This window comes from Paenibacillus sp. FSL R7-0198 (assembly GCF_038000415.1).
Classification (GTDB): Bacteria; Bacillota; Bacilli; order Paenibacillales; family Paenibacillaceae; genus Paenibacillus.
In genome coordinates this window covers 865,070-922,740 of the sequence record NZ_JBBOCB010000001.1, presented here as the reverse complement: position 1 = coordinate 922,740, position 57,671 = coordinate 865,070, and the positions used below count along the sequence as shown (strand labels likewise).

Annotated in this window: 41 protein-coding genes and 1 pseudogene (2 of these 42 running past the window's edge); 36 read left to right on the top strand and 6 right to left on the bottom strand. The window is 43.3% G+C overall.

What is annotated here, in order from left to right; translation table 11 throughout:
* From MKY87_RS03745 to MKY87_RS03735, 3 genes are all read left to right on the top strand, one after another.
* On the top strand, positions 1-175 hold the end of the coding sequence (locus MKY87_RS03745; protein ID WP_340962983.1) for a hypothetical protein. Its footprint begins 569 nt before the window's first position; only the last 175 of its 744 coding nucleotides appear in the window; its start codon lies beyond the left edge, outside the window; the stop codon is at positions 173-175.
* Positions 176-684: 509 nt separating this feature from the next.
* Entirely contained in the window at positions 685-1,143 is a 459-nt protein-coding gene (locus MKY87_RS03740) for a hypothetical protein (RefSeq protein WP_340962981.1), read from the top strand.
* A 290-nt stretch (positions 1,144-1,433) separates the two neighbouring features.
* A complete protein-coding gene (locus tag MKY87_RS03735; protein ID WP_340962980.1) occupies positions 1,434-2,786 on the top strand; it encodes a glucoamylase family protein in 1,353 nt (450 codons plus the stop codon).
* Between the two features lie 183 nt (positions 2,787-2,969).
* Here the strand turns inward: MKY87_RS03735 and MKY87_RS03730 are convergent, their stop codons facing one another.
* The gene (locus MKY87_RS03730; protein ID WP_339783140.1) at positions 2,970-3,608 is read right to left on the bottom strand and encodes a TetR/AcrR family transcriptional regulator; all 639 of its coding nucleotides are present in this window, start codon (positions 3,606-3,608) and stop codon (positions 2,970-2,972) included.
* A gap of 126 nt (positions 3,609-3,734) precedes the next feature.
* Between MKY87_RS03730 and MKY87_RS03725 the strand changes: the two genes are divergently transcribed.
* Positions 3,735-5,297 carry an FAD-dependent monooxygenase gene (locus tag MKY87_RS03725; protein WP_339783142.1) on the top strand — a complete coding sequence of 521 codons (1,563 nt, stop codon included), beginning with the start codon at positions 3,735-3,737 and terminating at the stop codon, positions 5,295-5,297.
* 120 nt (positions 5,298-5,417) lie between these two features.
* Here MKY87_RS03725 and MKY87_RS03720 read toward each other — a convergent pair whose 3' ends face one another.
* Positions 5,418-6,956, bottom strand: coding sequence for a hypothetical protein (locus tag MKY87_RS03720; protein WP_339783143.1), 1,539 nt, complete (start codon positions 6,954-6,956; stop codon positions 5,418-5,420).
* A 162-nt stretch (positions 6,957-7,118) separates the two neighbouring features.
* On the opposite strand from MKY87_RS03720, the pseudogene MKY87_RS03715 reads away from it, so the two are divergent.
* From MKY87_RS03715 to MKY87_RS03690, 6 genes and pseudogenes are all read left to right on the top strand, one after another.
* A pseudogene (locus tag MKY87_RS03715) lies at positions 7,119-7,298 on the top strand (helix-turn-helix transcriptional regulator); the annotation flags it as partial.
* A gap of 138 nt (positions 7,299-7,436) precedes the next feature.
* Positions 7,437-8,033, top strand: coding sequence for a cupin domain-containing protein (locus tag MKY87_RS03710; protein ID WP_338587415.1), 597 nt, complete (start codon positions 7,437-7,439; stop codon positions 8,031-8,033).
* A 177-nt stretch (positions 8,034-8,210) separates the two neighbouring features.
* On the top strand, positions 8,211-8,891 hold the full coding sequence (locus MKY87_RS03705) for a hypothetical protein (protein ID WP_339783145.1): 681 nt from the start codon (positions 8,211-8,213) through the stop codon (positions 8,889-8,891).
* 552 nt (positions 8,892-9,443) lie between these two features.
* A complete protein-coding gene (locus tag MKY87_RS03700) occupies positions 9,444-11,033 on the top strand; it encodes a methyl-accepting chemotaxis protein (RefSeq protein WP_339783147.1) in 1,590 nt (529 codons plus the stop codon).
* A 24-nt stretch (positions 11,034-11,057) separates the two neighbouring features.
* Positions 11,058-11,483, top strand: coding sequence for a chemotaxis protein CheW (locus MKY87_RS03695; RefSeq protein WP_017687852.1), 426 nt, complete (start codon positions 11,058-11,060; stop codon positions 11,481-11,483).
* A 14-nt stretch (positions 11,484-11,497) separates the two neighbouring features.
* Positions 11,498-13,513: a chemotaxis protein CheA gene (locus MKY87_RS03690; RefSeq protein WP_340962977.1), complete on the top strand. Its 2,016-nt coding sequence runs from the start codon at positions 11,498-11,500 to the stop codon at positions 13,511-13,513.
* A gap of 98 nt (positions 13,514-13,611) precedes the next feature.
* Here the strand turns inward: MKY87_RS03690 and MKY87_RS03685 are convergent, their stop codons facing one another.
* Positions 13,612-14,496 carry a LysR family transcriptional regulator gene (locus tag MKY87_RS03685; protein ID WP_076328475.1) on the bottom strand — a complete coding sequence of 295 codons (885 nt, stop codon included), beginning with the start codon at positions 14,494-14,496 and terminating at the stop codon, positions 13,612-13,614.
* Between the two features lie 112 nt (positions 14,497-14,608).
* Here MKY87_RS03685 and zwf point away from each other — a divergent pair, with 112 nt between their 5' ends.
* The 4 genes from zwf to MKY87_RS03665 all read left to right on the top strand — a co-directional run bounded on the left by zwf (position 14,609) and on the right by MKY87_RS03665 (position 19,670).
* Positions 14,609-16,132, top strand: a complete 1,524-nt coding sequence (gene zwf / locus MKY87_RS03680; RefSeq protein WP_339783152.1) for a glucose-6-phosphate dehydrogenase — start codon at positions 14,609-14,611, stop codon at positions 16,130-16,132.
* Between the two features lie 37 nt (positions 16,133-16,169).
* Entirely contained in the window at positions 16,170-16,835 is a 666-nt protein-coding gene (gene fsa, locus MKY87_RS03675) for a fructose-6-phosphate aldolase (protein WP_062835043.1), read from the top strand.
* A 68-nt stretch (positions 16,836-16,903) separates the two neighbouring features.
* Positions 16,904-18,322 (top strand): NADP-dependent phosphogluconate dehydrogenase, encoded by a 1,419-nt coding sequence (gene gndA, locus MKY87_RS03670; protein ID WP_289389573.1) that lies wholly within the window; start codon positions 16,904-16,906, stop codon positions 18,320-18,322.
* 244 nt (positions 18,323-18,566) lie between these two features.
* Complete coding sequence (locus MKY87_RS03665) at positions 18,567-19,670, top strand: metallophosphoesterase (RefSeq protein WP_339783154.1); 1,104 nt, start codon at positions 18,567-18,569, stop codon at positions 19,668-19,670.
* 34 nt (positions 19,671-19,704) lie between these two features.
* Here the strand turns inward: MKY87_RS03665 and MKY87_RS03660 are convergent, their stop codons facing one another.
* Entirely contained in the window at positions 19,705-20,202 is a 498-nt protein-coding gene (locus MKY87_RS03660) for a stalk domain-containing protein (protein ID WP_339783155.1), read from the bottom strand.
* Positions 20,203-20,594: 392 nt separating this feature from the next.
* On the opposite strand from MKY87_RS03660, the gene licT (MKY87_RS03655) reads away from it, so the two are divergent.
* From licT (MKY87_RS03655) to MKY87_RS03640, 4 genes are all read left to right on the top strand, one after another.
* On the top strand, positions 20,595-21,449 hold the full coding sequence (licT, locus tag MKY87_RS03655; protein ID WP_036613466.1) for a BglG family transcription antiterminator LicT: 855 nt from the start codon (positions 20,595-20,597) through the stop codon (positions 21,447-21,449).
* Positions 21,450-21,581: 132 nt separating this feature from the next.
* Entirely contained in the window at positions 21,582-23,501 is a 1,920-nt protein-coding gene (locus tag MKY87_RS03650; RefSeq protein WP_339783156.1) for a beta-glucoside-specific PTS transporter subunit IIABC, read from the top strand.
* Positions 23,502-23,550: 49 nt separating this feature from the next.
* Positions 23,551-25,014 (top strand): glycoside hydrolase family 1 protein, encoded by a 1,464-nt coding sequence (locus MKY87_RS03645; protein WP_339783157.1) that lies wholly within the window; start codon positions 23,551-23,553, stop codon positions 25,012-25,014.
* Between the two features lie 168 nt (positions 25,015-25,182).
* A complete protein-coding gene (locus MKY87_RS03640) occupies positions 25,183-25,749 on the top strand; it encodes a 5' nucleotidase, NT5C type (RefSeq protein ID WP_339783158.1) in 567 nt (188 codons plus the stop codon).
* 5 nt (positions 25,750-25,754) lie between these two features.
* Here MKY87_RS03640 and MKY87_RS03635 read toward each other — a convergent pair whose 3' ends face one another.
* Positions 25,755-26,639, bottom strand: coding sequence for an AraC family transcriptional regulator (locus MKY87_RS03635; RefSeq protein WP_339783160.1), 885 nt, complete (start codon positions 26,637-26,639; stop codon positions 25,755-25,757).
* Positions 26,640-26,658: 19 nt separating this feature from the next.
* Here MKY87_RS03635 and MKY87_RS03630 point away from each other — a divergent pair, with 19 nt between their 5' ends.
* The 12 genes from MKY87_RS03630 (at position 26,659) to MKY87_RS03575 (ending at position 40,634) form a co-directional block, all read left to right on the top strand.
* Positions 26,659-26,802: a hypothetical protein gene (locus MKY87_RS03630; protein ID WP_340962974.1), complete on the top strand. Its 144-nt coding sequence runs from the start codon at positions 26,659-26,661 to the stop codon at positions 26,800-26,802.
* Complete coding sequence (locus MKY87_RS03625) at positions 26,774-29,494, top strand: family 78 glycoside hydrolase catalytic domain (RefSeq protein ID WP_445259896.1); 2,721 nt, start codon at positions 26,774-26,776, stop codon at positions 29,492-29,494. The genes MKY87_RS03630 and MKY87_RS03625 overlap by 29 nt, the downstream gene beginning before the upstream one ends.
* Positions 29,495-29,607: 113 nt before the next feature.
* A complete protein-coding gene (locus MKY87_RS03620) occupies positions 29,608-30,084 on the top strand; it encodes a putative immunity protein (RefSeq protein ID WP_339783163.1) in 477 nt (158 codons plus the stop codon).
* On the top strand, positions 30,065-30,598 hold the full coding sequence (locus MKY87_RS03615) for a GNAT family N-acetyltransferase (protein ID WP_340962972.1): 534 nt from the start codon (positions 30,065-30,067) through the stop codon (positions 30,596-30,598). Before MKY87_RS03620 ends, MKY87_RS03615 begins: the two co-directional genes overlap by 20 nt.
* A 71-nt stretch (positions 30,599-30,669) precedes the next feature.
* Positions 30,670-31,827 carry an acyltransferase gene (locus MKY87_RS03610; protein WP_340962970.1) on the top strand — a complete coding sequence of 386 codons (1,158 nt, stop codon included), beginning with the start codon at positions 30,670-30,672 and terminating at the stop codon, positions 31,825-31,827.
* A gap of 165 nt (positions 31,828-31,992) precedes the next feature.
* Positions 31,993-32,553, top strand: coding sequence for an AAA family ATPase (locus MKY87_RS03605; protein WP_339783169.1), 561 nt, complete (start codon positions 31,993-31,995; stop codon positions 32,551-32,553).
* 56 nt (positions 32,554-32,609) lie between these two features.
* On the top strand, positions 32,610-32,909 hold the full coding sequence (locus MKY87_RS03600) for a hypothetical protein (protein WP_339783171.1): 300 nt from the start codon (positions 32,610-32,612) through the stop codon (positions 32,907-32,909).
* A 231-nt stretch (positions 32,910-33,140) separates the two neighbouring features.
* Positions 33,141-33,980 (top strand): BglG family transcription antiterminator LicT, encoded by an 840-nt coding sequence (gene licT, locus MKY87_RS03595; RefSeq protein ID WP_091034839.1) that lies wholly within the window; start codon positions 33,141-33,143, stop codon positions 33,978-33,980.
* Between the two features lie 167 nt (positions 33,981-34,147).
* Positions 34,148-36,085: a beta-glucoside-specific PTS transporter subunit IIABC gene (locus tag MKY87_RS03590; RefSeq protein WP_340962966.1), complete on the top strand. Its 1,938-nt coding sequence runs from the start codon at positions 34,148-34,150 to the stop codon at positions 36,083-36,085.
* 445 nt (positions 36,086-36,530) lie between these two features.
* Positions 36,531-38,444, top strand: coding sequence for a beta-glucoside-specific PTS transporter subunit IIABC (locus MKY87_RS03585; RefSeq protein ID WP_340962965.1), 1,914 nt, complete (start codon positions 36,531-36,533; stop codon positions 38,442-38,444).
* Positions 38,445-38,478: 34 nt separating this feature from the next.
* Entirely contained in the window at positions 38,479-39,921 is a 1,443-nt protein-coding gene (locus tag MKY87_RS03580) for a 6-phospho-beta-glucosidase (RefSeq protein WP_338587350.1), read from the top strand.
* Between the two features lie 314 nt (positions 39,922-40,235).
* Positions 40,236-40,634 carry a RidA family protein gene (locus MKY87_RS03575; RefSeq protein WP_091029198.1) on the top strand — a complete coding sequence of 133 codons (399 nt, stop codon included), beginning with the start codon at positions 40,236-40,238 and terminating at the stop codon, positions 40,632-40,634.
* A 121-nt stretch (positions 40,635-40,755) separates the two neighbouring features.
* On the opposite strand, the gene MKY87_RS03570 is transcribed toward MKY87_RS03575, so the two are convergent.
* Positions 40,756-41,916: a S8 family peptidase gene (locus tag MKY87_RS03570; protein WP_339783180.1), complete on the bottom strand. Its 1,161-nt coding sequence runs from the start codon at positions 41,914-41,916 to the stop codon at positions 40,756-40,758.
* Between the two features lie 208 nt (positions 41,917-42,124).
* Here MKY87_RS03570 and MKY87_RS03565 point away from each other — a divergent pair, with 208 nt between their 5' ends.
* The 6 genes from MKY87_RS03565 to MKY87_RS03540 all read left to right on the top strand — a co-directional run.
* The gene (locus tag MKY87_RS03565; protein WP_340962961.1) at positions 42,125-42,655 is read left to right on the top strand and encodes a GNAT family N-acetyltransferase; all 531 of its coding nucleotides are present in this window, start codon (positions 42,125-42,127) and stop codon (positions 42,653-42,655) included.
* A gap of 194 nt (positions 42,656-42,849) precedes the next feature.
* Positions 42,850-43,710 (top strand): Cof-type HAD-IIB family hydrolase, encoded by an 861-nt coding sequence (locus MKY87_RS03560; RefSeq protein ID WP_340962959.1) that lies wholly within the window; start codon positions 42,850-42,852, stop codon positions 43,708-43,710.
* Between the two features lie 177 nt (positions 43,711-43,887).
* The gene (locus MKY87_RS03555) at positions 43,888-45,153 is read left to right on the top strand and encodes a YncE family protein (protein ID WP_340962956.1); all 1,266 of its coding nucleotides are present in this window, start codon (positions 43,888-43,890) and stop codon (positions 45,151-45,153) included.
* A gap of 18 nt (positions 45,154-45,171) precedes the next feature.
* On the top strand, positions 45,172-45,393 hold the full coding sequence (locus MKY87_RS03550) for a hypothetical protein (RefSeq protein ID WP_340962955.1): 222 nt from the start codon (positions 45,172-45,174) through the stop codon (positions 45,391-45,393).
* A 324-nt stretch (positions 45,394-45,717) separates the two neighbouring features.
* A complete protein-coding gene (fabD, locus tag MKY87_RS03545; protein WP_340962953.1) occupies positions 45,718-46,923 on the top strand; it encodes an ACP S-malonyltransferase in 1,206 nt (401 codons plus the stop codon).
* A gap of 270 nt (positions 46,924-47,193) precedes the next feature.
* Positions 47,194-57,671 carry the 5' portion of an amino acid adenylation domain-containing protein gene (locus tag MKY87_RS03540; protein WP_340962951.1) on the top strand. The gene runs 1,414 nt beyond the window's last position, so only the first 10,478 of its 11,892 coding nucleotides appear in the window; its start codon is at positions 47,194-47,196; its stop codon lies beyond the right edge, outside the window.

The window sequence follows — 57,671 nt, the reverse complement described above, 5'->3', positions numbered from 1 at the left end:
ACTTGAGAAAAATGACCGCCAGATCTTGTTGGACATTGAATTGATGAACAGTGAACTTGCAAATCAGTACGAGGCAGGGGAATTGATAAATAGTGAACGTATTGCTTCGCAACTTTCCCAGTTAAGGTTCCGTTTGAAAGAGCGCAATCAACAGATCTTGATAAGTAAATCATAAATTGCAGGAGGAAACGCAGTGAAGAAATTTTTTGGCATTTTATTCATTATCCTTTCGTCCGTGACGATCCTGTTATCTTTAATATTAATATCCGAAGGAACAGAAACGGCCATTATAAGTACAATAATTCTTTTTATCCCCGGGGTTATCGTTCTCGTTACGGGCATTAAAATGTGTGGTCGACCTAAATCTCATTCTAGGACTGATCAATATCATCACTACGATTCTATTGATAAGCATAATTACGAAGATCAGCATCATGAGAAATATGACGAGACACCTCAAGAATCTGTAGCCGTGAATTGTTCAGGGTGTGGAGCCAAGGTAAAGGTATATCCTACTTTGTCTGCGGATTGTGAGTATTGCGGAACAACGATGAGGATCTCGTAGTCGTAGTTAACATAAATAGACTGTAACAGCTTTAGCGGATGGATACCTGTAGTGTGTCGGCTAGGCGTAGAGTTTGTTTGGGAGGAATCAGATTGAGGAAGTTTTTCGGGTTCATTTTTATGGTGTATGCAATTGGCACACCCATTGCTTTTTTCAATGCAGACAATCACAAAAGTGGAGATCTATTTGGCATAATTGGAGTTATTATCGTTGAATTTTTATTTTTGTTTTTTGGTATTAAATTGCTTAGGAAAAAACGTGTTAAGAAAAAGCGTGTCCCTGAACGAAAGTTTTATGGGGGAGACTATGGAGGTCATCTTGATCGCGAAAATGCGAATCCGCATACTTATTCAAGTTACAATAGCAACACCGTGAGTTACAGTAGTCATAATACAATTAACTATACAGAGATCAATTTTTCAGATAAGGAAAACACTGAAGAGAAAGCCGAAGAAAAAGTTGAAGAGCCACAAAGGCCTGTTTCAGTGAGTTGCCCGGGGTGTGGGGCGAAGGCAAAAGTGCTTCCCAAGCAATCAACGGACTGCGAGTATTGCGGAACAACAGTTGTAGCAAATTAGAATGGTTCAGAATGGATACGTGAAGGGTTAAGCCTGATTCCTATGGAGTCGGGCTTTTAATCTCCTCAATTTAGAATCTCTAAAAGACCCTCAAACGATCAAATCGTCATATAATTCCACGTGAGTTGCCTTAATGTAGTCCCTTTAATGAAACGTTTCGAATTCACATTTATAATTAATCCACATTATGTTCAGTGTTTGTAAGCGTTCTATTTTCTTGTTTACGGAAATGGGAAAATTATGATAACATATACACGAAACGTTTCGAATCCATTTGAAGGGAGAAAATCATGAAAAAAGTAAAACAATTCAGCTTCATTTTAACTTTTTGTCTGTTAGCTAATCTAGCTTTAACTCCTATGGCTTCAGCAGGTGACTCAAGCAATTTAATTGGATTTCGAACAGAATTGAAAGCGATTGCATATAAAACCTATACGTTTTTTGAGGACTATACGGATGAGAACACTGGCTTGACTTACGATGAAGTGCGGCTCACTGAAAACGGGACAGAAGAAGCTAAACGTACCTCGCCCACGAACATCGCAATGTATATGATGAGTACCGTTTCAGCGCAACAATTGGGCATTATTTCAAAGAAAGAAGCTGTACATCGCCTGCAAATGACTATACATTCCCTCGAAAAGTTAGAAAAGTGGAACGGCCTATTTTATAACTGGTATAACACGGATGACGGTTCAGTGAAGAAAGATTGGGGACAATTTATTTCCCAAGTCGATAATGGCTGGTTATCCGCTGGTTTAATTGTTGTTGGGCAAGCCTATGAAGAACTTCATGGGGAAACAAGCAAGTTGGTTGAAAATATGAATTATACTCCGCTATATGATCCTGAAGTAGGCCAATTCCGCGGAGGTTATGATGTGGCTAAAGGCGCGCTGACGGACCACCATTACGGAATGTTTTACACGGAACCACGTGTAGGCAGCTATATTGCTATTGGGAAAGGTGACGTTCCTCAAGATCATTGGTGGAAGATGTATCGCACATTACCTCAAGAATGGGATTGGCAAGCTCAGATTCCTCAAGGCAAATCCGTTAAGTACGATGGAGTGGATGTGTTTGAAGGAAGTTATGTATACAAGGACAAAAATTTTGTGCCAAGCTGGGGAGGCAGTATGTTTGAAGCTCTTATGCCGGGTATGGTCATAAAGGAAAAAGAGATGGGTACTCAAGCTTTGGGATTGAACAACCAGCGTCATGTCGAATTGCAAATCGAATATGCCAAAGAAAAAGGGTATGCCGCATGGGGCTTTTCACCTTCTGCAACTCCGACAGGTTACAGTGAGTTTGCAGCAACGCCGTTAGGTACCTCGGGTTACAAAGATGGAGCAACGGTAACAGCACATGCATCATTCCTGGCCCTGGATTATGCCCCTGAAGCTGTTCGAAAGAACATTAAAGCTTTAAAGAACTTCAAAATGTTTGGCAAATATGGGTTCTATGACTCAGTCAATGTTGAAACGGGAGAACTTACAAAAGCTTATCTGGCACTGGATCAAGGAATGATTATGGTATCGATCGCTAACTATCTTCAAGATGGCGTTATCCGCGATTATTTTCACAGTGATGTGATAGGGCAGACACCAGATGAATTATTGAAAAAAGAAGTTTTTTCCATTCAATAAAGGGTTGCTTTAGATTAGAGCAAGTTCACTAACGAATGGGACCAAGATAAAAAGATGGGCGGAACGAAGCAGGATATCAGCATGCTTCGTTCCGTTTTTGCGTTTACCATTGATAATAAAGTCGCAGATCGATTAGATTATGGAATTTATCCGGAAAAAGAAAAGGCATTTACAATGGCGATTTTAAGACTTACGTTGTGGGGCATAAGCGCAAAGAAAGACGCGTACGCCTTCAGTGATGATACGTTTAGTTTGCTCCTCCTCTAATGTCCCGATTTTTCCCGGTTGATTAAATACCAATAAAAACGTTAATGCAGCGAAGTGCTTTGCAGCCATTTTAGGATCAATCACATCGAGCAGTCCGTTTTGTCCAAATTCTGTAAACCTCCTGATAATCCCCTCTTCAGTTGCGTTATCCAGCCTTTCAAAAAACGAGTCTGACAGGTTGGCAGCTTCCACCATAACCAGACGGATCAAAGCCTTGTAATCGGACGAACCGTTTGCAGAAGCTATGATTTGTTCACAAAATAAGATGAGTGCCTGCTCAAGATCTTCGAATTTCAAGAGGTGGTCTGAAATCCCTTGCTCAATCATGACGAGAACCGCCGAACTGGATTCTCCCACAACGGCAAGCAGTAGGTTCTGTTTGTCCCCATAATAATCATAAACTGTCCGTTTGGAAACTCCCGCTTTAGTTGCGACCGCATCGACACTGGAACGATCAAACCCTTCCGAAAGAAACAGATCTCGTGCCGCCGCAATAATTTTAGCTCGTTTGTCTGAAGAGCCTTTGCGGATTTTCTTGTTTTGCGTATGATCCATTCTTACGTTTTCCCCCTTATATGTGTATTTCAGAAATGGATTAGAGTCCTGCTTTACAAACTACACTGTACGGTGTAGTGTAACAAATGTAGCGTATCAAATCAATGATCAAGGAGGTTTTTATTCATGAATACCATACCGTCTGTTGTTGATGTTCTCATTGTCGGGGCCGGACCCACAGGGCTTACACTTGCCTGCGACCTTGCCCGTCGAAACGTCAACCATCGTATTATTGAACGAAGCACCGTGTATAACGTTGCATCTCGCGCCAAAGGAATCCAGCCTCGCTCGCTTGAAGTCATCGATGATTTGGAAGCCGTTCACTACATTGTTGATACAGGTGTTGTGGACTTGCCTGTTCGTTATTATACCGCAGATGGCAGAAGTGTGGACAAGCCGACTATTACCGTTGCAGCCAGCGCCGAACTTGAGACACCCTATCGTGATCCGGTCTGGATTGCTCAATTTGATGTGGAAAAAGCGTTGCGCGACCGATATGCAGTGCTTGGCGGTCAAGTTGAGTTGGGCATGGAAGCTGTAGGGCTTGTTCAGGATGTGGATGGTGTATCGGTAACGTTGAATACAGCACAAGGAGAAGAGCAAATTCGTGCTCGTTATGTAGTCGGCGCTGACGGGGGCAAAAGCAATATCCGCAAATTTATACACTTACCGTTGGTTGGGGAAACACATGATCATGAGCGATGGTATCTTGGCGATGTACGATTGGAAGGGTTAGATCGTGACCATATCCATATCTGGACTTCTTCGGAGGGGATGATCGGGGTGACGCCGCTACCAAAATCCGATATTTGGCAACTGCAGGCTACAATTCCGGCAGACATTGATGAACCAGAGCAACCGTCGCTAGAGGTGTATCAAGCCATGTTTGACCAGCGCGCCGGGGCCGGACGTGTTCGGCTTACGGATGCTTTTTGGTTGTCCATCTACCGGGTCAACGTTCGTATGGTTGAATGTTACCGAAACAACCGGGTCTTTCTTGCCGGTGATGCTGCTCATGTTCATTCGCCGGCCGGTGGTCAAGGCATGAATACGGGAATACAGGACGCATACAACCTCGGCTGGAAGCTGGCGGCTGTCATACACGGAGCAGACACCGCCTTACTCGACACCTACGATGAGGAGCGCCGCCCAGTGGCTCAGGCCGTGCTCAAAGACAGCACTAAGAAGATGGGAGGCGTTATAAGAACGGCGACTGAAGGCGGAGGGTTGTCCCAATCCTTGAGCACCATATCCGACGATCTGACGAGCGGGCTTCTCATTTCCTATCGTTCAAGTTCGCTTACCCATCCGTCTGCTCGAACAAATGCTACCCGTTTACTTCCTGGAGATCGTGCTCCTAATGCTACTGGACTACAAGGCACCGGGTTTGCAGGAAGTGTCTTTGACCTCTTGCGCGGCCCACACTGGACGCTTTTGGCTTTTGCAAACAACATTGATCCTTCTCTGAAGAACTTCACCAACGATGCACTCCATTTGCATTATATCCTTCCATCTAAGGTGGAGGGGGCGGAAGGTATAATAGACACTGCAGGGAATGCCTATCGAGTTTACGATGTCGCAAGTAAAGAACTTGTATTGATTCGTCCTGACGGTTACATTGCCCTGCGCACCTCCATTGATGATACCGCATCGATCCTGAATTACTTGAAATTGTGTGGCTTATCATAGGATCGAGCGACCCAAGGTTCTGCGCGAGTCACGTCATCTTATTGAAAATAGAGTGTAAGAAATTCTATTCATGCAAAAAAGGGTCCTGCCATTTTCATAACAGGACCCTTTTTGTGTAGCCTAGAAATCCCTCAAACGATCAAATACCTCATATAATTCCTCGTGATTGACCTTAATCAAATCATCTTGACGCAGTTCCAAATTCTGTTGTAGCTGATTCAGTAACTCCGTTAGAACAACATAAATCTCTTCCCGCTCAACAGTTTCAATAAAGCCGGTCTTGGCATCCATCTTGTTGAAGGTCTGTGTATAGTTCTCAACCATGGAGACGAGTTGTTTGTGCATAGCTTCCTGATTATTAAAATCTTGACTTAAGTGACGGATTTCCTTCGAGCACTGCTTGTACAATTGAGCTGCTTTTTTGGCGTGAGCTGCCTTGATGTGGTCCCGTCCATCCCAATCCCGAAATGGATTGTTCAGGTTCTCCGCAAGCCATTCCGGTTTGCGTGCTTTGGTGATCTCTATATCATGTCCGGCAGCAGCAGATTTTTTATATCTTGTTTTAATCGATTTGGCTGCATCGGCAGGCAGGCTGGTTAGCCACAGCGTAGCCAATTTTGGAAGTTGCTCTGGATCAGGGAATTGTTCACCTTTGAAGCCGAACAGGTCGTATGTAGTGAAGGTTTGCAAATTTGCCAAATGCTGAATCGATTCTATATGGGATACATTGCCGGGTTTACCCCACAATCGCAACTCTGAAAGCTCAGGATAATACTGCACAAGTGGCTCCAGATTGAGCTCCGTGATATCTCTGATATACAGACCTTCAAGCCGTGAGATGCCCGTAACCTGTGGCAGGCCCGATGGAACATTGAGAGTGATGCATTTACCGTCTTCATAAGCCACGATACGCAGATCAGGAGATAACTCTCCTGTGAAATTCAGACTTTTCATCTTTGTGTTCAAAATTAACTCCTTCAACCCGCTGACATCCACAATAAGTTTGGTCAGGTGACTGCTGCTGATATCGAGTATCGTTTGACCATGATGTATGATATGAAGTTCATTAATGAACGGGTTGTCCTCTATAAATGGAAAGATCGATTCCGTATATCCATCCATTTCAATATGTGTCAGGCAAGGTAGCTTTGCGAGTTCGGCTACATCTTCCGCAGATGTAGGCCTGAAATCGCGGAGTGTGCTCGTACTGCGCCGCATTACACGATTGCCAACCATGACTTCTTTGTCATCATCCGCAGCTTGTTTGAACTGCGCTCTTCGGATCGCATCGATACCTTCCCATTCACGCTGGAGATAGAGACTTTCTCCGATCGGCCAGCCTCCACCATACGTATTTGTTTCCTCGGTGTAGGGAGGAGGGATATTGCCTGCAAGCACATACTGTGAAGGAACATTAGCACTCACGAAACTATGGACAAGTCGTTCATTCCAGAAATAGAAATTACAGATCAACGGTTTCATCTGATGAAGCTGCATCTCATTAGGCAGTTGATCACCGGTCCAATCCAACTGAAGGACGGAGGCAAGCGTGTCGGAAGTTTTACCCTCCGTTTCTTTCAGTCCAATCACCTGGCAGGCTGTATATTGTTGTAATTTTTCGACGTACACGCAGTACACATCTCCAACATTGGGGATCATGTTACGCTCCTTTCGTTCTGCACCAATCGATGCTAAGCTACTTGTAAACCAAGTATTCTGCAGAACTAATAATAGATGAATTATATCAAAGTCATTCAGAGACTACCATTTCGGGATAGGGGCGAACAGGCTTGAATACTTTTATAAAAAGGAACGATGTTTATGGATACAAGTATGAGCCGTAACAAAAAACTGGGTGAGTTCTTGAAATCACGGAGAAGCCGCATTCAACCGGAACAGGTTGGATTGTCAGGATCTTATGGACAGCGAAGAACACCTGGTCTACGGCGGGAAGAAGTAGCGGTATTGGCTGGTGTAAGTGCAACTTACTACACGTGTCTAATTCGTTTATACATGATTCTAAGAAACCTAAAGTTCAGGATTAAAACAATATATAACATGTGTCAACGGTATTATCTTTCTATTCTCCGGCATACAGTACAACAATGAGATGTATGCCCAAGGAGGAGAAATGATCGTATGATGAATCCGATTTTACAAGCCCCGAATGTTCCGCTGGCAGCCGATTCCAATGCGGTTGTCAATTATCAGAGGGATTCACGCAACTATGTAACCCAGTTGTTTGGAGAACAGCTGCCGACCATTGCGAATGGTTTCTTCAACGTGTACTTAAGCAAAGGAATTATTGTGCAGCCGCACTGGCACACCAATGTCACGGAGATGGTTGTGGTCATCACCGGTGAAATTACAGCGTCAGTCTTCAATCCGTTTACGCGTGAACGATTGACATATCGTCTGAAACCAGGGCAGGTCGTGGTATTTCCGAAAGGCTGGTTTCACTGGTTTGTCGCTGAGACAGATGATGTATATGTATTAACTATCTTTGATCAACCAACGCCTGATATTGTGTTTGGAGCGGATTTCTTGGCAGCTACACCGCCGGAGGTGGCTCACCGCGCGTACTGTTTGGATGAAGAGGCGTATGCCAGAGCCGTTGCGTCCATTAAAAATGATGCGATTCTGGGCCCTCCAATAGGATGTGATACGCAGGTCTCTGATCAATCGACTTCCCCTTCCAAGACGTCCGTGTCACCATCCAGTAAGCTGAAGTCTTAATTCAAAATTCCTTATTCATTATCAAAGTACAGAGCCTGTAACTGGAGAATAACAGTTGCAGGTTTTTTGATGTGTCGATGCAATAATCTTACGATAAAAATTCAAAATGCCTGAGTCAGTGTGTTCCGTTCTCTGTTAGTATAGTATGAACATCCAACAAAAACGGAGGACTCATGAATGAACATGTCAGAACTGAAAACGCTTGAAATTGCAATGAGTTATGCACCTATCTTGATGTTTGACAGAGCCGAACCCTTTTATCCTGATTTTGTTGGCATTTCTGTGTTGCATCAATCTGGGCCTTCACCATCGTTCAGAAGGGACATTAAGTTTCCGACCGAGGCAGTACAATATGTAATTGAATATGCAATCTGGTGGGATTATGAGATTGGACATTTGTATGAAATGGAGCATGTATGGGTTTATGTGGGTCATGATGGAGAGGTAGTAGACTGTGAAGCCAGCTTTCATGGGAAGGTGCTACGCGGATTGTTGAAGGAACGGGTCAATGTGGTTGGACATCATGTATGTCTGTACTCGCAGCCAGGCAAACATGCTTTCTCACCACTTCCAGTTGTATTTGAGTTATTGCCAAACCTGTATAGTGCAGCAGGTGCCGAAGCTGGATGTGATGGGCTACTTGTGAATGAGTTGTTTCAAGGTTATTTTGAAACGAATGAACTGATCGATGCTCAGGTGGAGCGTTATCTGCAGACCAAAGCGTTTGTACCTACCATGGAGTTCGAAGAATATTTACTAAAACCGGAGATGTTCATGACGTGGGATAACCTGTTTGATATTATTCCGCATAGGATTAAGGACCGCTTAATAGAACTGGAGCAGCTATATAACACATAAGTAATTAGTTTTAAACGGGTTTTATGTTAATTTAAAGTGTGTTTTTTCGCTTCAAAACCAAACTTTGTTAATTCGGGTTTGGTTTTTTTTTTTTATGGGAAAATGGACTCAGTATGAGTAAGGATTTATTAGACTTAAGTCTTGAAATGTTGAGTATGTGCAGCAAAATACATAATTTTTACGCATGGAAAATGATATTTGTTAGACGTAAGAACTATACAACTTCTTATGTAAATATAAGAAAATCATATCACATGAAATTTTGTATGGAGATGTATTTGCAAATCAATGCAGAATGTAGATTATACATATATATGTAAGTGGAAAAAGAAATTTAATAGGTAAAAAGTATAAATTATATTAAAAAGAAGTTTCTTTATATCTGAAATAAAAATTCATAATAGTGCAAATTTATAGAAATAAAAATTTCCTATTCAGTTTTAATATATTTATGTCGAAATAGATCGTAAGTTGTCTGGAGCGCGACCTAGAGAAGGGTTTACTAAGCGTTATATACATAACTGGACACTACGATGCCTAGGAGGAGATTACATGAAGTGGTTTGGAAACTTGAAAACAGCAACAAAGATTATCTCAGCATTTTTAATTGTGTCGATAATCCTCGCGTCGCTTGGCGTCTACTCGGTAGTAACATTGAGAAGTACAAATGAACGAATGCAAGAGATGTATAACAACAATCTGATCTCAGTTAGGGAACTGTCCTCAGCTCAGGTTGATTATCAGAGATTGCGAGTTAACGTGCGAGATTTAAATTATGAAACGGTAGCAGCAGAACAGACCAGAGTTACGGAAAATATCGCTACAATTCGTCAATCCATGGAGGAGCGACTTGCTACGTATCGTCCTCTTGCTACTACCCCGGAAGAAGCGGAATTGCTTCGTAAGTTAGATACCCAATATACCAGCTATATGAAACTTTATGATCAAGGCGTCACTATGGCGGTATCAGATGATGATGCAGCTTTCATTACATTCCTGAAATCAACATTGAAACCTCCGGGTGATGAGGTTGTAAAAACACTCGCAGACTTGGTGGATCTCAATGTAACATTGGCAGATCAGGCTAACACGAAGTCTGAAGAAGCCTACACAACTTCCTTTGCAGTAACAATTGTTATGGTCGTTGCATCCGTACTCTTCAGTGTCCTCATTGGATACATCATCTCTCGCTCCATTTCGAAGCCACTCATGGCCATGCTGGGTCTAGCTACGGAAGTTGCCAACGGAAATCTGACCCTTAAATCAGACATCTCTAGCAAAGACGAAGTGGGTCAACTGGCTGCGGCATTGAATCGTATGGTCGACAACCTGAAAGAGTTAATCAACAATATCGTGATGAACTCTCAAAGTGTTGCCGCTTCTTCGGAACAGATCTCAGCTAGCACACAGGAAATTGCAAGCACCAGCACAAGCCAATCCAGTGAGGCAGGAAACATCTCCGAATTGTTCAAGGAGCTTTCGCTTGCCATTAACTCTGTCGCTGCAAGTGCGGAAGAAGCTGCTGAGTTGTCCAACGATACCGTGAAGACTGCCCGTGAAGGTGGACTTGTTGTACAGACTTCATTGGAAGGTATGCAAGCTGTTAATACAAAAATGACCAAGCTTGAAGATGATTCTCGTAAAATTGGTGACATCATCGAAGTGATTGACGATATCGCTGAGCAGACCAATCTGCTCGCGCTGAATGCTGCGATTGAAGCGGCACGTGCGGGAGAACAAGGACGAGGATTCGCCGTAGTAGCAGATGAAGTCCGGAAACTTGCAGAACGAAGTGGTGAGGCAACCAAAGAAATTACAGCCATCATCAAAGCAATGCAGGAAAATACGAGACAAAGTGTGCAAGCCGTAGCAGCAAGTGTTGAGCAGTCTTCCATGACTGGCCAGGCGTTTGATCAGATCATTGATATGGTCAATAACTCTTCACAGAAAGTAAACGAAATTGCTGCTGCATGTGAAGAAGAAGCAGCCCAAGCCGCAGAGGTGATGAGCTCTGTTGAATCCATCTCGGCTTCCAGTGAGGAATCCGCGGCTGCATCGGAAGAGACGGCGGCAACCTGCCAGTCTCTGGCACATCTTGCTGAAGAGCTGGCGAATTCAGCGTCTGCCTTCAAAACCCAATAAACCAATTGAATTGAGGGTGAATCGATGTCTTCACTTCAGAAGGAACAATATATTGAACTGTCTGTAGGTGCAGAGACCTGCGCCATTCGAATCGAAGAAATTCACGAAATCATTAAAATGCTCAGCATCACAGATATCCCATTCAGCCGCCCAGAGATCAAAGGGGTAGTTAATCTGCGTGGCAAGGTTGTATGTGTAATGAGTCTGCGGAACCTGCTGGGTATGCCGGATGAACCGGACACCAGAGCGACTCGTATTATCGTAGTTCGACATCAGGAAGAATATATTGGCTTGATCGTGGATCGAGTAAACAAGGTAACCACATATTCGGAAATACATCCGCCAACCGGCGGATATGGTCGTAACCGTGAAGGTTTATTCCATGGTGTCGGTCAACAGGAAGACAAGCTTGTGGGCATTTTGAAACTGGACGAAATATTGGGCGGTTAGGGAGGGATATACGAATGATGGATTTGTCTGCCTACCGTGACATCTTTATCGAAGAACTGAATGATCAATTGGAACGTATGGATCAGTCTTTATTGGGATTGGAGCTTTCGCCTTCTGTAGAACTGGTTCAGACGCTGTTTCGGGCAGCCCATACCATCAAGGGATCGGCATCCACAATGGATTTTCGTGAATTAAGCGACCTCACGCATGAAGTGGAGTATGCTCTTGAATGGGTCCGGGAGAAGAAACCAGAGATGACTTCGGAGCTAATTGATACGTTATTCCGCTCTTTGGACGCCATGAAGGTGCTTCGTGATCAGTACATCCGTGGGGAAGCCTATGGAGACTTTCGAGCGGTAGTTCGAGAAATAAAAGATCTAATTCAAACCCCGGCAATCGTCGGAAAACTTGTAACACCTCAATTGCAACCAGCGGAATCGATTGTGGCACAGGTAGCTATTGTGTCAGGCAAGCAACTATTGTCCATTCATATTGTGCTAGAGCAGAAGTGCATGATGAAAGCGGCCAGATATCATATTTTACGACAACGCATTGAGGACATATGTGGTACGGTTGTTGCAACTTCTCTCATGGAGAGCCAACCGGGCGCGCAGAATGAAGATGATCATTATGGTCAGTTCATCATCATCGTAGCAACGTCGAAGGACCCACAGCAGCTTAAGACAGAGCTGTCTTCAGACTCGGATATTCATATGCTGGAGATTGAACCATATCTGCTGGAATCCAATGAGGTTGCAGCGACTTCTGCACCACTTGAATTAATCTCTGAAACAGAGCAAACGAAACCAAGCGTGACTACCCCAGCTACAACGGGTCCGGAAGAGAAAGTGAAAACGGCTCAACCTACGGTTCGCGTGAGTGTTGAACGTCTGGATCATTTGATGAATTTGGTTGGAGAGCTTTTAATCGATCAGACATCCCTCGCAGATCTTAGTGGATCGGGTGCACGTAAGGAACCTTCCTCACTCATCCAGAGTATAAGTGGTGTATCTGATCATATGGGCAGGGTGATCAAAGAGCTTCAAGAAGGTGTCATGAAGACACGGATGTTACCCATTGATCAACTACTTAGTCGCTTCCCGAGATTGGTTCGTGACCTATCGCAGAAGCTGGGTAAGGATCTGGAACTGGTTATTCAAGGTGGAGAGACTGAGCTTGACCGGATGATTATTGAAGAATTGAGTGACCCGCTGATCCATCTCATCCGCAACAGTGCAGATCATGGCATTGAAAGTGCAGAGGTTCGGGCGGAGCACGGTAAGCCGTCCAAAGGACGTATTACATTAACTTCGTTTCATGAAGAAAATCATGTTGTCATTCGTTATTCAGATGATGGTAAAGGTATCGATGGTGAGAAGATCAAAACTTCCGCCTTGGGCAAAGGTATCATTAGTGAGGAACAGGCTGCACGACTAACAACACAGGAAGCTGTACATCTCATATTTGAGCCTGGTTTCTCCACAGCTTCTTCTGTCAGTGAAGTATCGGGGCGGGGCGTTGGAATGGACATCGTGCGTAGCCAGATCGGGCGGCTCAACGGTATCATTGATATTGATACGGAGGTTGGTGTTGGCACCACGTTTACGATTCGTCTACCACTCACATTGGCGATTATTAAAGGTCTGTTAGTTAAAGTATCGGGCCGTGTGTTGATTTTGCCAATGTATAATGTTGCTGAGATTGTTCGAATTTCACCTGAAGATATTCAGATGATTCAGGGGCAACAAGCGATCCTGAATCATGGACGAATTGTACCTTTTCACCGACTGTGCGACAGGCTCAACTATCCACGAACGGACCGTAAATCCAAAACCATTCCACTGGTGATCGTGCGTTCCGTTGACAAAATTGCAGCATACGCAGTAGATGAGATTATAGGAAATCAGGAAGTCGTTATTAAGACGCTAGGTACGTATCTGGGAGCGATGAACCATCTTTCTGGCGCAACGATTCTCGGTAATGGTAAGGTTGCCCTTATATTGGACGCGTCCTATCTGGTGAGTCTTTAATCGTTAGATAAACACAAATTTTTATGCAGGCCAAAGAGCCTCATCATCCATAACTGGACGGTGGGGCTCTTTGTTGTACCTTTTGACATTGAGGACACTCAGGCTTTGAAAATGAGATCCATGAACCGGTTGGCTGCCAGAGAAATTGGCATATTGCGTTTGGTCATAATTCCCACGTGGGAAGGGGGGAGCGGAACATCAAGCTGAATTTCGAAGAGAGAACCTTCCTCCAGCTCTTTGGAGATGAACTCACGTGTGACATAGGAAATCCCCAGTCCTCGACGCGCAAACTCAATCAACAGATCAACGCTACCAACCTCAATCTCAGGTTTCAACGTGTAATTATAGCTGTTAAACAACTCGGTTATAGCCATCCGAACCCGGCTGTTCCGGGAGAAGAGGATCAGTTGATGCTCCAGAAGCATCTCAAGTGTCATGACTTTACCCTTCAACTGAGCATAACGTTCCCCAGCTACAAAACAGTCCTTCAACTGAATGCTTTCTCTCACTTCGAGCTGTGGATCAACAATGGGCATGCGAACAACACCAAGATCGATCTTGCCTTCTTTCAGAAAGGTGATGACTTCCGGCGTAGTTCCATGACTCAGATGTAGCTTGATGTTAGGGTACAAGGTGTGGAATTCCTCTAGATACGCCAGCATGTAATGTTTGAACAGGGAGTCACTGCCACCAATCCGGAGTTCACCATTGTCGAGATTCTTCAGTGCGGCCATTTTTTCTTCCGCAAGTGAGATCAGAATCTGGGATTGTTCAATATAGGAGTACAGACTGGCACCTTCCTGTGTCAGCGCTACACCCTTGGAATTTCGATAAAACAAGGTGAGACCAAAGCTCTCTTCCAATTGCTTAATGGCATGACTGACGCTGGGTTGAGTGATATACAGTGCTTTCGCAGCCTGTGTCAAACTTCCCGTTTTGGCGGCCCAATAAAAGACTTTATATAGTTCGTAATTTGTTGTCATAGATGTGGTCTATAGCTCCTGTGAAATATATTAATTACTTGTATAGCTATAAAACGTATTATAGTGTAACTACAACAAAGAAACCAGAGTTACTTGGAAGGAGAACGGTGAGATGGAACCAACTACCATTGTTTTATTTGGTGCTACTGGCGATTTAGCCAAAAGAAAAATATATCCTGCCTTATATAACTTATATCTTGAGCAGAAGCTTCCTGAAACCTTCTCATTGATTGGTCTGGGGCGTAGAGAGTGGTCTGATGAATTCTTTCAGGCTCAAGTGGAAAAATCATTACATGAATTTTCCAGACGCCAGGCTGATCCTGAAGTTGTGAAGTCATTTGTGAAAGCTTTTCGCTACAGTGTATTGAATATAAGCCATAAGGAAGATTATATAAAGCTGTTGGGATTAGTTGAACAAAGAGAAGCTGAGCTTGGCATTCCGTCCAATCGCTTGTTTTATCTCTCGGTTGGTCCGGAATTTTTCGAACCGATTGCCGAGAATATTCAAGAAAGTGGGCTGGGTTCCACAGAGGGCTGGAAACGCCTCGTCATCGAGAAGCCATTTGGTCACGATCTACAATCCGCCCGAGACCTTAATCGCAAATTAAGCGAATCGTTCACGGAGGAAGAGATTTATCGGATTGACCATTATTTGGGCAAACCGATGGTACAGCGCCTGGAGACGTTGCATCAGAGTAACCCAATCATGAAGGCGTTATGGAACAACCGTTACATCTCCAATGTGCAAATTACGGCGAATGAGACTGTAGGTGTCGAAGAACGTGCATCCTATTATGATCATGTTGGTGCAGTGCGAGACATGTTCCAGAATCATATGTTGCAATTGCTCATGATGATGGCGATCCAGCTTCCATATAACAGTACTTCCGAAAAAGTTGGATTGAAGAAAAAGCACATTATGGAATCGATCCAGCCGTTACAAAAACAAACTGTGGGCGCAAACATCATCCGTGGACAGTATGCAGCAGGTAACATTCAAGGTAAACCGGTAAATGCTTATACGGCTGAACCGGGTGTAGCCGAGAATACGATGAATGACACATTCATTGCTGCCAAATTGCAAATTGATGATTTCTTCTGGCGTGGTGTTCCGTTTTACATTCGCACGGGTAAAAGAATGAAGGAGAAATCAACACGTATCGTGATTGAATTCAAAGAACCTTCTGGACAGACAAATGTGCTGAAAAACAAGGGTTCCAAACCAAACCTTCTCGTCATTGAGATGAGTCCGGATCAGAGCATGACTTTGCAACTGAATGCAAGTGATCCTGAGAATAAAGGTGAATTCAAACCGGTTCATATAGATCTTTCTCCGGATAAAGGTGACCTCGCGGAAGCTTACGAGAATCTGATTCGTGATGCTTTGCTGGGTGATCCAACATTCTTTGCCCACTGGGATGAAGTAGAATTGTCCTGGGCATGGGTGCAGCCAATTCTGGATGCATTCCAGGAAAATCTCTTGCCACTTCACCTGTATCCTGCGGGTAGTTATGGACCGGCTGAATCAGATGTTATGCTTGAAGAAGATGGTCACCACTGGTGGTTTGATGAGCCGGCGGATCAGGAGTCTGTAGTTACAAATAGCATACCCTTGGCGGTTAATGCAAATCTCTAAACCAAAATAAAAAAATATATCTGGAGGTAATTTAATCATGAAATTTTTTATCGATACAGCTAACGTGGAAGATATCCAAAAAGCATACAAAATCGGCGTATTGTCTGGCGTAACAACAAACCCATCTTTGGTAGCCAAAGAAGGCGTAAAATTCGAAGATCGTATTGAAGAAATCTTGCGTTTGGTACCTGAAGTGGAGTCCGTTTCTGCGGAAGTGACACCAGATGCCCTTACTGCTGAAGAAATGATCGCGCAAGCAGAAGAATTGATCAAAATTAACAACAGTGACAAAAACATCACGATCAAATTGCCAATGACACTTGCAGGACTTGAAGCTTGCCGTTACTTGACCAAAAAAGGCGTGAAAACCAACGTAACGTTGATCTTCACTGTGAACCAGGCGCTTCTGGCTGCTCGTGCTGGTGCGACATATGTATCTCCATTCCTGGGACGTCTTGATGATATCTCCGAAGATGGCGTACAATTGGTTACCAAAATTGCTGAATTGTTCCGTACACATAACCTGGATGCACAGATTATTGCGGCTTCTGTAAGACATCCGGATCACGTTACACGTGTAGCGATGGCTGGAGCACATATTGCAACTGTTCCATTCTCCGTCATTGAACAGATCTCCAAACACCCGCTGACAGATCAAGGTATGGACAAATTTGCAGCGGACTGGAAAAAAACAGTACAATAATCACTGAACATATATTCGTTTCAGATTAAAATAAAACTATATAAATCATGGAGCATTGGGAGGACATAATGAGTAAACAACAGATTGGTGTTATTGGATTGGCAGTAATGGGTAAAAACCTGGCTTTGAATATTGAAAGCAAAGGTTTCTCGGTATCGGTATTTAACCGTTCCCCTGAGAAAACGAACGATCTTCTGAAAGAAGCAGAAGGTAAAAACCTGACAGGTGCGTTCACTATTGAAGAATTCGTGGAATCCCTGGAATCTCCGCGTAAAATTCTGATCATGGTGCAAGCAGGTAAAGCAACAGATGCAACGATCGAGCAACTGCTTCCTCATCTGGATCAAGGCGACATTATTATCGATGGAGGTAATGCTTACTTCCCTGACACACAACGTCGCAGTAAAGAACTGGAAGAAAAAGGTTTCCGCTTCATCGGAGCAGGTGTATCCGGTGGTGAAGAAGGCGCCCTGAAAGGCCCGGCAATCATGCCAGGCGGTCAGGAAAGTGCTTATCAGTTGGTAGAACCGATCCTGACAGCGATCTCTGCCAAAGTTGGCGATGACGCTTGCAGCACATATATCGGACCAGACGGTGCCGGACACTATGTGAAAATGGTGCATAACGGTATCGAGTACGGAGATATGCAGTTGATTGGTGAAGCTTATCACTTGCTCAAATCCGTATTGAACGTTTCCGTTGAAGAGTTACATGAGATCTTCACCGAGTGGAATCAAGGGGAGCTAGACAGCTACCTGATCGAAATCACGGCAGATATCTTCTCCAAATACGATCCAGAAACAGGCAAACCAATGGTTGACGTTATTCTGGACGCGGCTGGACAAAAAGGAACAGGTAAATGGACAAGCCAAAGCGCGCTGGATCTCGGCGTACCATTGTCCATGATTACAGAATCCGTATTCTCCCGTTTCCTGTCTGCCATGAAGGACGAGCGTGTTGCAGCTAGCAAAATCCTCAATGGACCAGCGACTGAAGCATTCTCTGGCGACAAAAAAGCGTTCATCGAGAACGTGCGTAAAGCATTGTTTGCAAGTAAAATCGTATCCTATGCACAAGGATTTGCCCAAATGCGTGCAGCTTCCGACGAGTATGGCTGGGATCTGAAATACGGCAACATTGCCATGATCTTCCGTGGCGGATGTATCATCCGTTCGCAATTCCTGCAAAATATCAAAGAAGCTTATGATAAGGATGCAGCTCTGAAAAACTTGCTCTTGGATCCTTACTTCCAAAACATCGTTGAGTCTTATCAAGGTGCATGGCGTGAAGTTATAGCGGCTGCTGTAAAACAAGGTATTCCGGTACCTGGCTTCTCCAGCGCTCTTTCTTACTACGACAGCTACCGTACAGAGCGTTTGCCAGCAAACTTGCTGCAAGCACAACGTGACTACTTCGGCGCTCACACATTCAAACGTGTGGACAAAGAAGGTTCATTCCACTTCCAGTGGATGGACACTAACGAGTAATATCAGTTCCGAATATATAGCATTCTTGCAGTTATTCATGAATTCAACTTCATGGTACCTGCAAGGGTGCTTTTTCTCGTTAACGGTTCGAATTTGAATATCATCAAATTGTAATAAAATGTACGAATCTGGGTTGGGCAAACAGATGATCTGACTCTTCAACTACGTTATACTTGTTCAGACGGAACTACATCCGTGATGAAAATTCGGAATACAACTTATTGACGTGGAGGTTAGACCGGGCATGTTTGTATTAGCAGGTATATTGTTTTTGGTCGTATACGGTTTATTAGTGTTCTACATAGGCTGGAGTGGTTGGAGTTGGATGAAACCAGTCGTGTCCGCCAGATTTCGATGGTTTTATATTATAGCGCTTGTATTCCTTGCTGTTTCCTTCATTTTGGCACGTGTGTTTGGAAGTATCTCGTTTCTCAGTATCATCGGTTCTTACTGGCTGGCGATCTTCTCGTTGTTATTGCTAATCCTGCCAGTCGTTCACCTGACGATGTGGTTGCTGAGATTAACCCGTATCCCGAGACATCACACTCAGAAATGGGCAGGTGTTGTTACACTGGTATTGTTGGTGTCTACAATGAGTTATGGAATTTTCAACGCTTACAGCCCGGTAGTGAGAACATATAATATCCAGATTGATAAAAAAGTAGATGGTGTAGACAAGCTCAACATTGTCATGGCTGCCGATATGCACTTCGGACTTCTATCTGGCCCTGCACATGCCAAACGCATGGTAGAGGAGATTAATGCACTGAAGCCGGATCTGGTGCTGTATCCTGGAGATATTATTGATGACAATCTGGATATGTACCTCAATAGCGGAATCGCGGATATTATCAGTGACATTCAGGCTCCATACGGTGTCTATGCTTCTCTCGGGAATCACGATAAGTTCGATGGTCCGATTGAAGATCTGATTGCTGCGCTGGAGAAGAGCAACATGCAAGTTCTGTACGATGACAAAATCGTTTTGGATGACAAGATCACCCTCATTGGTCGGAAAGATCGCACAGAGAAGGATCGTGCAGAAGTAGCTACTTTAATGCAAGGTACTGACTTGAACCAACCGGTGCTTATGATGGATCACCAGCCGTATGATCTGGATATTGCGGAACAGAACAATGTAGATCTGGTGGTATCCGGTCACACCCACCGTGGTCAAATTGCACCGGCTCAGTTCATCACACAGGCTATTTACGAGAATGATTGGGGTTATCTGCAAAAAGGTTCTATGCACTCCATCGTAACCTCAGGATTTGGCTTCTGGGGACCTCCAATTCGTACTAGTAGTCGTTCGGAGATTGTACAGATTAATGTGACGTTTCAACAATAATGAAAGGCCCTTCGAAAGAAGGGCCTTTTAATAACTATAGTTTTACCATTTTCTTGGATTTGAAGTTCCATTCGTAAACTTCCCCTGTGTACATGTGTATGTAGTAAAGGCCATAAGTTACTTCATATGTTTCTCTGTCTGAGTATGAACGCATTACATAATAATTTCCGTCTTTTGGTTCCTCATCAACAGTTAGACTATACATTTCGATTTCTTTTTTTATTTTTTTATATAACAGTTCAAACGCTTGATTCCCTGTTAATTTAATTAATGGTTGTTTGCCGATGTACAGATTGTTTGACTTTAAAGCTACGTTCTCACCGAGTGCAGTACTTATACTTCTAACTGGTACATATGTAGTGTTGTTATAGGTTATTGCATTAGCTGTCAACTTCTTTGTTCCGTCTACATAAATATTTACTTTCTGTAGTAAAGCTTTTATTGGCGTTCCTGATGCTGCATAAGCTGTAACTCCTGTAAGCATTGATCCAATTGTGATACCAATGAGTAATCCTTTTACTTTGTCCCTCACGAATAAATCCCCTTTATCTAAAATTACTTCCTACAATTAAATCATTTCTCTATTTAAGGTGAAAAATCCTTCAAAACATTTACTTTAGTTATAATCTCATTCAATTCAAGCGATGAGTCGTTGGGAATATTTCGTTTGAAACTGCATCAACATGTGAATACTTAAACATATGTGCCCTTAAACGTGGAAGCATAGGGAAATGACTCATGTAAGGGAATGAAGTGGAATCGCAGTAGTAGTATTTTTGGGTTGACACCGTTTTCAGGTTATGATAAATTATATCCGAGGCTTGTTACCGGTAATGCGGGCAAAACCACTATGGAAATGATTTTATTATTTCTGTTTTGGTTTTGCCCTTTTTTATTCCTCAAAAAAAACCAGGTGGGTCCATAATGATTATTAAACAGATATTTAATAACAATATTGTCAGTACCGTGGATGACAAAAATCAGGAACTACTGATCCTCGGCCGGGGTATCGGATTTAAGTTCAAAGCAGGCGATGAGATTGATGAAGAGCGGATTGAGAAGGTATTTCGTCTTCAGGATGCATCGATTTATGAGAAATTCAAATCCATCGTAGCTGAAGTGCCGATTGAGATTCTGCAGGCAACAGATGATATTGTGACACTGGCACGAACGCAATTGAACAAAACCATCAGTGACGGGATCTATGTCTCGCTTTCTGATCACATTCACTTTGCTGTTCAACGCTTGGAAAAAGGAATGATTACTCGTAATCCACTTTCTTGGGAAGTTCAGCACTTCTATAAGGCGGAGTATGATGTGGCCAGAGAAGCACTGACCTTGCTGAAGGAAAGACTGGATATTGAGTTTCCCAAAGATGAAATCTGTAATATTGCCTTACATTTCATCAATGCGGAAGTCAATGATTCCATGAACGATGTCACCCATCTGATGCAGCTGTTGCAGGAGATTATGAATATCATTAAATATCACTTCAACGTCGAATTGGATGAAGATAGCGTCAACTATTTCCGCTTCATCACCCATTTGAAATATTTCTGTCAGCGTGTAATTACCCATTCTTCACATGATGATGCTGAGGAGTATTTATATGAAGTGGTTCGGAAAAACTATCCGGAGACATTCAAATGTATTGGCAAGATCGAGACTTTTATCCATAAGAACTATCAGTATGACATGACTCACTCTGAGCAGTTATATCTAACGCTCCATCTGGAACGTTTGATGAAAACCAAGCGGGACGAAAAGTCCACGCAATAGAATCAAATCACAACTGGATATCCTATGGGCTTGTTACTGTTCAATCAGGCAATACCCGAATGAGATGGCGCCATCAATATGCGCTAGATTCGTTCGGGTATTTTTTATTGGAAAAATGAGGAGGAAAACATCATGAAACATCAGGAAACGGCGCAGGAAATCATTAAAGCCGTTGGGGGAACAAACAATATTAACTCGGTGTATCACTGCGTTACTCGACTGCGCTTTGATCTGAAAGACAACGAGAAAGTTGATAACGGCTCACTCAAGAAATTGGATAAGGTCATGGGAACGAATGTTTCCGGTGATCAATTCCAGGTCATTATCGGTAATGACGTGTCGAAAGTATTCGACGCTATGGTGAAGGAAAATCCGGCAATCCAGCAAACTACAGAAAACAAAGAGCCAAAATCGGATAAAAAACAAAATGTCGTGCTGAAAATTTTTGAAACAATCGCAGGTGTCTTTGCTCCGATGCTTCCAGCGATTACTGCGGCAGGTATGCTCAAAGGATTACTTGCACTATTCGTGTCCGTAGGTTGGATGTCTGCCGGAACAGATACGTATCGTATTCTTTCAGCCATCGGTGACGGCGTATTCCACTACCTGCCTTTACTGATTGCAGTCAGCGCTGCTCGTAAATTCGGCAGTAACCCGTTTGTTGCGATTGCACTAGGTACGGCACTCATGTATCCAGACATGACAGCATTGTTATCTAGCGGTGAATCGGTTGGATTTTTGGGAATCCCGGTTACAGCAGTAAGTTATGCTTCATCGGTTATCCCGATTCTTCTTGCAGTATGGTTGATGTCTTATGTTGAGAAATGGGTTGACCGTGTTATCCCTGCTGCACTCAAGCTATTGCTTGTGCCGCTGATTACTTTGCTTGTTATGGTTCCAGTGACGCTGATTGCAATTGGTCCATTGGGTACATTTGTAGGTAGCGGATTGTCTGGTGGCATCAACTGGCTGCTGAATGAAGGCGGATTGATTGCAGGTATTGTTCTTGGCGGCGCGATGGCGCTCATTATTATGACAGGAATGCACTATGCACTTGTGCCAATCATTCTGAGTAATATCGCTACACTGGGCTTTGATAAATTCTTGCCATTGACCTTTATCTCCAATATGGGTCAGGCTGGTGCAACACTCGGCGTATTCTTCCGGGCAAAAGATAAAAAACTTAAAACCGTGGCATTGTCAACGAGCTTCACCGCACTCATGGGTGTAACGGAGCCGGCTATGTACGGGGTTAACATGAAGTATAAAAAACCATTTGCCGCAGCGATGATTGGTAGTGCAGTGGGTGGCGGATTCGCCCTTGCTTTTGGCGCGAAAGCATATGTACTTGCGGGTAACGGTGGTCTCCCAGGACTTCCTTCCCTAATCGGACAGACCTTCTGGTACTCCTTTGGGGGCATGATTTTGGCCTTTATCGTGGGTGCAATCATGTCTACGATATTTGGTATCAAAGAAGAAGAAGGAGACGCTGAGGCGTTAGCTCAATTCTCACCGGGTGCTTCTACAGCACCAGCGAAAGTTGTTTCCAACGAAGCTGCAACCGTAAATGTGGACGACATGGGCGATCCAACTCCAACGAGTGATGCAGTAGCTGTTGCACCGATGACAGGAAAATCCATCCCGCTCAAAGAAGTCAACGATCCAACATTTGGTGATGAATTGATGGGTAAAGGTGTGGCATTTGTTCCAACGGTGGGCGAATTGGTTTCTCCAGTGACAGGTACCATCATGAATGTCTTCAAAACGAAACATGCGATCGTTGTCCGCAGTGATAACGGAATGGAATTGTTGATTCATGTTGGAATTAACACGGTGAAGCTGCGTGGACAGTATTTTGATGCACATGTTGCTACAGGAGCACGTGTACAGGCTGGAGACAAGTTACTCACATTTGAACTGGCCGAGATTGCAAAAGAATACGACATCACAACCGCTATGGTTGTTACCAATACGGCTGATTACAAGCAGGTTCTACCTGTGAAATTGGGCGAAATCACGATGGGTGAAGACGTATTGAAAGCTGAGATCTAAACTGTCCGTCTTAGGACTAACAATATCAACAAAAGAAGGAGAGATACGAATGATTAATCGACAAGGGTTCCCGGAAGGTTTTCTATGGGGCGGCGCTATTGCCGCTAACCAGGCTGAAGGTGGATTTGACGCTGGTGGCAAAGGATGGTCGACAGCCGACATGGTTCCTTATTTTGAAAAAAAGGATTATACCAACCTTAGAGAACTGATGCATGTTACCAGTGCAACGGTTGAGAAAGCAATGTCACATCATAGTGCAGAAGGTTATCCGAAGCGTTACGGGATTGATTTTTACCATCGTTTCAAAGAAGATATTGCACTCTTCGCAGAGCTGGGCTTCAAGACATTCCGTCTGTCCATCAACTGGCCGCGTATTTTCCCGAATGGTTATGATGCCGAGCCAAATGAAGAGGGACTGCGCTTCTATGACGAAGTGTTCGATGAACTCCGTAAATACGATATTGAACCGCTTGTAACCCTCTCGCATTATGAGATGCCTATGGCGCTTGTCCTCAAATATAACGGCTGGGCTGGTCGTGAAGTGATTGGACATTTTGTAAGATATGCGGAAACCGTGATGACCCGATACAAGGACAAAGTCAAATACTGGTTGACGTTTAATGAGATTAACACAACCATTATTGAACCGTTCACAGGTGGCGGTATTATTGAAGACCGGGTTGAAAACACGATGCAGGCTTCTTATCAGGCACTTCATCATCAATTTGTAGCCAGCAGCCTGGTAACAGAAAAGGCACGTCAGATTAACCCGAACTTCCAGATCGGATGTATGCTTGCGCGTATGATACACTACCCGGCGACGTCGAAGCCAGAGGATGTGCTGCAAGCTCAGATCGATAATCAACTCAACCTGCTGCATACGGATGTACAAGTTCGTGGTAGTTATCCAACGTTTATGGCTCGGTACTGGGCAGAGAACGGGATTACCATTGCCATGGAACAAGGAGATGAGCAGATCCTGCGTGAGCACACGGTTGATTTCATCTCATTCAGTTATTACACATCCTTGGTGTCCGCAGTGAACCCAGAGGAATATGGAGTAACTGGAGGTAACCTGTACAGTACGATTAAGAATCCGAATCTGGAGCGTACGGAATGGGGCTGGCAGCTTGATCCGATCGGTCTGCGCGTTGCATTGAAAGAGCTGTATGACCGTTATCAACTGCCATTGTTTGTGGTAGAGAACGGCCTTGGCGCGAAAGATACGGTTGAGGCAGATGGTTCCATCAACGATGATTACCGTATTGATTATCTGAGAAAACATATTACACAAATGAAAGAAGCCGTTATGGATGGTGTGGACCTGATGGGATATACCAACTGGGGAGCGATTGATATCATCAGTGCATCCACTTCGGAAATGTCCAAGCGTTATGGCGTAATCTACGTGGATCAGGATGACAACGGACAAGGCACATTGAATCGGTATAAGAAAAAGAGCTTTGGCTGGTACCAAAAAGTCATTGCCTCCAATGGTGAGAACTTGGAATAGATCAACCTATACAGGCACCCCGGACGTAGCTGGTATTACGGCGCCGGGGCGCCTTTTTAATATAATCAGGTGGAATTCTCATCAACGCTATTGGAATTTTAAGGTAAAAAAGATGACTGCATAACATTCTGGATGGTATACTGTGATCGTATTGGGGGAGGGATAACCATGAAGAAGCCTATTATTGCTGTAGATATGGATGACACGATATGTCATCTGGTCAAGCGGGCTATATATCACAACAACCTCAACTTCCCGACCCATCCGTTGCGCTATGAGGATATGATTCATTGGGATACATCCCATTTGCGTCATCCAGAGAGCACGCACGATGTATTTTATGGTCGGCCGGGTCTGTTCGAGGAATTGGAGTTATACGACGAGTATGTAGTAAATGAGATGCGAAAGCTGAACGATGCTTATGATGTTATTGTTGTGACGGCAGCAGAACCAAGAACAGTTGTTGAGAAGTGGAACTGGCTTCAGCAGCACATGCCTTTTATAACGGCTGAACAGTTTATTACATGTAAAAGAAAAAACTTGCTCGGATTCGATCTGCTCATTGATGATGGAGCACATAATCTGATTCCCGCCCATGAGGACGGCAAAAAGGTCATCTGTATCCCACATCCGTGGAATATACAGGAGCGTGAGCGATACAACTTTCCGTTGATGTCTTCATGGAAAGAGGCCAAGGCATACATAGATGAAGTGTTACAGGTTGTTGGTGTCTGAAAGCCTTATTGTCCAGAGTGCTGTGCTCTGGATTTTTTGCGATAGGCGAGAGGTGTTTCGCCTGTTATTTTTTTGAATGCACCATAGAATGAATCCATATCCCGATATCCGACCAGCTCGGCAATCAGGCTGATTTTGTGCTGTGAACTCTTTAGAACTTCGCAGCTTTTTTGTATACGCAGGTGTTGCAGGTAGCTGCTAAAGGTCTGTCCGGTATGTCGCAGAAACATTCGGCCAATCTGTTTTTCGCTAAAGCCCGATACACGTACTAAATCAGACATTCGGATTCGGTCGCTAACGTGTTGCTTGAGATAGTGAAGGATGTAATCAAAACCGGTGGAATGATTCTCTTCATCATGATCCTTTTGACAAAGTTGCCTGTAGGTCATCAATACCAACTGGCTCACCAGGGTGTATAACATGGTAGACGAACCGATTCCCGGAACGGAGGATTCACGGTACAGCTTCACCATTAGTTCTTCAATCCGGTCGTTGTGATCCACAACAGATATATAAGGAACCTGATTTTGTGCCAGATCCATCAGATGTTGAATGATTTCTTTTTCCTGAATGACGGATGTCAGGGTGTTGATCAATTCAGCATTAAATAAGCAATTATATAGAATTAACGGATGCTCGGTTACGTTTGTACTCACAGGACGAAAGACATGAGGAACGCCGACAGGAATAACAAACAGCATCCCCTTTGTCACCGGAATGACATCTTCACCGATATGATGAAAGCCCTTTCCTTCGGCAACATAACTATACTCAATAAAATCATGTGCGTGAAAAGGAAGCACAAAATCTTCAGAGCAACGATTGACGAAAAGTTGCAGATGATTATGCAGAAAGTATTCGCTTTTCATGAGTTGTACAGATGAATTCACAAGCAACCTCCTCACACAAATGGCTGAATCACCGGATGAAATAGTCCTGATTACCGGGTATTTAGGGCAACAGGATCGATATAATTATATCGTAACCCCGAATGGGAAGCCAAGATGGAAAGGACGATCTGCTAATGTTCAACGTGAGGCACCTTCGCTGTGAGTATAGAATCAATCCGATAGGCCTTGATGTAAAATCACCGAGATTAAGCTGGCAGTTGCAGTCTGATCGTCGGAACTGCATGCAATCCGCATACCAGATTCAGCTGTCATTGACGGAAGGTTTTGATGGGATTGTATGGGATTCAGGCAAGATTAGCACGGATCAATCCATACATGTGGAATTAAAACATTTTCAGCCTTCTCCGCGAACGCGATACTACTACCGGATTCGGGCATGGGATGATGCAGGAAGTGATTCCGGTTGGTCCGAAACGACCTTTTTCGAGATGGGACTTATGGATAGTCATAACAAGTGGCAAGCAGAATGGATCACAGCTCAACCATCAGATGATGGAGATACGTCATGCCCACGTATGCGCAAGCAGTTTAATGTGAAACAACCTGTTACGTCTGCCAGAATATATGTAACAGCACTTGGATTATACGAGTTGCATATGAACAACACAAGAGTAGGAGAAGATTATTTTACACCTGGCTGGACCTCTTATCGTAAGCGATTACAATATCAAACTTATGATGTTACCCACCTGCTTCAGGATGGACAGAATACATTAGGTGCTAATCTGGGAGATGGCTGGTACCGAGGGTATCTTGGCTGGAATAAAGAAAGGGAGATATTCGGTTCAACATCCGCATTGCTGCTGGAATTGCACATAAAATACGCAGATGGTTCGGAGGAATCTATTTTATCTAACGGGGATTGGACGGCGGCTCCAAGTGCCATTCGTATGTCGGACATCTATATGGGGGAGACGTATGATGCACGAATGGAGTCCGATTGGTCGGATTCATCTGAAGTGAATTGGTTACCCGTAAACGTATTGGAGCACCCGAAAGGTATCATCGTTGCGCAGGAGAACGTACCCGTCACCCAAGTCGAACAGTTACAGCCAATTGCTTTGCTGACAACTCCACAGGGAGATCGTGTAATAGACATGGGGCAGAATATGGTGGGATGGGTGAGATTCAGCATTCAAGGTAAGGCGGGTCAGACGGTTGAGCTGCACCATGCTGAGATCTTGGATCATGAAGGCAACTTTTACACCGATAATCTTCGCGCCGCCAAGCAGTGTATTCGCTACACCTGCAAGGGGGATGGCGTGGAAACATTTGAACCGCATTTTACATTCCAAGGCTTTCGCTATGTGAAGCTGGTTGGCTTCCCGGAACACGTTCGTCTGGATGAATTCACCGGAATAGTGCTGCACTCAAATATGGAGCAAACAGGTCAGTTCTCATGCTCCAGTCCACTGGTGAACCAACTGCATCACAATATATTGTGGGGGCAAAAGGGGAATTTCCTGGATGTGCCGACAGACTGTCCACAGAGGGATGAACGGCTCGGATGGACGGGTGATGCACAGATGTTTGTCCGCACATCTTCCTACCTGATGAATACGGCTCCCTTCTTCACCAAATGGCTACGGGATCTGGAAGCGGATCAGGGAGAAGATGGCGGTATTCCTTTCTTCGTTCCGGATCTGAGAAGTTCCACGTCAGAAGGATGGGGAGACACCAGTCATTCCTCCGCCGCTTGGGGTGATGCAGCCGTCATCTGTCCATGGACCATCTATGAGATGTATGGGGATGCCAGATTACTGGCCGAGCAATATGAGAGTATGAAGCGGTGGGTCGAATACATTCACGTGCAGGGTGACAATCCGTATCTGTGGAACACGGGATTTCACTTTGGCGATTGGCTGGGACTGGACTCCAAGCCCGATAGTTATGTCGGCGCAACGGACACGGACTATGTGGCGACTGCATTCTATGCCTATTCGGTTGCGTTAACTCAAAAAGCGGCTGAGGTACTTGGAAAGACAGACGATGCTGAATATTACAAGCAGTTGCATACAAACATTGTTCATGCGTTTCGAAATGAATTCGTGACTCCAGCTGGGAAAATCGCTGTTCCAACGCAAACAGCGCATGTTCTTGCACTCCAGTTTGACCTGCTGGACGCCACTGCCCGAACTCGTGCAGTTGAACAATTGGAGAAACTTGTGAGAGAGGCAGGGAATCATCTTACTACAGGCTTTGTGGGCACACCTTATCTGAATCCGGTACTGAGTGATGCGGGACTTCACGACCTGGCTTATACATTACTTTTTCAAGAAGATTATCCGTCCTGGTTATATCAGGTGACTCAAGGCGCAACGACTGTCTGGGAACATTGGGATGGGATCAAAGAGGATGGAAGTCTCTGGAGTGCTGATATGAACTCATTTAACCACTATGCGTACGGTGCGATTGGAGAATGGCTGTATCGTTATGTTGCTGGCATTCGGTCCGATGAACATCAGCCAGGATTCCGAATGGTGCATATAGAGCCGCAACCCGGACCTGAACTGGATTGGGTAGAAGCGAGTCTGGAGACGATGTATGGTCAAGTTGCTTCAAGCTGGCACCGACTGGCGGAGGGTGAAATGGAGATTCGGGTGCATATTCCCGCCAACACAAGAGGTACGGTACGTCTTCCTGGAGCAGGTGCACAGATCATTCTGGAGCAAGGGAACCCGTTGGATCAGGTAAGTGAAGTCGAGAATATTCAAAGTATTGGAGACGATGTTGAAGTCACACTTGGATCTGGGAGTTACCAATTCACGTACAAAGACACGGATACGAAGAATGAACGGGGTGTTCAGGAGGCAACATTGACAGAGTCCGTATAATGATAGAAAAAGCGATAAGAGGTACACTTGAAGAGGATCTGCACACGCAGGTCCTTTTTGGAACTTGTCTGAGAGTGAATTTGTAGTATTTGAACAATGAAAGGAGCATGACCATGGCAGAACCTGCATTCAAAGATGTACCTTTGCGCCGCGAAATAGAGGATTTGGCTAAGCAACAAGATCACCATACATTGGCCTGTTGGGCTACGGAGTGTGCGGCACGTGTCTTGCCTATATTTGAGGCGTACCAGTTGGAGGATCTCCGCGCCCGTGATGCCATTAATGCAGGAAGAGGTTGGATCCGTGGAGAGATTACCATGGTTGATGCTCGAAAGGCGGCTTTTGCAGCTCATGCTGCTGCACGGGAAGCCGATAATATCGCTGCCTCTGCTGCATCTCGTGCGGCGGGACACGCAGCTGCAACGGCCCATGTCAAAGGCCATGCGGTGCATGCCGCAACGTATGCAGTGAAAGCTATCTTTTATGACTGTTTGATGGAAGAGCAAGAACGTCGTGTCCTGGAAGAGAGAACGTGGCAATATCAATATCTGTTGGGAGGAAATACGGGTCATGGGGAAAGAACACGTTAGATTAATTAAACCATCACAAGCATATAAGGATGCGTATTTGGCATTTTATGAAGACTGGATCAGAAGTGGAGAATTGATGGTACCTTGGGTCATTTCCAAAGATCCTTATGCGTTCGATGAGATGTTGGCGTTTTTGCAGCGCAATGAACAAGGGATTGACATCCCGGAAGGCTGGGTCAAAGACAGTACATACTGGCTGGTCACGGAGAGTCAACAAATCGTGGGTGCCGTCAATATAAGGCATGAGCTTAACGACAAATTGTTCAACAGTGGAGGGCATATTGGATATGGTATTCGTCCAGGAGAGCGGCAAAGTGGCTATGGTTCCGAAATACTCAGGCTTTCTTTGGAGAAAACGAGAGAGCTTGGAATTACCAAAGTATTGGTCGTATGCGATGCGGTTAATGAGCCTTCCAGAAGGGTTATCCTTCGAAATGGTGGCATTCGGGATGAAGACTATGTGGAGTCAAATGGCAACATTGTTGAACGATTCTGGATAGAAAATGTCGAATAATGCAGAATAATGGTGTAATATAACGAAAATAATATGGATTATGATTGTATTACCCTCGTGTGCTGATTAAAATGAAGCATAGAATCTGGATTGCGGCCGGAAACTATCATCCCATATCAGGCACAAGTGAGGTTATCTTTATGAATCAACCGGTTAATCGGCCCCGGAGAATTGAGTACCTGGATCTCTATCGTGCGTTTGCCATCATGGCAGTGGTAGCTATTCATGCAACTTCAACTGCAGTTGCGCATTACCCCAAGCACACATTAGATCATGATGTGTATTATTTCTGGAACACGTTTTTGCAATTTGCCGTTCCAGCGTTTCTGTTCCTTTCATCCCTGGTCTTGTTCTACAACTACAGCTCCAAGGTGAATGAGAAGGGTTGGATGCTCGCTTTTTATAAGAAGCGTTTATTTAATGTATTTGTACCCTATGTGATGTGGTCCCTTATCTACTTTGCTATTAAACAGTTGCTTGCGGGCAAAGAACCTTTGACCCATGGTGTTCAATTTGCCAAACAATTAGTGATGGGAACCGCTCATACACACTTGTACTTTTTTCTGATTATTCTTCAATTCTATATCGTTTTTCCATGGCTTCTGTCCCTTACACGCCATCGTTTGTTTAATCGTTATTTGCCATTATTCTTTATTGCTGGCCAAGCGATCTTCTATGCACTACATTTGCAGTTTCACTTCGAACGAACAGGAAGTTTGTTAGCCAGTTATCTGATCGTGATTGGTTTTGGCGCATGGGTTGGGCTGAACTTTGAGTGGGCATTGAATAAACTGTATACTCACCGTTACGTGCTTATAGCTGCGTTGTTGAGCGGAGGTGCCATTTTTATATATGGTAATGCTTATATCAAAACCGCTTTTGCTGCATACCCGGTGGTAACCTATACCGTGCTGTTCCTGTTCCGAAATCTATTTACGTTGTCAGCCTGCTTGCTCCTGCTGATCTTTAGTGAACGAATCGGCACAGGAAAACATACTGAAGTTCGTAAAGCTACGCATGTTCTGGACTCCTTGGGTACAGTTGCGTTCGGTGTGTTTTTAATGCACCCACTTGTGCTGCTCTTCTGGAGACGTGAATTCACAGATGAACTGGCTCGGCACTTCAGCCTGGGTATCATTCTATCTTATATTGTCGCGCTCCTGATCTCATGGATCTGCGCGATGGGATTGCGCCGGATGAAGTGGGGATGGGTACTGATTGGACGTTAAGTTAAAATAAACATATTTCATTTAAGATAAGAGATTTCAAGGCCCCGAGCGTTGAGGGAATCACTTGAAACCTCTTTTTTATTTGTCCTAAAGAAGGTATCATAGAGTTTAATGTCCATAAAATTGAATTAATGGAATGCACACTACCTTGTCAGGAGTGATCGAATGAAATTGGTGATTATTTTTGGTCCGCAGGCTGTGGGCAAAATGACGGTTGGGCAAGAACTGGAGAAGATAACAAAGCTTAAATTGTTTCATAACCATATGACCATTGAATTGGTGTCTCCTTATTTCAGCTATGGTACACCACAAGGCAAAAGACTGGTGAGTCTGTTCCGGCAGGAGATTTTTGAAGAAGTGGCAAAGAGTGATTTGCCGGGTTTGATTTTTACTTTTGTATGGGCGTTTGATTTGGCGAAAGACGGAGAGTACATTCGTCAAATCAGGGAGTTATTCGAATCTAATGGAGGACAGGTCTGTTATGTGGAACTGGAGGCTGATCCATCGGAAAGACTGGAGCGTAACAAGAGTCCGCATCGGCTGCTGCATAAGCCAACAAAACGTGACATCGCGTGGTCTGAGCGAGATTTGCTTGATACGATGAAGAAATATCGACTGAACTCGGAAGCAGAAGAAATCACGCATGAACACTACATACGGATCGATAACACACATAAGAGCCCGGATGAAGTGGCACAGTTAATCCAGGAACGCTTTAATTTGTAATCTGAGAAACGTCTAACTTAGCAAAGTAGATACTTTATATGAGAGGGGCACTATATATGTATTTTGTTATATTTTTGCTCATAGGACTTGTTTTATGTTATCTGATCCCATTCGGTCCAATACTGGCCGGGGGCATTGTTTTCGCACTTGTGATAGATCATTACCGTCAGACGATGCATATGCGTGAAGATATCCGAGACATCAAGAATCATCTGGGGTTAATGAACAAAGGCGAGGCGAAAGAGTACGAGATGGATAAAGAATACACTCAAGTTGATCGTTTGGATCTAGAAGAAATGGACACGATTAATCGAAGAATTGAAGCGGAACTGGAGAAAGAAAGCAAAAAACATTAAACCATAAATCCTTGTAAAATAATTCATGTTTTGCACACTCCTGTGAGTATATTTACCTAGATCGGGAGTCATGCTAATTCGATATTAACTTTTTGTTGCACTGTGTAGAAATTTGTAATATTATGAGGGAAGCGCGTACAACATATCGGGTTGTAACTGTTGAATCAGGCAAAGCCGTATACCTTGAGAAAAGGGATTGGTTTGTCTTTTTCTGTATATTGGAGTGATAAAGTGAAAATCGAGAAGGTGCTGAACAATAATGCTGTAGTTGCAATGAATGACGAACAGGAAGTTATTATCATTGGCCGGGGGATTGCTTATCAGAAGCGGGCGGGTGATATGGTTTCCGAGCAGCATATCGACAAGATATTTACTTTACAGAATGAAGATATTCAGGAAAACTTCAAGGCATTAATCTCAAGCATTCCTCTGGAATACATGAAAGTATCCGAGGAAATCATCGCTTACGCCAAGCTAAAACTTGGAAAGAAATTAAATGAGAGCATTTACTTACATCTCACAGACCATATTCACTTTGCCATTGAGCGGTATCGCAAGAATCTGCCCATACGCAACGGCTTAATCTGGGAGACAAAGCAGTTATACAAAGAGGAATATGAAGTCGGAATGGAAGCGCTCAATATGATCTGTGATCAGTTTGGTGTGATCTTGCCCGAGGACGAAGCCGGTTTTATGGCACTTCACTTTGTCAATGCAGCTTTGAATGAGGAAATGCCCAACATCAAGAGTATGACGCAGGTCATGCAGGAAATTTTGACAATCATCAAGTATCATTTCAAGATTGATTTTGATGAGAACTCACTGACATTTTATCGCTTTGTGACGCATTTGAAGTTTTTCGCCCAACGTTTGGTGAAGGGAAAACATTACAAGAGCAACAACGATGATGAACTGTTTCTGATGATTCAGAAAAAGTATCCAGCAGCGCACAAGTGCTCGGAGAAAATCAAGAAATTCATTGAAAGCAACTACACGTATCAACTAACTGACGAAGAAATGATGTACTTAACGATTCATATTGAGAGAGTTGTGAATGCAACTTCTGAATAATCCCATAGATCAGCTTGCAGGGTTGCAACCACTAGGGCAAAACCTGAACGCTTGAATGACAGAACATACCGTTAACCGGATGTTCCGTACATTCAGATGTTCAGGTTTTTTTATTCTCTCCAATATGCTTCGAATCCGTGTCTAGCCAGAAAGGAAGAAAAGACTTCATGAAACACGAGCAATTAGCCAAAGACATTCTGTCTGGCGTTGGTGGTAAACAGAACATTAACAGCGTGGTGCACTGCGCGACCAGACTTCGTTTCAAATTAAAAAATGACAATAATGCCAAAACAGACGAACTCAAAAATTTGCCTGGAGTCATAACGGTAATGCAAAGTGGTGGACAATACCAGGTCGTTGTGGGTAACGAAGTGTCTGATGTGTATAAAGCCTTGCTACAGGTGGGTAATATGAATGCGGATGAACCGGTCTCAAGTGATGAGTCAGAATCTTCCGGTAAAAAAGAGAGTCTCTTGGGTCAGTTTATCGACTTGATCTCGGGTGTATTTACACCAATTCTCGGCTTGCTAGCTGCAACAGGGATGATCAAAGGTTTCCTGTCCATGTTTACTTCTCTCGAATGGTTGGACCCGGCTTCAGGCACATATCAATTGTTGAATGCTGCTGGTGACTGTCTGTTCTACTTCTTCCCAATCTTCCTGGGTTACACAGCTATGAAAAAATTCGGTGGATCTCCTTTCCTCGGGATGGCCATCGGAGCATCACTTGTATATCCGACCTTATCCGGTCTTAGTGGTGGGGAACCGCTTTATACGCTGTTTGCAGGCACATTATTTGAATCACCGATTCATATCACGTTCCTGGGTATTCCCGTTATCTTGATGAGTTATTCCTCATCCGTCATTCCGATTATTATTGCTGCTTATTTTGGAGCAAAGGTAGAAGCATTCTTCAAAAAGATCATTCCTTCTGTTGTGAGAACGTTCCTCACGCCATTCTTTACAATTCTGATTGTTGTACCTGTAACATTCCTCTTGATTGGTCCAATCGCAACATGGGCAAGTCAGCTGATTGGTGCCGGGGTATCGGGCATTTATGACTTGAGTCCGTTAGTAACCGGTATTGTTGTTGGTGGATTGTGGCAAGTATTGGTGATCTTCGGGTTACACTGGGGTATCGTACCCATCATGTTGCTGAATCTGTCCACTCTGAAAGCAGATCCGATTCTGGCGATGATGTTTGCTGCTTCTTTTGCTCAGATTGGTGCCGTTCTTGGCGTTATGCTTAAAACGAAAAATACCAAACTCAAATCACTAGGGGTTCCTGCCTTTGTGTCCGGGATTTTTGGCGTAACTGAGCCTGCTATCTATGGTCTTACTTTGCCACTGAAAAAACCATTTATTATGAGTTGTATTTCTTCTGCAGTAGCTGGTGGTATTATTGGATTCGCAGGTTCCAAAATGTTTGTATTTGCATCAGGCATCTTTGGTGTTCCAGCGCTTATTAGTCCGACAGCAGGGATTAACTATGAATTCTGGATGGCTATGATTGCCACTATCATTGCTTTTGTACTAGGCTTTGTTCTCGTTTATTTTGTAGGATTCAAAGATCCTGCTAATCCGGAGGCTGCCAAACAGGCTCCAGAGCCAGTAAAAGAAGAGAAGGCTGCACTTGAGCCTAATCCAAACAATCGTTACGAAATTGCCAGCCCAATGACGGGTGAGGTGGTTCCTTTGCAAGAAATTAACGATGCTACATTTGCTGGTGAACATATGGGTAAAGGGATTGCTATTCGTCCAACCAGTGGGAGAGTTGTATCTCCGATTAATGGTGTGGTACAGACGATTTATCGTACCAAACATGCAATCGGACTTGTGGATGATCAAGGTGTAGAGATTCTAATCCATATCGGTCAGGATACGGTACAGCTCAAAGGTCAACATTTCACTGCCCATGTGAAAGACGGAGATCGTGTGAGTGTTGGTGATCTGATCGTTGAATTTGATCTTCAAGCTATTATTGAGGCGGGATATGAGACCGTAACACCGATTATTGTGACCAATACGGCAGATTATTTGGACGTGGTTGCTACAACAAATCGGGAAGTGCAAGAAAAGGATAAATTGGTTACTGTTATTGGTTAATTCTGCTTCAGTGCGTATTTATAAATGTGAACATTATGCTAAAAAGGGACGCTTTCGATGCTTTCGAAAGCGTCTCTTTTTAGCATTTTCGGTCACTTTAATGCATTTATGAATTTAATAAAAATAAGTGTTGCAAACGTAGTTCAGATGTACTATGATGAGTTCAAGAAGTAAGCGCATACATCAATCGGGTTGTAACTGTTCAATCAGGCAATGCCGACCATCCTCAGTTCAGAGGGTATGGAATGCAACTTACTTTCGTTATCCAAATAATTAAATACCAATGTGTACAGCCTTACAGGGTTGCAACCGTTAAGGGCAAAACCTGAATTGCTGAATAACACGACTGATTTCCGGACGATCCGGTATGTTGTGTATGTTCAGTGGTTCAGGTTTTATTTGTTTCAAAAGTCATGGGGAGTCTACTTAGAGAGGGAGAATTACAATGAGCAACTACGATCAATTAGCTAAGGACATTCTGTCACGTGTAGGTGGTCGCGAGAACGTAAACAGTGTATTCCATTGCGTAACAAGACTGCGGTTTAAACTTAAAAATGAAAGCGTAGCCAAAACGGAAGAACTTAAAAATCTGCCAGGTGTTATTACCGTCATGCAAAGTGGTGGACAATATCAGGTCGTTATCGGCAATGAAGTGCCGGATGTATATAAAGCAGTGGTTAAAGCGGGGAATTTCCCAAGTGAAGGTCAATTTGAAGAGGAAGCAGACAACTCAGGCAAGAAAGTTGGATTGTTCAGTCGATTTATCGACATGATCTCCGGTGTGTTCACACCGTTACTCGGTTTGCTGGCTGCAACAGGTATGATCAAAGGTTTTACAGCCATGTTTTTATCCTTTGGATGGATTACGGAAACTTCTGGAACGTACCAACTGTTAAATGCAACGGGTGACTGTCTGTTCTACTTCTTCCCAATCTTCCTTGGTTATACGGCAATCAAGAAATTTGGCGGTTCACCGTTCCTGGGAATGGCGATAGGTGCTTCGTTAGTTTATCCTTCGCTGTCTGGTTTGACTGCTGGAGATCCATTGTACACCCTGTTTGCAGGTACGTTAATTGAATCACCGATTCACATTACGTTCCTGGGTATTCCAGTTATTCTGATGAGTTATTCAACATCGGTTATTCCAATCATTATTGCTACATTCTTCGCTGTTAAAATTGAAAGATTCTTTAAAAATATTATTCCTAAAGTTGTTAGCACGTTCCTTGTTCCATTCTTTACATTGCTCGTTATCGTTCCGGCAACGTTCATACTGATTGGTCCAGTATCCACTTGGGCAGGCCAGTTGATTGGTGCAGGAGCAACCGGCATCTACGATTTAAGTCCAGTGGTTACAGGTTTGCTTATCGGTGGATTGTGGCAAGTGTTTGTACTGTTTGGACTCCACTGGGGACTCGTGCCAGTCATGCTTCTTAACTTGAGTACTTCTGGGGCTGATCCGGTAATTGCCATGTCTTTTGCTGCCTCCTTTGCTCAAATCGGTGCTGTACTTGCCGTTATACTGAAAACGAAAAATACGAAATTGAAATCTTTAGGTATTCCGGCCTTCATCTCTGGGATCTTCGGTGTAACCGAGCCAGCTATCTACGGTCTGACACTTCCACTGAAAAAACCATTTATCATGAGCTGTATTGCTGGTGGTATCGGTGGTGGTATCTTGGGACTGGCCGGTTCGAAATTATACATCTTTGGTGGACTGGGAGTATTCGGATTCCCAAGTTTCATTAATAAAGCAACAGGTGTTGATTCTGGTTTCTATATGGCTCTGGTTGCATGTGGTATCGCATTTGTCCTTGGTTTTATTCTGACGTACGTGGTTGGGTTCAAAGACAAAGTGGAAGCTGCACCAGCTCCAGCACCTGTACTTGATCCAAATCCGAACAGCAGATACGAAATTGTAAGCCCAATGGCTGGTGAAGTTGTTGCATTGAACGAAATTAATGACATAACGTTTGCAGGAGAGCACATGGGTAAAGGGATTGCAATCCGTCCAACCAGTGGCAGAGTGGTATCTCCAATTACAGGTGTTGTTCAAACCGTATATCGTACCAAACACGCTATTGGTCTTGTAAGCGATGATGGTGTAGAGTTGCTGATCCATATTGGACAGGATACGGTAAAGCTGAAAGGTCAACATTTTACAACTCATGTGAAAGATGGAGACCGTGTTAACGCTGGTGACCTGATTGTTGAGTTTGATCTACAAGCGATTAAGGATGCAGGATATGAGACAGTTACACCGATCATTGTCACTAATACTTCAAGTTATCTGGACGTTGTAGGAACAAAAGAGGCATCCGTTCATGAGAAAGATAAATTGATCACGGTATTAAGCTAATTGGAATCACAGATGGTATAGGAGGAACGTCTCAATGAATGAAAAATTTACAGCCTTCCCGGAGAATTTTCTTTGGGGAGGAGCTACTGCAGCGAATCAATTGGAAGGTGCTTATCTGGAAGGTGGCAAAGGTTTAACAACTGTAGATCTGATTCCGATTGGTGCCAATCGATGGAATATTGCTCTGGGTAACCTGGATTCGTATGAGCCAAAAGCAGGGGAATTTTATCCTTCACATGAAGCCATCGACTTCTATCATCGATATAAGGAAGATATTGCGTTATTTGCAGAAATGGGATTTAAGTGCCTCAGGCTTTCCATAGCCTGGGCACGGATTTTCCCTAATGGCGATGAAGCGGAGCCAAACGAAGCAGGCTTGCAATTTTATGATGATGTCTTTGATGAGTTATTGAAATACAATATTGAACCTGTCGTGACGATCTGCCATTTCGATGTACCTGTACATCTGGTCAAGACTTACGGCGGTTGGAAGAATCGCAAAATGGTCGATTTTTTTGAGAAATATGCGACGACATTGTTCAATCGATACAAGAATAAAGTGAAATACTGGATGACGTTTAATGAAATCAATATGTTGCTGCATCTCCCGTACATTGGAGCGGGTATTGTTCTGCAGGAAGGTGAAAACAAAGATCAGGTCCTATATCAGGCAGCACATCATGAATTGGTAGCGAGTGCACTTGCTGTTAAGGCTTGTCATGATATCATTCCTGGTGCACAGATTGGTTGTATGTTGGCCGCTGGAATGGTGTATCCATACAGCTCTAATCCGGATGATGTATGGAAAGCCATGGAGAAAGATCGTGAATCGTTCTTCTTCATCGACGTGCAGTCGAAGGGAGCATATCCGGGTTATACAAAAAGATTTTTCAGAGAAAATGACATTCAGATTGACATGCAACCGGAAGATGCAGATATATTGATGCAGAACACGGTCGACTATATCGGTTTTAGCTACTATGCAAGCCGGTGTACAAGTACGGACCCTGAGATTTTGAAAGATTCGACAGAAGGCAATGTATTTGGTTCGGTGAAGAATCCATATCTTCAAGCATCTGAGTGGGGATGGACCATTGATCCTAAGGGGCTTCGAATTACGCTTAATCAACTGCATGACCGCTATGGCAAACCGTTGTTTATCGTAGAAAATGGACTTGGGGCAACCGATGTGTTGTTAGACAATGACTCCGTTGAAGATGACTATCGCATCGAATATTTGAATAGTCATTTTGCCGAGATGGCTGAAGCGATTCAAGACGGTGTAGAGCTCATAGGTTACACAAGCTGGGGACCGATTGACCTGGTCAGTGCGGGTACCGGAGAGATGAAGAAACGTTATGGCTATATCTATGTAGACCGAAATAATGATGGTACGGGCACACTTCGCAGAGTGAAAAAGAAGAGTTTTCACTGGTACAAAGATGTCATTGCGAGTAATGGCGCACAATATTTCTGATACAAGGTGATTGGCGCTATAGAATAAACAAAGAGCAGTCTCGTTATTATGGGATTGCTCTTTGTTTATGAGGGGATGAATTTGACCCTTGATGCGGCTTTCAGATATAATAAAGAAATGAAGAGAATCTTGTCACTTAAGAAGGGAGGAGCATCCGCTCATGAAGAAAAAATCACTTGCGTTTATATCTTCGGGATATGGATACTCCACTGCTGTCTTTTTCTAGAATCTATTCCAAGGGTGAAGTCTGCCCAAAATCGGAAGAAAACTAGGAAGTAACGCAGAAAAATCTTAAGAATGATGAGGTAATCCAAATGAATATTGACAAAATTACTAGAACAAATCCAGAAAATATGCCAGCTCCTGTAGGTCAGTACACGCATATTACAAGAATCCCGAGGAATGCAGAATTATTTGTGACTTCGGGTCAAATTGGAGCAGATCATAATGGACGCTTTCCAGAGAGTCTGAATGAGCAAGTCACTAATACATTTAATAATATTAAAACAGTGCTCGAATCTGAGCGCTTAGATGCTGAACATATTATCAAAGTGAACGTATGGGCAACCGAGGAAATCGATTGGGATTTCTTATATGCCGAGTGGGGACAATTATTTAGTACGGATTATCCTGCAATGACGATTGGATATATTACGGCATTAGGTCTACCAGAGATTAAAATTGAAATAGAGCTTTGGGCAGCAAAAGTGTAACATCGAATACTTTCTAACCAAACGAAGGAGCATCTCACTTGCAGATGCCCCTTCGTTTTTTTATTTGTGTAAAAATGGAAAGGATATGCCATGTGTGCAATCATGAGCGATAGTAGGTGTATTATGGCACCTGCAAGCTCTGATAAGCATTCAGTCGACCATATGTCCAGTAGATCCCGGAGCCTGATACCGGATCAGAAGCGAAACACAGCGCATCCCGAATCTGAGCATTTGTTTTTCCTTGTGCAGCAAGAAGTGCAGCTACTCCAGCCACATGAGGGGCAGCCATGGACGTACCGCTAAGGTAGGCATAGGAACCACCCAGGTATGTGGATAGTATGGTATCACCCGGGGCAGCCATATCCACCCAGGAACCATAGTTGGAGAAATTGGATTTGAGATCGGAGGGGTTGGTTGAAGCAACGGCAATCACGTTGGGATACGAGGCGGGTACGATTGGGAATGAAGTGTTGTCGTTACCGGCTGCAGCAATAATCACAGCTCCTCGATCCCAAGCATATTGTACGGCAGCTTGAAGGAAAGCGTCTCCCATCGGACCACCAAGGCTCAGGTTAACAACCTGTACACCGTTATTGGCAGCATAGACAAGCCCGTTACCGACATTACCTATCGTTCCTTGCCCGCTGTTATCCAGTACTCGGAGCGGAACGATGGATGCGAGTGGTGCAGCGCCTGCAATACCCACACCATTGTTGGTAACGGAGGCAGCGATCCCAGCTACATGGGTGCCGTGACCGTTCCCGTCCTCAGGGATGTTATCATAATCAACATAATCATAACCGGGAAGGAGCTTGGAGGCCAATTCTGGATGATTCAGCTGTACACCGGTATCAATAATGGCGATTTTGACAGAGCTGTTACTCTGAGTAATGTCCCATGCAGCGGGTGCATTGATTTTGGACAGGTTATACTGATAAGGAAAGAAAGGGTCATTAGGAGTGAAGGAAGCCTCAACGAGGTAATTCGGCTCTGCATGTTCAATAAACTCATGATCTTTGTAATGTTTAAGCATCCGGTGCATTTTTTTGCGGGATTCCACACGGTACCATCCTAAATCTTCATAGGTCTCAGCGACCTTACATCTCCCTTTTTTGTGAAGGGTGTGCATCTCATCCTCGGTTGTACCTTCCTTGAATTTGACTAAGAGCTGCTTGGGAGCATGAGGGTGAAACTTGCTCTCGGCACGTCGGTCCAGATAACGATACACGAACACGATTATTGCTAGCAAAATGAAACCAAAAACACCTAACCATAACCACATGAGCGTTTCTCCCTCCAATATGGATTGTGACACGCCTTATCGTATGCGAACTCTATCAGACTGCGTGGGCACTCTTTCAATTTGGTTAGTAGTACAGATAGATTGATAGGACGGGATAAATTCGGTAAGATGAGATGAAGAGAGCCGATCTTGGCGAACAAGATTCAAGGAGGCCAAGAAGTAGCTCCTAATACAGAGGATAAGGAATGTGGATTTATTGACACAACTTCAGAGTATACCAACAGTCACACCAGTTCAGGCACACCAGATTCATGATGCCATTGATTTTGCCATGCGTGTACGCAGAGAAGTGTTTCCAATGATGGGTCATACGAAATTGCCTGTGGACTTCGAGCAGTTCAGAGAACATTATCTGGACTCTAACGATGCGATCTTTCTTGTTGCAATGATGGAGGATGCGGGCATCGTTGGTTCTATTGGGATTTTGCCATATGATGGGCGAATTGAAGCCGTGGAAGGACGATATGAAGCTCAGTCTGCAGCCGAAATTGTGAAATGTTATGTAGATCCTGAGTATCGCAGATACGGCATTGGTTCGATGATGTTAAAGGAACTGGAGAATGTGGTGAAGGATATGCACTATACGACGCTGTATTTGCATACACATCGCTTCTTGCCAGGAGCCGTAGATTTCTGGAAACGCCAAGGGTTTACGGTTATTGCTGAGCAGGATGATGACTGGCAAACCGTACATATGGACAAGTTCGCACGTAAGTGACCATTGGAATTTATTGAAGGAAAATGACATTGTGATGGTAATGGGGGAGAAGTATACGCGGATTCTTTTGCCGGATTTTTGGAGAAGTTGATCGATCAGCGAACACCACGGAATAGGTAATTTTGTATAAGGAAAATGCCTGTCGGCACTCGCTCGGTTAGACATAGACAACATACATGATGGGGGCTAAGCAGATGAACGAAACGAAGCGGAAAATTGTTTTTATTGATATTGATGGCACATTGGTTGACGATGATGGAAGTATTCCGTTGTCAGCACAGAAGGCTTGCAAACAGGCTCGTGAGAATGGGCATCTGCTCTATTTATGTACAGGCCGATCCAAAGCAGAAATTTATGATTCCATCTGGGATGTCGGATTCGATGGTCTGATTGGTGCAGGTGGGGGTTATGTGGAGTTTGGCAAGGACGTGTTATATCACAAAAGGGTAACAGCGGAAGATGTTCGACATATGGTCGATTTTTTCAATGAAAACGGCATTGACTTCTACCTTGAATCCAATTCGGCTCTGTATGCGAGTAGCAATCTTCAACCTCACCTGGAACGCCGTATCTATGGTGATCTGGAGAATGACCCTGTAGCCAGAGAGAAGAAGGAACTGAAGCCACACCCTTTTATTGCTGGATTGACTTATGGAGAGGCCGACTTGTACAAGGATGACGTGAACAAAGTATGTTTCTTGGAGAGCTCGGCCATCCCGTTTGAGCGGATCAAGCAAGAGTTTGAAGGGAAATTCGAAGTCATTCAGTGCACTGTGCCGATCTTTGGTGAAGGAAGTGGTGAACTGATGATCCCTGGCATTCACAAAGCGATTGCGATCGCCGATTTGTTGGAGCATCTGGGCATGTCACAGCAAGATACATTCGCCATTGGTGATGGCATGAATGATGCCGAGATGTTGGAATTTTGTAACGTCGGAATTGCCATGGGTAATGCAAAGCCTGGACTGAAAGCCATTGCAGATGATATTACTGGAACAGTAGAGGAAGATGGATTGTATCATAGTTTTGTGAAGTATGGATTGATCACTTGTTAAAGAAAACAAGGTGAGAGATAAAAACGGGTAATAGGTATATCCTTTGTCCCAAACCTTATTTAAGACCCTGCATATATTATTGCAGGGTCTTTATTTTGGTTTAAACAGATCAATTTATATTTTTACAAAAGGGTTCTCTAATCAAACCATAACATCTAAGTGAAGGAGAGAATCGAAATGGCCATTCTATCAACCGGACCTATCGAGAATAATGCCGTCAGTGATGTACGGCCAACACAACAAGTTACCGTTAAAATTGATAACAGGAATTCTCTGGATGAATCCGTTGTTTTGATACAAGGGTATAATTTGACCGCTACGAGGACTTTATATGTCAGCGAGCAGATTTCACTTGCTCCGGATCAGGTAGTGACAAGAACTTATTTTGCCAATCTTGATGCGTTTGAATTTGTCTTTACAGTTGAAGGTGTAGCTATGGAGCAGACGGAGATTTCCGTGTGGGGCAAAAATGAAACTGGTCAGCTAGTTGCCGCACATCGATTAGTTTCTTCCGAACTTGAAATAGAGGGGGATAATACGTCAGTCAACCGCATATATGTAGCCAATTTTGATAGTAATGATGTTTCCTTCATTAATGGCGAAACGAATACGGTGATTGCTACCATTCCTGTGGGGACGAATCCTGCAGGGATTGATGTCAATCCATTAACGAGTCGTGTTTATGTCGCAAACAGAGGCAGTAATTCCATTTCCGTCATTAATAGTGTACCCAACACTGTGATTGCTACTGTTCCGGTTGGGAGCGAGCCAAGTGACGTAGGGGTCAATACATCGACCAATGCTATTTATACAGCAAATTTTAATTCATTGGACACAACTGAAGATGTAACCGTTATTGATGGATTGACCAACACGGTGATTGATACTATCACTATTCCGGGACTCAATTTTTTAACGGGTATAGGCGTCAATTCCTTAACCAATCGGATCTATGCAGTAAATTTTAATTCTGATGCTGTGTCTGTGATCGATGGAGTAACCAATACGGTGATTGCTACGATACCCGTTCAGGTTAATCCATTCCGTGTAGGGGTCAATCCAGCCACAAACCGTATTTATGTATCGAATTTTACCAGTAATACGGTTTCCGTTATTGATGGTGTGACGAATACCGTAATTGATACCATTCAGGTCGGCGTTACACCAGCTGAAGTAGCGGTTAATACCTCCACAAACGCCATTTACGTCCCAAGTCGAGATACGGATAATGTTTCAGTAATTAGTGGATTAACCAATACGGTGATTGCTACTGTTCCTGTCGGAATTAATCCAAACGGAGCGGGCGCCAATCCGTTAACCAATCGAGTTTATATAAGCAATCAAGATGACAATACCATTTCTGTGATCGATGGCGAAACGAATACGGTGATTGCTACCATTCCGGTGGGGGCACGTCCGTTCGCAGTAGGTGTAAATCCGTAGAAAGGTGAGGGGATTCGGATGAAAAAAGTTATAACGGCTTCAGACTTAATGGAGCAGCTGATCAACATGAACAAAGAAAATTCTGTATGTCAAGTTAGGATTCCAGGTAAGGGGCTGTATGTAATTGTATTACAGGGCGATTATTCAACTGTACCATCTTCAGATCAGATGTTGAGTGATACAGAGAACGAAGTGAGCGAAAAAATCGGATCTGAAATAAAGAGGAATCCGTTTCTCTGAGGATAAGGAGAATCGTGAGTCTTGAAGGATCAGATCAGAAAGGAACAGGCATCTCTTCAATGGAGGTGTCTATTTGCATAGTACTCAGACTACAGACAAGATCCAGTAAAGAACAACACTAAATGTTCCAACACAGAGGCCAACGAGGAGCCCAAAAAGAATCACGAATTTTTTTCCGTTCATAGATATAGATGACCCTCCTTTTGACTTTATTATTGCATAACTCCCAATGAAAGTTTATTATAAATTTTGCAAACAAGGAATTTATTGGTTTTAATTTGTCGAAGTGCATGAAATATAAAGTTGATACATGGAGGATGCTGGATGAGTAATGTAGCTCTGTTGTTTCCTGGACAAGGTTCTCAGGTGGTTGGGATGGGTAGAGACTTTTGGAATAACTTCGATGTAGCTAAAAAGCTATTTGAAGAAGCCAGTGATGCTATTTCTTTCGATTTAAGAAAACTTTGTTTTGAAGGCAGTCTGAATGATTTGACAATGACGATGAACGCGCAGCCTGCACTTTTGACTGTAAGTGTCATTGCTTATCAAGTTTATATGCAAGAAATAGGGATGGGACCCACTTATTTGGCTGGGCATAGTTTGGGAGAATATTCGGCGCTGGTATGCGCTGGTGTTCTATCTTTTCGTGACGCTATTAAACTTGTGAGACAACGAGGGATCATTATGCACAATGCAGACCCGCATCAGCAAGGGACCATGGTGGCCATTTCACACATTCAATTAGACACACTTCAAAACATATGCGAAGAAGTTTCAACAAAAGAACACCCTGCCTGTGTGGCTTGTATGAACGCTGACCAACAGTTTGTCATTTCGGGACATCGGCACTCTATACAAGAAATTATTAAAAGGACAGAATCCCTGGGAACGAAACATTCTTATATCAATGTAAGTGGTCCCTATCATTCTCCCATGATGCAAACCGCAGCAGAACAATTCAAAGTTGAATTGGATCGATATCAATATGCCCATGCAAAATACCCGATTATTTCAAATGTTACAGCAGCACCCTATGAGTGTGATCGATCTGTCGTGGATTACTTAAACATGCAGATGACGATGCCTGTAAGATGGTCAGAGTCTATGCTTTATCTGGTTGAAAATGGGGTTACTGAAGTTATAGAGTTGGGTTCTAAACATGTGTTAGTTAGTCTTATGAGTAAAATAACGAAGGGTACTGTACCTTATTCCCTTGGTCAGCCTTCCGATTTACTAATGCTTACAAATACACAAGAAAGGAAGAATAAGCGGTTAACGATTCGTAAAAAGTTGTTATCAGAACTAATGGTAACCGCACTCATTTCACGGAATTATAACCAAGATTCGATAGCATATACCCAAACGGTTGAGCCGTTATTTCATCAATTACAACGGGTAAAGGAACAAATACACAAGAATGGATACGAACTCAGCGAAGAAGAGATAAATGATGCTCTACAGGTATGTCATTCGATTCTTACAGCGAAACAAATTTCAATAGATGAAACTGCGTTAATTAATGCAATCTAGTACGTTTTGTTTGCTCACAAGACCTCTAGAACATTCCAGGCTATCTCATTATGAGGTGGTCTGTTTGTCGTTGGATACGCTCTGAAGTTGTTGAATATTCAGACGTTTTGTCATCAATATGTAAAAAGTCCGCTATTCAATCTCTATATTTTACCATATAGTAACAATAAATTGATTGATTTTACATATATTTCTATGGTAAAATTTTGCTTGAAATATGTGTAAATAATTAGATAAGCATGTTAGAGATGATTCATTTGGAGGAGAGATATGTATACTAATCAGTTTCAAACATTAGTGGATATTATCCGCGACAGAGGTAAAATAACGGACCGCGGTATTCGTTTTATCGATGCGGACAAACGTGAAACTTTTATATCTTATCATCAATTATTTACTGAGGCACAAGGGTATTTAGGTTATCTACAAGCCATCGGAATTAAACCTAAACAAGAGATTATTTTTCAGATTCAAGAAAACAAACGGTTTTTAGTCGCATTCTGGGCTTGTATACTCGGTGGAATGATCCCTATCCCTGTAAGTATTGGTGAAGATGAAGAACAAAACTTGAAAGTATGCCGTATTTGGAATTTGCTAAATAACCCTTTCATGATTGCATCTGAGAATGTGCTGGATAAAATGAAGAGATTTGTTTTGGAACATGACATGCTTGATTTCCATCATCAATTAGAAGTCAGAACGGATATGATCCAAGACACCATATATCATTATGAATCTATTAATAATATAGTTGAACCTCAGTCTGATGACTTGGCATTTATTCAATTCTCTTCTGGATCAACCGGTGATCCCAAAGGCGTAATGCTCACCCATCGAAACCTCATTTATAATGCTTGTGCTGCTATTAATGGCACACAAATTAGTTCAAAAGATAGTTTTCTCTCCTGGATGCCCCTTACCCATGATATGGGTTTGATTGGATTTCATCTCGTACCCCTTGTGGCAGGAATTCATCAGTACTTGCTTCCAACGGAATTATTTATCCGCAAACCGATTCTATGGATGAAAAAAGTAAATGAACACAAAGCAACCATACTGTCTTCCCCTAACTTTGGTTATAAATATTTCCTGAATTTCTTTCGCGAAGACAAAGCGGAGGGATGGGATCTGTCTTCTGTCAGAGTCATCTATAATGGGGCGGAACCTATATTACCCGAAGTGTGTGATGAATTCCTAAATGTATTGGCAGCATATCACTTAAAGAAAACAGCCATGTTTACCGTATATGGATTAGCAGAGGCCTCTGTTGCTGTTTCCTTTCCCAAGGTGGAAGAAGAATTTACTGCGGTGTACGTTCACCGGGAACATCTGAACTTAGGGGAGCGTGTCATCGAAGTCGAGAAACATGCTGAACATGTGGCATCATTTGTTGCCGTTGGCGAGGCAGTTGATTATTGCCATGTTAGAATTTGCGATGAGGAAATGAACAGTGTTCCCGATTTGGTTATTGGAAAAATTCAAATCAAGGGGGATAACGTCACCCAAGGTTATTATAATAATTCACTAGCAACGGAGAAGTTATTAACGCACGACGGATGGGTGAATACAGGCGATCTGGGTTTCATCATGAACGGAAAACTGGTTGTAACAGGGCGAGAAAAAGACATTATCTTTATCAATGGTAAAAATGTATATCCCCATGACATTGAACGTGTTGCCATACAATTACATGATATTGAACTTGGAAGAGTTGCTGCTTGTGGTGTGTATGATTCGAATAGTCAAAGTGAAGAAATTATTGTGTTTGTCGTGTACAAAAAAAAGATCGAACACTTCCTGCCTCTTGTTAAAGAAATCAAAAGACATCTATATAAACAAGGGGGATGGAGTGTCAAAGAGGTACTGCCCATCAAAAAATTACCCAAAACAACAAGTGGGAAAATCCAGCGGTATCAGTTAGCCAAGCAGTATGAAGCAGGCAAATTCTCAACAGAATCTGCATTCATCCATGACTGGATCAAGAATGACAATGACAAGGCAAAAGAAGTGGCTGCTGTTTCGGTTCGAGTCATAGAACGTGAATTGATTTCACTATTTTCTGAAGTGCTGGTTGGGAAAAAGGTTGAACTTGAGGATAGCTATTTTGATATGGGTGCAACTTCATTACAGCTGGCCCAAATCGCTGAACGTATAGAACAAAAATACGGAGAAGAACTTGCTGTTACGGACCTCTTTACCTATCCCTCGATAACTGAATTGGCAGCATATCTGGCTAGAGGCTACAGCGAGACCATGCAAGTCAACAAAACTCAAGAGGATCATACGCCATCCAAAGATATTGCTATTATCGGTATGTCTTTGAATCTCCCTGGTGCATCAAATGCAGGCGATTTTTGGCGTGTTTTGGAAAATGGAACGCATAACATTCGGGACTACCCGGAAAGTCGGATAAAAGACGCAGCGGATTATATACAATCCATGCAAAGTGAAATGAGCGAAATTCAATGGATCAAGGGTGGTTACTTGGATCAAATTGATCAATTCGACTATTCTTTCTTTGGCATAACCCCAAAAACTGCACAATTTATGGACCCGAATCAAAGGATGTTCTTGCAAACGGCATGGCATACGATTGAAGATGCTGGCTATGCAGGGGAAGGAATTAATGGAAGAAATGTAGGCGTCTACGTGGGGTATTCCAAAGTTGGATATGATTACGAACGGCTCGTTACGGCGAGTTACCCCGCAGAACTCAAAAATTATATCATTGGAAATTTACCATCTGTACTTGCGAGCAGAATTGCATATTTCTTGAATTTAAAAGGCCCGGCCTTAACGATTGATACCGCTTGTTCCTCCTCACTTGTTGCTGTTCACATGGCATGTAAAGGATTGCTCGCTGGAGACTGCGAAATGGCAATCGCAGGAGGCATTCGAACAGCATTATTACCGATTAGTATCGGACTGGATATGGAATCTCCAGATGCATTGACGAGAACGTTTAGCGAAGATGCCAACGGCACGGGATTTGGTGAAGGTGTTGGGTCGGTCATGTTGAAGCCAATGCAGCAAGCGATTAAGGACGGGGATCATATCTATGGTGTGATTAAGGGAAGTGCGATTAATCAGGATGGCAAGACGGTAGGAATCACAGCACCTAACCCGGAGTCACAGACCAATGTGATCGAACAGGCATGGAAAGAAGCCGGCATTTCTCCTGATACGCTTAACTTTATTGAAGCACATGGAACAGGGACAAAATTAGGTGATCCGGTTGAGTTCAATGCTTTGCGTAAAGCTTTTGAGAAATATACGGATCGGAAACAATTTTGTGCAATCGGATCTGCCAAAGCTAACATTGGACATGGCTTTGAAGCAGCGGGGATCGCTGGATTAATTAAATCTATTCTTATGTTTCAACATAGAAAGATTCCACCATTAGTTCACTTTGACAAGCCCAATCCCCTGCTTAAGTTTGAAGCTTCACCTTTTTATGTGAATCAGGAATTAATGGCTTTTGGTGAAGAAGAGGGCCCATTACGATGCGGGGTTAGTTCTTTTGGTTTCAGTGGTACCAATGCGCATGTGGTCCTCGAAGAATATGTTCCCTCCCAAACAGTAGATAAAAGGATGTCCCAAGAGCCTAATCTATTTGTTCTGTCTGCTGCCACGGAACGGGCGCTGGATGAATTGGTCAGAACGTATCATGAATATCTAACCGATCACACGAATGTTTCCATTCAACAAATCTGTTATACAGCCAGTACGGGAAGGGCTAATCTGGATTATCGGCTTGCCATCGTAGTCACGAGTACACAAAAATTACATGAAAAATTGAAACGAATTGCAAGCGGAGAGAGCAAACTGTCAAATGTTTATTTTGGTTATGCCAAAAAAGACAAAACGCTTGTTAGCGATCATCTCTATGTTCAGGGAAAGGCAGAATCTTTAAATGAACTCGGTCAGTTATTTACACAGGGGGCAGTGATAGATTGGGAAAGGTTTTATAACCATGAAGTCATTTCGAAAATTCCATTGCCGTTATACCCATTTGAACAGAAACGGTGTTGGATTGAAGTTAAACAGCCGATACCAGCGGAGCATAGGTCTGGGAGGAGTGAGGTTCAAATGGAGATGAATACAAACGATATTGAATTAAAGATTAAAACAAGCATCAGTCGTGCATCTGGTTTGAAGTTGGAAGAGCTGGATCATCAAGCTCATTTTCTCCAAATGGGATTGGATTCCATCATTCTTGTGCAAATTCAGAAGGAGATCTCAGAGCTGTTCCGTTTGGATATCCCGATGGAAATGTTTTTTGAAACCCTTACAAATATTAATTCCTTAGTTAAGTATGTGTCAGAGAATATAAAGCATCATGATGTATCTGAAAATATAAACAATCAAACAGTGCACGAGCATACTGAACAACGAAATCTGGCATCTGTGAACAATATAAACACGGCAAAATCATCAGGGAATGTGTCGGAACAAATTGTGATGTCTGCCATTCAGCTTATGGAATCTCAATTAAAAAGTTTGAATGTGCTGTTAGGCGAACAAATGAATGCTGTTCAATCACCTCTTTTGGAAATGAAACATCATGAAACCAAACCAACCAAAGAGATCCAACCCAATTCGGATTCGAAGGAAGCTAAACCTTTTATACCGTATCAATCGTTGAAGATTCATGAAGAGAGCGGATTATCACCGCTTCAGAACCAGTATGTTGAACAATTTATAGCCAAGTATACCGCAAGAACCAAAGGCTCCAAATTAAAAACAGGCCAAACACGTTTAGTCCATGCGAATAATCGCAATGTATCCGGATTTCGCTCGTATTGGAAGGAAATGGTGTATCCCATCATTTCAACGCGTGCAGAGGGATCTAAGTTATGGGATCTGGATGGGAACGAGTATTTGGATCTGACGATGGGATTTGGTGTAAATCTATTTGGTCATAATCCAGCTTTTATTCAAAATGTAATAGCAGATAGCCTCCAGGAACAATTGCCTCCATTGGGCCCTATGTCAGATTTGGCAGGAGATGTTGCAGCTAAAATTTCCGAGCTGACGGGTGTAGAGCGTGTCGCATTTTATAATTCAGGAACAGAAGCTGTCATGGTTGCACTTCGTTTAGCAAGGGCAGCAACGGGGCGTTCCAAAGTTGTATTATTTTCAGGATCTTACCACGGTACACATGACGGCGTGTTGGGTGTAGCGAATCCTGGGGATGTTTTATCGTCTGCGCTGCCTATGGCTCCTGGTATTGTAAATAGCGCTATGGAAGATTTGATTATTCTTAATTATAACCATCCGCAATCACTGGATATGATTCAGAACCTGGGTGATGAATTGGCTGCTGTGCTTGTAGAGCCGGTGCAAAGTCGAAGACCTGATCTGCAGCCTACACAATTCTTACGGGAACTTAGAGAGATCACGAAACAGTTTGGCATTGCACTTATTTTCGATGAGGTCATCACTGGATTCAGAATTGGATTGGGTGGAGCGCAGGAATGGTTTGGCGTTCAAGCAGATTTGGTTACGTATGGGAAAGTGGTCGGTGGCGGGCTGCCTATTGGCATAGTCGCCGGTAAGGCTGAATTTATGAATCCGGTAGATGGTGGAACCTGGAACTTTGGTGATAATTCTTACCCTTCCGATGCAGATAAGAAAACGTTTGTCGGTGGAACCTTCTGTACACACCCTCTTACGATGAGAGTGATGTTAACGGTACTACAATATCTTCAATCTGAAGCAGAAACCTTATATAAGGAATTAAATGAAAAAACAGATTATCTTGTAAAAGAATTAAATGCGTTTTTCAAAACAGCGAATGTACCGATGCAAATGGTGAACTATGGATCTTTATTTCGATTTATATCATTTGGAGATATGGAATTATTCTTCTACCATTTAATTTATAAAGGTTTATACATTTGGGAAGGTCGTAACTGTTTTATATCGACTGTGCATTCCATGGGTGACATGGATACGATAATCAGAATCGTGAAAGAGACGATCCATGAACTACGCGAGTGGGGGTTTATCCCTGGTAAATCGCCTGTTTCGGAATATCCGCTCTCTTTAGAGCAAAAACAATTATTGTTAACTTCATTACATGGGGAAGATGCGAATGCTGCATTAAACCAGAGTGTTATTTTAAAAATGACAGGCGGAATAGAGCCTTCCACACTGGATCAGGCCGTGAATCAGATCGCACAGCGTCATGAAGCCCTAAGAACAGTCATTCATGCCGATCGTGAAACACAACAAATCAGATCCGTAATGGAATTTCAATGTACATGGTTGAATTTCTCGGCATATGCGGGTGAGGATCAAGAACGGGAAATTTCCAATTGGTTATCTGCCGATGCAAATGAAGCCTTCGATTTACAGTCTGGGGAACCTCTATTTAGAATCACCTTGCTTAAAAAGGCAGCCGATCAATACCTTATGGTGCTGACATTTCATCATATTGTTGTAGATGGCTGGTCGATTGCTGTATTCATTCAAGAGTTGGAACATACCTATTCTGCTCTTGTCCGAGGGGTTACGGTTCAATTACCTGAAGCCACTCCATTCCGTGAGTATTTAAGCTGGCAACGACTTGAAGATGAAAAAGGGTCATTTAACGAAGGAGTCCAGTTCTGGAAAGAACAATTTTCCTTATCCTATCCCAACATTACACTTCCAACGGTACAGTCCGGTGATGTGCCCAGGGGATATTCTGGTGAAAGGTATTCCATCAAGCTGGATCATCAATTAACGGAGTCTTTGCGAACGTTAAGTATAAATAATAAGAGCAGTTTGTTTGTAATGATGTTTGCAGCGTTTCATTTATATTTGCATCAACTAACAGGGCAGTCTCACCTTGTCATTGGCGTGCCTACAGCGGGTCAGTCTCACATGCGAAAAAATGCGCTGATTGGCAACTGTGTCAACATTGTACCTGTTCATCATGCCTTGTTAATGAAGCAGTCCGTTGTAGAGCATGTTCTTCAGCTCAAGGAAACGCTGGCTCTTGTCATGAAACATCAGCATGTTCCATTGACTCTCGTATCCGAACAGCTTGCTCATATGACTGCACCGGATACACGGATTTTATTCAATATGGACAGAACCATTCATCATCTTCAATTTGAAAATATCGAGACTGAATTCATGTCGTATCCGATCAAACATATTTCTTACGATTTGTTTCTTAATATTACGGATGTTAGCCATGAATTGTACCTGGATTTTGATTACAATACCGATCTCATTGGACCTGAGATGATGAAACTGTGGTCCGAAGGATTTAAGGTTTTACTTCAAAGTATGGTGAGTCATCCAGAGGCTGAAATTTCGTCTTTGACGTTGTTCTCATCCGATCAACAGGACCAATTACAGGAAATGTATACTCGGTTTGTTACGGAGCGTCTTCCTCACGTTAATCATGCAGCCATATTCGAGCTTCCAGTCAATGACGTGGAGAAAAAGCTGGCTTTGATCTGGGAGGACGTATTATCCCTCGATCAAGTGGGGAGACATGATCACTTTTTTGATCTCGGAGGAAACTCGCTCAAGGCGACAGTAATGCTATCCAAGGTACATGAGCAGTTTCAACACAAAATTTCAATCGTTCAATTCTTCCAAAAGCAACGTCTGAAAGAGCTTGCCAGTCTGATTACAGGCGAGAACGAGGAAACATTCATTCCAATCAAGGCATTGGACGTGAAGGAGTTCTATGAGACGTCAGCTGCACAACAGCGAATCTACTTTCTGGATCAATTTGAGCCGAATAGTGTGTTTCAGAACATGTGCGGCCATATTACGGTCACAGGAAATATCGATGAAGCTAAATTGATTTCGTCATTGGAACAAATCGTGCACCGTCACGAAGCTTTTCGCACCAGTTTCCATCTGATGGATGGAGAGCTTTACCAGCGTATTGCTCCAACGATTGATTTTGAAGTGAAACGATCTCAGGAAAGCTCTGCTTCATTTGAACAACATGTTAAGGCGTTTGCAAAACCATTTGATTGCTCCAAAGCGCCATTAATACGTGCCGAATTCATTCGTGTAAACGATGATCATGCAGAGATTCTCATTGAGATGCATCATATTATATCGGACGGATATTCCGTTGGCATTCTTGCGAATGAACTGATCGATGAATATGACGGAAGAAACATGCCGGATATTGATATTGAATACAAAGACTTTGCAGCTTGGCAGAAAGAATTTCTGGCGGGGGAGTCTTATAAGCAGCAAGAAAAATATTGGCTGGATCAATTCAAAGGAGAACTCCCGAACCTTAATCTGCCTACTGATTTTGTTCGGACACCTCATTTGACTTCGGCAGGTTCAAGATTGTCATTTGTGTTGGACGCACACTTGAAGCAGTCGCTGGAGAAACTTGCGAAACAAACGGGAACTACGATGTTTATGGTGTTATTGGCAGCGTATAATGTGCTGCTTCATCAATATACGGATCAAGAAGACTTGATTGTAGGTACACCAACATCAGGAAGAAACCATCCGGATGTCGAGAATATGATAGGTGTCTTTATCCAGACGGTAGCGATTCGATCACAGCCGGTGGGGAATAAGTCGTTTCGATCCTATCTCGAGGAAATTAAAAAACAATCCCTGGATGCATTGGATAACCAGGACTATCTTTTTGACAATCTTGTAGAGAAATTAAACACACATCGTGATACCACTGGGACAGCGCTTTTTAATACAATGTATATCTTCTTAAATACCGCGTTGAATCAACGGCAAGAACAGGATTGCAGCTTTAAAGTTAGAGAATTAAATGTCGGTGTATCGTTATATGATCTGATGTTCATCGTTGAGGATGATAATGAGTGTCTGGAAATGCACTTTAATTACAAGACGGGACTGTTTGAACGGGACACCATCGACAGGATGAAAACACATCTGTTCAACATCCTTAGAGACATTGTGATTGAACCGGATGCTACCCTGTCCGATATTCAAATGCTGTCTGAACATGAGCAGCACGTTCTTTTACATGAGTTTAATGATACCAACATAGCGTATTCACGGAATCAGACCATTCAGGAGTTATTCGAAGCACAGGTGGAACGGACACCCGATCAATTAGCCGTCGCTTTTGGAGATGAGCAATGGACGTATCGTCAATTGAATGAACGGGCGAATCAGTTGGCATATACGCTTAGAGCTGAGGGAGTGCAGCAGGATCAATTTGTAGGTATTCTGACAGATCGTTCGGTTGATATGATCGTTGGCATCTTTGGCATTCTAAAAGCAGGCGGGGCGTATGTACCGATTGATCCGGATTCTCCTGAAGAGCGTATCCGCTATATCCTGCATGATTCGGGGGCAACGTTGTTAGTCACGCAAAAACATTTGAAGCAGTTGGTATCGTTTAATGGAAAAATGATTGATTTGGACGATGAAGAAACCTATGTAGCTAATCTGTCGAATCTGGAACCGGCCGGGGATTCCGAGCAGTTGGCTTATGTGATCTATACTTCAGGCACAACAGGCATGCCAAAAGGTGTGATGATCGAACATCGTCAGGTTCATCACTTGGTTAAAGCGTTGTACAGTCAAGTTATAGATGATCAGCATAGCGGTTTGCATGTCGCTTTACTTGCGCCTTACTATTTCGATGCATCTGTGAAGCAGATTTTTGGCGCACTGCTGTCAGGACATGCCTTGTTCATTGTAGACAAGGACACGGTACTGGATGGACAAGATTTAATGAATTATTATCAGCACCATCAAATTGATTTGACGGACGGAACACCTGCGCACCTGAAATTGCTTTCGAAGGCAAAAAACGTTCAAGGCATATCGCTAAAATATATGCTCATTGGCGGTGAAGCTCTTTCTCAGCAAAGTGTAAATGATATCACATCATTATTTGCTCTCAATCATATAACGCCTCCAACCATAATTAATGTGTACGGTCCAACAGAATGTTGTGTGGATGTTGCGACATACCATGTACTTCCAGAACAACTGGACCTGGATACAGCGAATCAACGAGCTCACCTACCGATTGGACGAACACTGGGGAATAATCGCCTGTATGTATTGAACAAACATGGCAAAGTTCAGCCTGTAGGCGTCGTAGGGGAATTATGTATCTCTGGCGATGGGGTTGGTAGAGGATACTTGAATTTATCTGAGCTGACCGCAGAAAAATTTGTACGTGATCCGTTTGTCCAGGGAGCGACAATGTACAAAACGGGAGATTTGGCGAAATGGCTTCCCGATGGAAATATTGAGTATTTGGGAAGAATGGATCACCAAATTAAAATTCGCGGATACCGGATCGAAGTAGGAGAAGTCAAAGCGGCACTGTTAGATCTAGAGTGTGTGAAAGAAGTTATCGTCATTGCACATGAGGATGATCACGGGGACAAATCATTATGTGCATACTTTACAGCGGTTTCCACGCTGACGGTGGGAGAGTTAAAACAAAGCCTCTCTAAGGTGTTGCCGAATTACATGGTTCCAGCCTACTTTATACAATTGGATCACATGCCTCTGACATCGAACGGGAAAATCGATCGCAAATCGCTTCCGAGTCCAGAAGAAAACATACAAACGGGAAGTGAATATATAGAACCCCAAACTGGGGTCGAAAAACAGTTGCTGCCTATTTGGCAGGATGTGCTTGCCGTGAAAAAAATCAGTGTAAAAGACCATTTTTTTGATGTAGGAGGCAACTCTTTACGTGCGACCAAGCTGGCCGCCAAAATCAATCAAAAGCTGAATATCCGCATATCGGTGAGAAACGTCTT

Bases quoted from the DNA above. Each gene is read 5' to 3' on its own strand.
- MKY87_RS03740 (WP_340962981.1), top strand. From the start codon at position 685: ATGGTGTATGCAATTGGCACACCCATTGCTTTTTTCAATGCAGACAAT.
- MKY87_RS03735 (WP_340962980.1), top strand. From the start codon at position 1,434: ATGAAAAAAGTAAAACAATTCAGCTTCATTTTAACTTTTTGTCTGTTA.
- MKY87_RS03730 (WP_339783140.1), bottom strand. From the start codon at position 3,608: ATGGATCATACGCAAAACAAGAAAATCCGCAAAGGCTCTTCAGACAAA.
- MKY87_RS03725 (WP_339783142.1), top strand. From the start codon at position 3,735: ATGAATACCATACCGTCTGTTGTTGATGTTCTCATTGTCGGGGCCGGA.
- MKY87_RS03720 (WP_339783143.1), bottom strand. From the start codon at position 6,956: ATGATCCCCAATGTTGGAGATGTGTACTGCGTGTACGTCGAAAAATTA.
- MKY87_RS03710 (WP_338587415.1), top strand. From the start codon at position 7,437: ATGATGAATCCGATTTTACAAGCCCCGAATGTTCCGCTGGCAGCCGAT.
- MKY87_RS03705 (WP_339783145.1), top strand. From the start codon at position 8,211: ATGAACATGTCAGAACTGAAAACGCTTGAAATTGCAATGAGTTATGCA.
- MKY87_RS03700 (WP_339783147.1), top strand. From the start codon at position 9,444: ATGAAGTGGTTTGGAAACTTGAAAACAGCAACAAAGATTATCTCAGCA.
- MKY87_RS03695 (WP_017687852.1), top strand. From the start codon at position 11,058: ATGTCTTCACTTCAGAAGGAACAATATATTGAACTGTCTGTAGGTGCA.
- MKY87_RS03690 (WP_340962977.1), top strand. From the start codon at position 11,498: ATGATGGATTTGTCTGCCTACCGTGACATCTTTATCGAAGAACTGAAT.
- MKY87_RS03685 (WP_076328475.1), bottom strand. From the start codon at position 14,496: ATGACAACAAATTACGAACTATATAAAGTCTTTTATTGGGCCGCCAAA.
- zwf (WP_339783152.1), top strand. From the start codon at position 14,609: ATGGAACCAACTACCATTGTTTTATTTGGTGCTACTGGCGATTTAGCC.
- fsa (WP_062835043.1), top strand. From the start codon at position 16,170: ATGAAATTTTTTATCGATACAGCTAACGTGGAAGATATCCAAAAAGCA.
- gndA (WP_289389573.1), top strand. From the start codon at position 16,904: ATGAGTAAACAACAGATTGGTGTTATTGGATTGGCAGTAATGGGTAAA.
- MKY87_RS03665 (WP_339783154.1), top strand. From the start codon at position 18,567: ATGTTTGTATTAGCAGGTATATTGTTTTTGGTCGTATACGGTTTATTA.
- licT (WP_036613466.1), top strand. From the start codon at position 20,595: ATGATTATTAAACAGATATTTAATAACAATATTGTCAGTACCGTGGAT.
- MKY87_RS03650 (WP_339783156.1), top strand. From the start codon at position 21,582: ATGAAACATCAGGAAACGGCGCAGGAAATCATTAAAGCCGTTGGGGGA.
- MKY87_RS03645 (WP_339783157.1), top strand. From the start codon at position 23,551: ATGATTAATCGACAAGGGTTCCCGGAAGGTTTTCTATGGGGCGGCGCT.
- MKY87_RS03640 (WP_339783158.1), top strand. From the start codon at position 25,183: ATGAAGAAGCCTATTATTGCTGTAGATATGGATGACACGATATGTCAT.
- MKY87_RS03630 (WP_340962974.1), top strand. From the start codon at position 26,659: ATGGCTGAATCACCGGATGAAATAGTCCTGATTACCGGGTATTTAGGG.
- MKY87_RS03625 (WP_445259896.1), top strand. From the start codon at position 26,774: ATGTTCAACGTGAGGCACCTTCGCTGTGAGTATAGAATCAATCCGATA.
- MKY87_RS03620 (WP_339783163.1), top strand. From the start codon at position 29,608: ATGGCAGAACCTGCATTCAAAGATGTACCTTTGCGCCGCGAAATAGAG.
- MKY87_RS03615 (WP_340962972.1), top strand. From the start codon at position 30,065: ATGGGGAAAGAACACGTTAGATTAATTAAACCATCACAAGCATATAAG.
- MKY87_RS03610 (WP_340962970.1), top strand. From the start codon at position 30,670: ATGAAGCATAGAATCTGGATTGCGGCCGGAAACTATCATCCCATATCA.
- MKY87_RS03605 (WP_339783169.1), top strand. From the start codon at position 31,993: ATGAAATTGGTGATTATTTTTGGTCCGCAGGCTGTGGGCAAAATGACG.
- MKY87_RS03600 (WP_339783171.1), top strand. From the start codon at position 32,610: ATGTATTTTGTTATATTTTTGCTCATAGGACTTGTTTTATGTTATCTG.
- MKY87_RS03590 (WP_340962966.1), top strand. From the start codon at position 34,148: ATGAAACACGAGCAATTAGCCAAAGACATTCTGTCTGGCGTTGGTGGT.
- MKY87_RS03585 (WP_340962965.1), top strand. From the start codon at position 36,531: ATGAGCAACTACGATCAATTAGCTAAGGACATTCTGTCACGTGTAGGT.
- MKY87_RS03580 (WP_338587350.1), top strand. From the start codon at position 38,479: ATGAATGAAAAATTTACAGCCTTCCCGGAGAATTTTCTTTGGGGAGGA.
- MKY87_RS03575 (WP_091029198.1), top strand. From the start codon at position 40,236: ATGAATATTGACAAAATTACTAGAACAAATCCAGAAAATATGCCAGCT.
- MKY87_RS03570 (WP_339783180.1), bottom strand. From the start codon at position 41,916: ATGTGGTTATGGTTAGGTGTTTTTGGTTTCATTTTGCTAGCAATAATC.
- MKY87_RS03560 (WP_340962959.1), top strand. From the start codon at position 42,850: ATGAACGAAACGAAGCGGAAAATTGTTTTTATTGATATTGATGGCACA.
- MKY87_RS03555 (WP_340962956.1), top strand. From the start codon at position 43,888: ATGGCCATTCTATCAACCGGACCTATCGAGAATAATGCCGTCAGTGAT.
- MKY87_RS03550 (WP_340962955.1), top strand. From the start codon at position 45,172: ATGAAAAAAGTTATAACGGCTTCAGACTTAATGGAGCAGCTGATCAAC.
- fabD (WP_340962953.1), top strand. From the start codon at position 45,718: ATGAGTAATGTAGCTCTGTTGTTTCCTGGACAAGGTTCTCAGGTGGTT.